At 35.6% G+C, this 57,671-nt stretch carries 40 protein-coding genes and 1 tRNA gene (2 of these 41 only partly in view); 19 read left to right on the top strand and 22 right to left on the bottom strand.

Going from position 1 to position 57,671, the window contains the following annotated elements; genetic code table 11:
- Both mrdA and rodA read left to right on the top strand, forming a co-directional pair.
- On the top strand, nt 1–932 hold the 3' portion of the coding sequence (gene mrdA, locus ACFPVY_RS10445; protein ID WP_379791940.1) for a penicillin-binding protein 2. The gene continues 931 nt to the left of window position 1, outside the view; the window shows 932 of its 1,863 coding nt (coding positions 932–1,863); the start codon falls outside the window, past its left edge; its stop codon occupies nt 930–932.
- A 1-nt stretch (nt 933) separates the two neighbouring features.
- Nucleotides 934–2,187, top strand: a complete 1,254-nt coding sequence (rodA, locus tag ACFPVY_RS10450) for a rod shape-determining protein RodA (protein ID WP_379791941.1) — start codon at nt 934–936, stop codon at nt 2,185–2,187.
- A 144-nt stretch (nt 2,188–2,331) separates the two neighbouring features.
- Here rodA and ACFPVY_RS10455 read toward each other — a convergent pair whose 3' ends face one another.
- A complete protein-coding gene (locus tag ACFPVY_RS10455; RefSeq protein WP_379791942.1) occupies nt 2,332–3,168 on the bottom strand; it encodes a DNA/RNA non-specific endonuclease in 837 nt (278 codons plus the stop codon).
- 119 nt (nt 3,169–3,287) lie between these two features.
- Between ACFPVY_RS10455 and ACFPVY_RS10460 the strand changes: the two genes are divergently transcribed.
- Nucleotides 3,288–3,806: a hypothetical protein gene (locus ACFPVY_RS10460; RefSeq protein WP_379791943.1), complete on the top strand. Its 519-nt coding sequence runs from the start codon at nt 3,288–3,290 to the stop codon at nt 3,804–3,806.
- Between the two features lie 36 nt (nt 3,807–3,842).
- Here ACFPVY_RS10460 and ACFPVY_RS10465 read toward each other — a convergent pair whose 3' ends face one another.
- The 5 genes from ACFPVY_RS10465 to ACFPVY_RS10485 all read right to left on the bottom strand — a co-directional run bounded on the left by ACFPVY_RS10465 (nt 3,843) and on the right by ACFPVY_RS10485 (nt 13,041).
- Complete coding sequence (locus ACFPVY_RS10465) at nt 3,843–5,957, bottom strand: OmpA family protein (protein WP_379791944.1); 2,115 nt, start codon at nt 5,955–5,957, stop codon at nt 3,843–3,845.
- A 10-nt stretch (nt 5,958–5,967) separates the two neighbouring features.
- Nucleotides 5,968–6,903 (bottom strand): PorP/SprF family type IX secretion system membrane protein, encoded by a 936-nt coding sequence (locus ACFPVY_RS10470; protein WP_379791945.1) that lies wholly within the window; start codon nt 6,901–6,903, stop codon nt 5,968–5,970.
- A gap of 31 nt (nt 6,904–6,934) precedes the next feature.
- On the bottom strand, nt 6,935–9,490 hold the full coding sequence (locus ACFPVY_RS10475) for a T9SS type B sorting domain-containing protein (protein ID WP_379791946.1): 2,556 nt from the start codon (nt 9,488–9,490) through the stop codon (nt 6,935–6,937).
- A 177-nt stretch (nt 9,491–9,667) separates the two neighbouring features.
- Complete coding sequence (locus tag ACFPVY_RS10480) at nt 9,668–10,774, bottom strand: ABC transporter permease (protein WP_379791947.1); 1,107 nt, start codon at nt 10,772–10,774, stop codon at nt 9,668–9,670.
- Nucleotides 10,775–10,794: 20 nt separating this feature from the next.
- Entirely contained in the window at nt 10,795–13,041 is a 2,247-nt protein-coding gene (locus ACFPVY_RS10485; RefSeq protein WP_379791948.1) for a carboxy terminal-processing peptidase, read from the bottom strand.
- A 372-nt stretch (nt 13,042–13,413) separates the two neighbouring features.
- On the opposite strand from ACFPVY_RS10485, the gene surE reads away from it, so the two are divergent.
- From surE to ACFPVY_RS10505, 4 genes are all read left to right on the top strand, one after another.
- Nucleotides 13,414–14,196 (top strand): 5'/3'-nucleotidase SurE, encoded by a 783-nt coding sequence (gene surE, locus ACFPVY_RS10490; protein ID WP_379791949.1) that lies wholly within the window; start codon nt 13,414–13,416, stop codon nt 14,194–14,196.
- Between the two features lie 9 nt (nt 14,197–14,205).
- Nucleotides 14,206–15,321: a lipid-A-disaccharide synthase gene (gene lpxB / locus ACFPVY_RS10495; RefSeq protein WP_379791950.1), complete on the top strand. Its 1,116-nt coding sequence runs from the start codon at nt 14,206–14,208 to the stop codon at nt 15,319–15,321.
- 296 nt (nt 15,322–15,617) lie between these two features.
- Complete coding sequence (locus ACFPVY_RS10500; protein ID WP_379791951.1) at nt 15,618–16,298, top strand: C40 family peptidase; 681 nt, start codon at nt 15,618–15,620, stop codon at nt 16,296–16,298.
- A gap of 37 nt (nt 16,299–16,335) precedes the next feature.
- Nucleotides 16,336–18,375: a ComEC/Rec2 family competence protein gene (locus ACFPVY_RS10505; protein WP_379791952.1), complete on the top strand. Its 2,040-nt coding sequence runs from the start codon at nt 16,336–16,338 to the stop codon at nt 18,373–18,375.
- Here the strand turns inward: ACFPVY_RS10505 and ACFPVY_RS10510 are convergent.
- From ACFPVY_RS10510 to ACFPVY_RS10530, 5 genes are all read right to left on the bottom strand, one after another.
- On the bottom strand, nt 18,372–18,833 hold the full coding sequence (locus ACFPVY_RS10510) for a thioredoxin family protein (protein ID WP_379791953.1): 462 nt from the start codon (nt 18,831–18,833) through the stop codon (nt 18,372–18,374). The two genes, ACFPVY_RS10505 and ACFPVY_RS10510, sit on opposite strands and share 4 nt — an antisense overlap.
- Before the next feature lie 44 nt (nt 18,834–18,877).
- Nucleotides 18,878–20,623, bottom strand: a complete 1,746-nt coding sequence (locus ACFPVY_RS10515; RefSeq protein ID WP_379791954.1) for a peptide MFS transporter — start codon at nt 20,621–20,623, stop codon at nt 18,878–18,880.
- 57 nt (nt 20,624–20,680) lie between these two features.
- Nucleotides 20,681–22,324 (bottom strand): MFS transporter, encoded by a 1,644-nt coding sequence (locus ACFPVY_RS10520; RefSeq protein ID WP_379791955.1) that lies wholly within the window; start codon nt 22,322–22,324, stop codon nt 20,681–20,683.
- An 84-nt stretch (nt 22,325–22,408) separates the two neighbouring features.
- Nucleotides 22,409–23,926, bottom strand: a complete 1,518-nt coding sequence (locus tag ACFPVY_RS10525) for a peptide MFS transporter (RefSeq protein WP_379791956.1) — start codon at nt 23,924–23,926, stop codon at nt 22,409–22,411.
- A gap of 1 nt (nt 23,927) precedes the next feature.
- Nucleotides 23,928–26,096 carry a S9 family peptidase gene (locus tag ACFPVY_RS10530; protein WP_379792009.1) on the bottom strand — a complete coding sequence of 723 codons (2,169 nt, stop codon included), beginning with the start codon at nt 26,094–26,096 and terminating at the stop codon, nt 23,928–23,930.
- Between the two features lie 229 nt (nt 26,097–26,325).
- Here ACFPVY_RS10530 and ACFPVY_RS10535 point away from each other — a divergent pair, with 229 nt between their 5' ends.
- The 4 genes from ACFPVY_RS10535 (at nt 26,326) to ACFPVY_RS10550 (ending at nt 29,150) form a co-directional block, all read left to right on the top strand.
- Nucleotides 26,326–26,559: a hypothetical protein gene (locus tag ACFPVY_RS10535; protein WP_379791957.1), complete on the top strand. Its 234-nt coding sequence runs from the start codon at nt 26,326–26,328 to the stop codon at nt 26,557–26,559.
- Complete coding sequence (locus tag ACFPVY_RS10540) at nt 26,549–26,830, top strand: type II toxin-antitoxin system RelE/ParE family toxin (protein WP_379791958.1); 282 nt, start codon at nt 26,549–26,551, stop codon at nt 26,828–26,830. Before ACFPVY_RS10535 ends, ACFPVY_RS10540 begins: the two co-directional genes overlap by 11 nt.
- A 79-nt stretch (nt 26,831–26,909) precedes the next feature.
- Nucleotides 26,910–28,235, top strand: coding sequence for a hydroxymethylglutaryl-CoA reductase, degradative (locus ACFPVY_RS10545; RefSeq protein ID WP_379791959.1), 1,326 nt, complete (start codon nt 26,910–26,912; stop codon nt 28,233–28,235).
- Between the two features lie 6 nt (nt 28,236–28,241).
- Entirely contained in the window at nt 28,242–29,150 is a 909-nt protein-coding gene (locus tag ACFPVY_RS10550; RefSeq protein WP_379791960.1) for a GYDIA family GHMP kinase, read from the top strand.
- 65 nt (nt 29,151–29,215) lie between these two features.
- Here the strand turns inward: ACFPVY_RS10550 and ACFPVY_RS10555 are convergent, their stop codons facing one another.
- From ACFPVY_RS10555 to ACFPVY_RS10580, 6 genes are all read right to left on the bottom strand, one after another.
- The gene (locus ACFPVY_RS10555; protein WP_379791961.1) at nt 29,216–31,264 is read right to left on the bottom strand and encodes a peptidylprolyl isomerase; all 2,049 of its coding nucleotides are present in this window, start codon (nt 31,262–31,264) and stop codon (nt 29,216–29,218) included.
- A gap of 152 nt (nt 31,265–31,416) precedes the next feature.
- Nucleotides 31,417–31,611, bottom strand: a complete 195-nt coding sequence (locus ACFPVY_RS10560) for a hypothetical protein (protein ID WP_379791962.1) — start codon at nt 31,609–31,611, stop codon at nt 31,417–31,419.
- Nucleotides 31,612–31,623: 12 nt separating this feature from the next.
- Entirely contained in the window at nt 31,624–32,181 is a 558-nt protein-coding gene (lptC, locus tag ACFPVY_RS10565) for an LPS export ABC transporter periplasmic protein LptC (protein WP_379791964.1), read from the bottom strand.
- Between the two features lies 1 nt (nt 32,182).
- Nucleotides 32,183–33,568, bottom strand: a complete 1,386-nt coding sequence (locus ACFPVY_RS10570) for a tetratricopeptide repeat protein (protein ID WP_379791965.1) — start codon at nt 33,566–33,568, stop codon at nt 32,183–32,185.
- Nucleotides 33,561–34,811, bottom strand: coding sequence for a hypothetical protein (locus ACFPVY_RS10575; protein ID WP_379791966.1), 1,251 nt, complete (start codon nt 34,809–34,811; stop codon nt 33,561–33,563). Before ACFPVY_RS10575 ends, ACFPVY_RS10570 begins: the two co-directional genes overlap by 8 nt.
- Nucleotides 34,804–35,538, bottom strand: a complete 735-nt coding sequence (locus ACFPVY_RS10580; RefSeq protein WP_379791967.1) for a type III pantothenate kinase — start codon at nt 35,536–35,538, stop codon at nt 34,804–34,806. The genes ACFPVY_RS10575 and ACFPVY_RS10580 overlap by 8 nt, the downstream gene beginning before the upstream one ends.
- 122 nt (nt 35,539–35,660) lie before the next feature.
- On the opposite strand from ACFPVY_RS10580, the gene ACFPVY_RS10585 reads away from it, so the two are divergent.
- Both ACFPVY_RS10585 and ACFPVY_RS10590 read left to right on the top strand, forming a co-directional pair.
- Nucleotides 35,661–35,733, top strand: a tRNA-Phe gene (locus ACFPVY_RS10585).
- A gap of 145 nt (nt 35,734–35,878) precedes the next feature.
- A complete protein-coding gene (locus ACFPVY_RS10590) occupies nt 35,879–37,447 on the top strand; it encodes a hypothetical protein (RefSeq protein ID WP_379791968.1) in 1,569 nt (522 codons plus the stop codon).
- Here ACFPVY_RS10590 and ACFPVY_RS10595 read toward each other — a convergent pair.
- The 5 genes from ACFPVY_RS10595 to ACFPVY_RS10615 form a co-directional block, all read right to left on the bottom strand.
- On the bottom strand, nt 37,444–40,188 hold the full coding sequence (locus ACFPVY_RS10595) for an AsmA-like C-terminal region-containing protein (RefSeq protein ID WP_379791969.1): 2,745 nt from the start codon (nt 40,186–40,188) through the stop codon (nt 37,444–37,446). The genes ACFPVY_RS10590 and ACFPVY_RS10595 overlap by 4 nt on opposite strands.
- 124 nt (nt 40,189–40,312) lie before the next feature.
- Nucleotides 40,313–43,198, bottom strand: coding sequence for an alpha-amylase family glycosyl hydrolase (locus ACFPVY_RS10600; protein ID WP_379791970.1), 2,886 nt, complete (start codon nt 43,196–43,198; stop codon nt 40,313–40,315).
- 50 nt (nt 43,199–43,248) lie between these two features.
- Nucleotides 43,249–44,349, bottom strand: coding sequence for a SusE domain-containing protein (locus ACFPVY_RS10605; protein WP_379791971.1), 1,101 nt, complete (start codon nt 44,347–44,349; stop codon nt 43,249–43,251).
- 21 nt (nt 44,350–44,370) lie between these two features.
- On the bottom strand, nt 44,371–45,969 hold the full coding sequence (locus tag ACFPVY_RS10610) for a RagB/SusD family nutrient uptake outer membrane protein (RefSeq protein WP_379791972.1): 1,599 nt from the start codon (nt 45,967–45,969) through the stop codon (nt 44,371–44,373).
- Between the two features lie 16 nt (nt 45,970–45,985).
- Entirely contained in the window at nt 45,986–48,934 is a 2,949-nt protein-coding gene (locus ACFPVY_RS10615) for a SusC/RagA family TonB-linked outer membrane protein (protein WP_379791973.1), read from the bottom strand.
- Nucleotides 48,935–49,160: 226 nt separating this feature from the next.
- Here ACFPVY_RS10615 and ACFPVY_RS10620 point away from each other — a divergent pair, with 226 nt between their 5' ends.
- The 6 genes from ACFPVY_RS10620 to ACFPVY_RS10645 form a co-directional block, all read left to right on the top strand.
- On the top strand, nt 49,161–50,186 hold the full coding sequence (locus tag ACFPVY_RS10620; RefSeq protein ID WP_379791974.1) for a LacI family DNA-binding transcriptional regulator: 1,026 nt from the start codon (nt 49,161–49,163) through the stop codon (nt 50,184–50,186).
- 204 nt (nt 50,187–50,390) lie between these two features.
- Nucleotides 50,391–51,734 (top strand): MFS transporter, encoded by a 1,344-nt coding sequence (locus tag ACFPVY_RS10625; RefSeq protein WP_379791975.1) that lies wholly within the window; start codon nt 50,391–50,393, stop codon nt 51,732–51,734.
- Between the two features lie 4 nt (nt 51,735–51,738).
- On the top strand, nt 51,739–52,392 hold the full coding sequence (gene pgmB, locus ACFPVY_RS10630; protein ID WP_379792010.1) for a beta-phosphoglucomutase: 654 nt from the start codon (nt 51,739–51,741) through the stop codon (nt 52,390–52,392).
- Nucleotides 52,393–52,474: 82 nt separating this feature from the next.
- A complete protein-coding gene (locus ACFPVY_RS10635) occupies nt 52,475–54,778 on the top strand; it encodes a glycoside hydrolase family 65 protein (RefSeq protein ID WP_379791976.1) in 2,304 nt (767 codons plus the stop codon).
- 61 nt (nt 54,779–54,839) lie between these two features.
- Nucleotides 54,840–56,672: a glycoside hydrolase family 13 protein gene (locus ACFPVY_RS10640; RefSeq protein ID WP_379791977.1), complete on the top strand. Its 1,833-nt coding sequence runs from the start codon at nt 54,840–54,842 to the stop codon at nt 56,670–56,672.
- A gap of 182 nt (nt 56,673–56,854) precedes the next feature.
- Nucleotides 56,855–57,671: the 5' portion of an alpha-amylase family glycosyl hydrolase gene (locus tag ACFPVY_RS10645; RefSeq protein ID WP_379791978.1), read on the top strand. 620 nt of this gene lie beyond the right edge of the window; the window shows 817 of its 1,437 coding nt (coding positions 1–817); the start codon lies at nt 56,855–56,857; the stop codon falls past the right edge of the window.

Consider the following 57,671-nt stretch of genomic DNA (forward strand, 5'->3'; position numbering starts at 1 on the left):
TTATGACAGGTTTGATTGGCTTGCAAGAAGAAGTCATTGACGTGAACACCAGCTTTGTTTGCCATCACGGATTTTCTTACGGTCGCGGCGCGTTTATGAAATGCCACGACAGCGGAACGAACAATTTGCATACTGGTTTTGCACATTCTTGCAACACTTATTTTGCAAGTGTTTTTAAATTAACGATCGACAAATATCCAAAACCAACTTATGGCGTTGACGCTTGGAGCAACCACCTGAAAAGTTTTGGCTTGGGAAGTTTTATGGGATATGATATGCCTGCCGGAAGAAAAGGCCACATTCCTGACTCAAGATATTACAAAAGATGGTACCCAAATGGAGGCTGGAGAAGTTCTACTATTATCTCCAATTCAATTGGTCAAGGCGAGGTTTCTACAACACCAATTCAGTTGGCAAATATGATGGCAACAGTTGCAAACGAAGGTTATTATTACACGCCTCACATCATCAAAAAAATTGAAGGACACACCATTGACAAAAAATATACGACAAAACACGTAACGACTGTTGAAAAGCAACATTTTAAGCCGGTAATTGAAGGTTTATTTGGAGTTTATAACGAAGGAACCGCTCGATCTTTGCGCGTTGAAGGAATCGATATCTGCGGAAAAACAGGAACTGCCGAAAACTTCACAAAAATAAATGGCGTAAGAACACAACTTACTGACCATTCTATTTTCGTGGCTTTTGCGCCAAAAGATGATCCAAAAATTGCAATTGCAGTCTTCGTAGAAAACGGATATTGGGGAGCTCGTTGGGCCGGGCCAATGGCAAGTTTGATGATTGAAAAATATTTAAGAGGAAAAATTACAAGAACAGACTTAGAAAAAAGAATGCTTGAAGGAAGCCTTGAATCTGAATATGCAAAAGTAACCAGCGGTCAGCCGTTCACCATCAATAACGGAAGATAAGATGAAGAATCAAAGCATCAAAAATAACATCGACTGGATCACAATCGTGCTTTTTATTTCCTTGGTGATAATGGGCTGGCTGAATATTTATTCGGCTTCATTGCCAACCGAGGAAACTTCAATTTTTGATATTTCACAAATTTACGGCAAGCAAATTCTTTTCATAATACTTACAATTCCGTTAATATTCGTAGTATTGACGCTCGACGCAAAGACTTATGAAAAATATGCATTCGTCTTTTATGTCATCGGATTAGTCTCTTTACTCGGGCTTTTTGTCTTCGGAAAAACCATCAAAGGTCAAACAAACTGGTACAGTATCGGAGGCTTTACCTTGCAACCATCAGAATTTGTAAAAACATCCACCGCATTACTTCTGGCAAAATATTTAAGCGACGTTCAAGTCAATTTAAAAAACTTCAACGATCAAGTAAAAGCATTTGTGGTAATGGGCGTTCCGCTGATTTTAATTCTCCTTCACGATACGGGAACCGCAATGATTTTCGTCGCGTTAATCTTCGTTTTATACAGAGAAGGCCTTCCATCATGGTATCTTTGGACAGGATTTTCAGCGATTGCTTTGTTTTTTATGGCACTTTTATTAGAGCCACAATACGTCGTCATCATTGCGATAATCATCATTTTAGCACAGTTTTTCTTGTCTAAAAGAATCAATAGAAATCCAATCGCTTCGGGCGTGATTTTCGTACTGATCGCCGGTTTTACTTACTCAGTAGATTTCGTGTACGACAATGTTTTAGAGTCGCATCAAAAAGACAGAATCAACGTTTTATTTGGCAAAGACGTGAATATGAAAGCCGAAGGATACAACTTAAACCAGTCGATGATTGCCATCGGTTCTGGCGGTTGGTTCGGAAAAGGTTTTTTAGAAGGAACCCAGACAAAAGGTGGTTTCGTGCCAGAACAGCACACCGATTATATCTTCACAACAGTTGGTGAAGAGTGGGGATTTGTTGGCGCCATCACGGTAATCACGCTTTTCGCATTTCTTTTCTTGCGAATAATTTATCTCGCCGAAAACCAAAAAACCAAGTTCTCCCGAGTCTATGGATATTGCGTCGCCACGTTTCTATTTGCGCATTTTGCCGTAAATATTTCGATGCTAATCCGCCTGTTTCCAACTATTGGCGTACCGCTTCCGTTTTTTTCATACGGAGGTTCCAGCCTTTTTGCGTTCAGCATTTTGCTCTTTATTTTCATCAAGATGGATGCGAATAAAGTCAATGAGTGGTAGTTTTTGAAGCGGAAAATTTAGGCATTTTTACAATCCATTTTCCCGCTGGTCGTCAGTATCTTTCTTTTTTTAAAGAAAAAAAAGAAAGGATACAGCCACCATCGGGGCTAGCGGGAAACCATTTTCGTTTCAGTAAGCTTTTCCTTAGAAACTCCAAGATTTATAGTCACTTCTCTGCTCCAATTCATTTTCAATAGTATCCGGAAGTCCCGGAAAAAAGTCAATCCCTGTTAATTTCTCAATTTCATCAACCGAAACTACAAATTCATAAAGTGGTTTTTTAGAACTTTCGTGCGGCACTAAAAATGCAATCATCTTAAATTCACCATCGGTTTCATCCATCAAGATTTTATAAAAATACTTTGGAACAGCAACTTTCTCCCTCCCAATTGTTTCTAATCCTTCGGTTAAAATTCCGCCAGTAACCACATAAATGTCGTTATATTTCTGACTCCAATAACGTGTTTTTTGTTCTAAACGATTCCAAACACCACCATTAAAATCATTCTTTTGTGGCGAAATATTTGAAGTATAAAAAGTTTCGTCAAAAGCTTCCTTCGAAAATTTCATATCTCCAGCCGGACAAAGATGACCTCTGTCATAACCAGAGTTTTTATAATTTCTGTAATCAGCCGACTGCGTTTTTACTTTTGGATCAAAAATAAAATAAGGTCGTTGAAAATTATTATTTGAAACATTTCTATTTTTCAATTCATAGAAAACCCATTCCGCTTGTTCATATTTTTCATTGTATGACAAACTATAATTATCGTGAAAAACCACCGCTCCAGTAGTTGAGGTTGGAAGCATTTCTTCGCCAGAAATAGCAGAATTACCAGATTTATTTTCTGATTTCTTTGTCTCAACTAAAATTTTGTTATCATTATTTTCAGCCTTAAAAACATTTGGATTCTTGTTTAAAAAATATGCAATTGCCAGAATCACAGCTATTAAGATATATATTATACTTTTTTTATTCATTTTAAATTACGAAAAAATTACTTTTATTGTTACAAATTTTATTTTTTGGTTTAATTATTGTTATATATTAGCCGAACAATAATTAATTAACAATAATAGAAATTAAAAATACAGTATTTATGAAAGCCAAAATTATTTTTTCAGCACTTTTTTTAACCGCGATGCAATTTGTATCGGCTCAAGAACAGACAAAACCACAAGAAATTACAAGTGTAAACATCAGTGGCGTTAAAACCACGCCAGCAGAAGACCAGAAACTCTTAGAACAACAATTAAAAGACCAAGAACGCGCGCTAAAAAATGCCGAGAAAGAAGCTAAAAAACTAGAAAAGGAAAGAAAAGCTTTAGAAAAATCTCAAAAAAACGCTGAGAAAGAACAAAAGGCTTTTGCAAAAAAACAAAGCCAAATTAATTCAGCAGAAAATAACTTTGAAAAAGCCAAAAAACGCTTAGCCGATGAGCAAAAATCACTAGACAAAAACAAAGCGAAATTTGATAAAAATTCTTCGAAAGGCGATATGACAGTTATCGAAATTGAGAAGCAAAATATTAAACTAAGCAAACAGCAAATTAAGATTCAGGAGCTTGAGGCTAAAGTTCAAAAAGAACAACAAAATTTGATCAAAGCGAGAGGCTAAAAATAAAAAAACCACCGATTGGTGGTTTTTTATTGCCTAAATATTTTTAATTACAAATTCACTTCGTCGGTTCAATTCATGTTGCTCTTCATTACAAGATTCCTCGGGAACACACTTCACAATTTGCACCGTTTCGCCATAACCTCTTGAAGAAATTCGATCTTTTGGAATTCCATTTTCAATAAAATATTCTCTTGTTGATTTTGCCCTTTTATCTGACAAGTTGAGATTGTATTTGTCGTTTCCTCTTACATCAGTGTGTGAACCTATTTCGACAACCATTTCAGGATATTTTTTCATCAATTCGATTACTTTATTCAAAATTGGCTTCGACTCTTTTCTAATGTACCACAAATCGTAATCAAAATAGATGGGTTCGGTCTTAATTAACAAACGACCCTTATCTTTTACTACATCTTTTTCTTTCGATAAAAGGTTATCAATACGTTCCTTCTTTTTAATTTCAGCAATCTTCGCATCCTCTTTTTTCCTTAATTCTGTATTTTTCGCTTCTTCCTTTTTCTTGATTTCAGCCAATTCTTTTGCTTTTATTTTTGCTCTTTCCTCTTCTCTTTTCGTTTCCTGCAACGCAATTGCTTCTTCTTTTTTAATTTCTTCCAAAGATTTTAAGGTCATTGACGCATCATTCACTTTGTCTCTTTCTTTATTTAATTTCAAAGACTTAAAGTTTTCAGTATATTTTTCTTTAGACGCTAAAACTTTAAATGAATTCTCACAATTCACATTAAAATTAAATTTTCCGTCTGCCAGAGTTGTGATCCTTATCAATTCGTTTTTTGATTCGTCTTGCAAAATAACAATTGCGCTTTCTAACGGCAATTTCGTGGTTTCATCTGTAATAATTCCTGAGATAAATTGCTGACAATCTTGCACTATCAATGGCTTTTTCTCTATGATTTGATAAATATCATCACCCCCTTTTCCGCCCGGTCGATTTGACGAAAAGTAGCCTTCATTTGTGGCTGGACTTATCGTATATGCGAAATCATCATAACTAGAATTCACCGGAAAACCTACATTTACCGCTTCAGAAAACTTTCCATCTTTAAGTTCAGAAACAAAAACGTCAAGCGACCCAAAGCCCAATTTTCCGTTTGAAGAATAATAAAGTTTTCCATCTTCTGAAATGAAAGGAAACTGTTCTTTATGTTTTGTATTAATTGTTGGGCCTAAGTTTATCGGTTTTCCGAAACTTTCTGCATTAATTTCAATCGAATAAATATCAAAAGAACCAAGACTTCCCGGCATATCAGAAGCAAAATATAGCGTTTTTTCATCGCGACTTAAAGCTGGATGTTCGGTAGAAAATTCATCACTATTAAACGGAAGTGATTTTACATTTGTCCACTTTCCATTTTCAAAATCTGCAGAAAAAATTTGCAAATGAGACACCTTGTTCTTGTCTTTCCCTTTTTTTCCGTTGTTATAATTATTTCGGGTAAAATACATTTTTCTGCCATCTTTTGTAAAAACAGCATTCGATTCGTGCATTTTTGTATTGATTACGTTCGAAAAAGCTTGGGCGATAGCTTCCGATTTAGAAAAATCTAAAACTGATACTGCTTGTAAATCCAAGTAACTTTCGTCGTTCCATTTATATTTTTTGTTAGTTTGAGTTGGTGAAGCATAAATCAATTTATTGCCAAATTGTGCTGCGCCAAAATCAGAGTTTTCCGTATTTATGGGAAGATTCTTTATTTCAAATCGATTTCCTAGCGAAGCAATATTTTCTAAAATAACAATTTGTCTGTTGAAATTTGTAATTTCATTCTCTGACAAAGACATTTGAGATTTCAAAATTTCATTTGCTTCTTCCTGATTTCCGATGGCTTTTAAAGCATGTGAAAACCGAAAATAATATTCTTCATCAATTTTATTCGTGAAGTTTTTGATCAAAAAACGATACCATTTTTCAGCATTTTTTAAATCATTTGTATAATAATAAGCATCAGCAAGATTCCTGATTATTTCAAAAGTGCGTTCGTTTTTGATTGCATTTTCATACAACGGAATGGCTTCGCTATAAAAAGTTCGTTCAAAATAAGCATTTGCTCTTGACAAATCTTGTGATTGCGCTACACAAAATTGTGTTGTAAAAATTACAGCTATTAAAAGTAAAACTCTTTTCATACTTTTCATTTTAGAAGAATCTTGGTGATTTGTCGTATCCTTTTTTCAATAAATTCAAATCAAAAAGCATAAAAACTTCATGCGTTCCTGAATTAAATTCGCCCAAATTTGTGACTGTGTAATCATAAGCATAACCAATTCTGAGATTTGGCAAAACTTTAAAATTCACCAAACCGCTTACTGCATCATTTAAACGATAAGAAGCTCCGAATTCAAGGCGGTCATAAAGTAAAACATTTCCAGAAAAATCAGCAACCACAGGTGCTCCGGCGACAGCTTTTGCCATAAACGAAGGTTTCAATTTTAGATTTTCACTTAATTGAAAAACATAACCACCTGTCAAGAATATATGTGTATTTTCTGAACCAAAACGACTCAAACCGTCTCGTTCTTCAAGATGTTTTGTGGAAAGTAAATTTGGTGCAGAAAGTCCGAGGTAATATTTATCAGTAAAATAAAATGCGCCAGCGCCAATATTTGGGTATGTATTATTGATGTTTTGCGCAAATGCAGGATCTGAATTGGTCGCACCACTTTCAAATTGAAATCCGTTGAAATTTGTTTCGAAAATGGTTACGCCAGCTTTTATTCCCAACGATAATTTGTGGTCCTTATTTAATTGCAAAACATAAGCAAAGTCAGCAAAAATATTATTCTCTTTTTTCGCGCCGTCGCCAATATCATCTGAAATTAACGATAGCCCGAGTTCTATTTTTTCGCTAACCGGCGTGTGGGCAAAAAATGTAAATGTTTTTGGCGCTCCAACTGCCCCAACCCATTGCGTTCTGTACAATCCACCAAGATTTAAAATTGACGGTGTTGCCGTTGCATACGCGGGATTTATCACATTCATGTTATACATGTAATGCGTGTATTGAGGATCTTGCTGTGCTTCAACTTTATGTAAAAAGCATAAACAAATTATCAAAAGTAGTATGTTTTTCATCTAAATTCTGTTTAATAAGTAATGATGAATATTATCGATTTAAATAAAGTCTGCCTTGTTTTGGAGCTTTATTGTCTTTGTTGAAATTGACAATAAAAAAGTAAACTCCGTTTGGAGCAACGCCGTCAGAAACTGCTGATTTGTTGTTTCTTCCGTCCCAATCTGGCGTGTTTTTATTTCCTTTGTACATCAAATTTCCATAACGGTTATAAATCTCGAGCGTGAAATTTGGAAACAAAAATTCAATATCAGGAATATTAAACGTATCATTAATTCCGTCGCCATTTGGAGAAAACCCATCCGGAATCATCAGTGAATATTCATCTTCATCACAATTTAAAAGTGAAACCGTAACTGCCAAAGCATTTTGAGAAACACATCCTGACGTTGACGATGAATCAAATCCATAATAAGTTATTCCGTCTTGAAGAATTTCAGAATTTAATAATGGAATTCCTCCGGAAGGCGAATTGTACCAAGCTAAAATTCCCGTGTAATTAACATTTTCGGATAAATTGAAAAGCGTTGGCACCGGCGAATTTAATCCGCAGAAATTTTGTCCGTCAACTGCCAATGTTGGAGCCGGAATTTCATTTACAGTTACAAAAATCATTGTTTTTTCAGAAAGACAGCCAAGAAGCGACATTTCTGAAACATAATAATTTCCTGTTATCAAAGGACTTGCGTTACTCAATGGCGTCGTGCTCGTTGGACTGTCAAACCATTGAAATTCAGAACCATTCGGAACTAAATCTTGAACCACAGCATTTTCATTTACACAAAAATCTAAATCTGCTGCAAACGGCGCATCCGGATTTTCATTTATTGCAAAAGTATCTGACATTCCATAATTTAATAAACCGCAAGTTGTCGTGACGTTGATTATATCTTGCAAAATAAACGTGGTATTTCCCACATTTGGAAATGAATTTGGCGGAATTGTAAGTGTTGCATTTCCGCCAGAAACAGGTAAAGTCGCAGTGCCAGAACTTGTATTTGCACCAGTCAAATCATAATTTATTTGAACATTTGTCAATGATCCTAAACCTCCGATATTTACAATCACGGGCTGATTTTCGCAGACATCACCAATTGTAATAAAAATTGAAGAACCATTCGGGGTTGGATTTAACGTAAAATTCTGTGCTAAAGATGCTGTGTTTTCGCAACCCGTTTGAAGATTTATAATATGAGTAATTGCGATCGTCGTCAATCCCGCGTTTGGAAGCAAATTAAAAGGAATAATAAAATTTGCCACACCGCCGATGACAGTAAACTGAACAACTTGATTTGTCGCCGAATTGCTTCCTGATAAATTATATGTGATTTCATAATTTCCGTCGGTCAAATTTGTGTTTCCAGAAAGGGTAACTTGAACATCAGAATCCTCGCAGGCGTCGTCGATGGTCAATGTTCCTGTATTTATTTTTGGTAAGGGAAAAACATTTAAAATGTCTGAAATATTTCCAATAATATGATCGCAAGCAAAATAACCATCTGTTTCGTGAATGTTTAAAATGCTAATTGTGTAAACTCCAACCAAAGGAAAAGAAATACTTGGAATTGGAAATGTGACCACGCCATTTACAAAATTTGCCACAATTATATTTCCCGAAGGAATTGGCCCTGTAATTTGGTATTGGATAGTATATTCGCCGTTTGGCACCGTTTCTACACCTTGAGTTAACGTCGCCACGAAAGACGCCAATCCCACTTCATCCTCGCAAATATCAGAATCCACAATTAAAGTAGAACCTGTAAAATCAATTTGTTTCTCGATAACGATTAAAACTGTCGATGTCATTTCTTCACAAATTGGATGTGAAGGTTTTACCGTGTACATGAATGAATATTCTCCGGGACCAAACGTGTCATAAATATTTTGAACATTTATAAAAGTATCTTGCGGACTTGATAATTCAGAAGTTCCTGATTCAGACCAAGTTCCACCTGCATCTTGACCAGACAAATAATCCAATAGATTTAAATTTGAATATTGAGACAAATCCTCAGAATCGCATAAAATTAAATTTTGAGGAGTTCCTGAATCTGGCGCGGGATGAACCGTCACATTAATTACCGTACTGTGCGCAGGACAAGTTCCAATCGCTGGCATGGTGTAGGTAAATTGGAAAGTTCCTAAACCAGAAGTCGTTGCATTTAATAAATTGCCCGTTAAAGAGCCGGTGTTGCTATCGTCAGACCATGTTCCGTTAAGTTGTGGATTCGGAAAATTACCTACAAATTGAAAAAGATTAACCGACGCATTATCATCACAAGCAGAAGCATTTGGATTATTAATTCCTGAATAACCACCGACAGTTACAGTAACTGTGGAAACATTATCAGAGCACGAAGAATTATTTATGGTGTAAACAAAAACATAAGTATCGCTTTCGTTGACATTTTGAACATTTAATATTCCGGTATTTACGTTCAGTCCGCCAGATTGTTGCAGGTCTGTCCAAGTTCCTCCCGGAGTTGGATTTCCTCCTAAAAGCGCAAAAAGATTAACACTTTGATTTGCTGGATTTGGAATATCACAAATAGTTATCTGGCCATCCTCACCCGCGCACTGAGCGTTCACACTATTTGGAACAACGAAAAATAAGAGTAAAAAAATTGTATGCAAAAAATTGACCTTGAACAGGAAGCGAATTTTTGGGGACATAAAATTGCGTTTAAGTTATAGTAAAAATAAATTATTTTTTTACATAATCACTTAAACTTTAAAAAAAAAGCAGAAAATAATTGTTAATTTTTATTAATTTTTCACATCTAATGCATCGCGAAGCGCATTTCCCATCATCATAAAAGCAAGCGTTAGAAACATAATGGCAAGACCCGGAACCATTGCCAGATAAGGTTTGTCAAGAATAATGTCTCCGTAATAATCTTTAATCATTCCGCCCCAACTTGGTACCGGAGGTTGTGCGCCAAGTCCCAAGAAACTCAAGCCACTTTCAACCAAAATCGCCGAGGCAAAATTGGCCGCAGAAATTACGATTACCGGTGCCATAATATTTGGTAAAATGTGATGCACAATTATTCTTAGATTTTTATATCCTAAAGCTTTTGCCGCTGTTACATACTGCATTTCCTTGACCGAAATAATTTGTCCACGCACAACTCTTGCGACTTCCACCCACATTGTTAAACCAACGGCCACGAAAACTTGCCAGAAACCTTTTCCAAGACTTAAGGTGATCGCGATTACCAATAATAACGTGGGGATTGACCAGATAATATTAACCAGCCACATTACAAAAGCATCAATTTTTCCGCCGTAATAACCGCCGATTGCTCCAAAAAAGATTCCGACGATCAATGAGATAATTACCGCCACAAAGCCAATTGAGATGGAAACTCTTGAACCAACTAACATTCGGCTTAAATAATCTCTTCCGGCTTTATCGGTTCCTAAATAAAATTTTTGGTTGGAGATAAATTCCTTCGAAACTTCCTCCAAATTTGAATAGCCTGGAAAATCTTTTAACGTAGTTTCTTTTTGAATTTGAACCTTTGGATCGTCATTATACAGAGTATAAACTAACTTGTCTCCTGCAATTTTATAGCTTGAAATGGGCTCTTTTGAAAATTCTTGCTGGCTTCCGAAAAAATAATCCCAAAAACTTTTTTGAGGTTTGTCTTTCAACGGAATTGACAACATTTTAACTTCAAAACCTGGCTTTTGTGATCGAATTGTCAAGTCGCCCCAATTGGCATTTTCTGTTCCGTCTGGTGCCAAAACATACGCAAAAATGGAAAGCAACATCAAAAGAACGATGAAGCCAAAACTGAAAACGCCCCAGAAATTTCTTTTAAATTTCTGGAGCGCAATTCCTGTTAATGATTGTGTCGATTTATCCATTAAAAAATGTCAAAACCCATTTATGATCTGACTAACTTTTCTTTTTTATTTTTCAAATTTACGGTTCCTTTTTGAGAATTTGGTTGCAAATCATCTAAAACATTTAAAGCTTCTTCCACATAAACATCTTTTGAAAGCGTTTCGTGCCAACGATCTCTTTTCTCTTTCAAGACATTATCGTTTTTAACCATTTCATCTTCGTATGGCAAAGATGTGAATTTTAAATTGTTTTTGTATTTTGAAATCGCTTTGTATTTTTTAGCTTTTTCCTCAAGCGCCGTTTGCTCTTCCTTAAATTTGTCAATATTTAACTGAAAGTCATTTTCGTCTTGTCTTTCTTTAATCCATTTTGCATTTTCTTCGATCAATTGAAACTGCGGATTTTGCTCCATTCTTCGCTTGCTTTTTTCAATGGCAAGATCAAAATTTCCTTGTTTCCAAACTTTATAATCTGCTGGATCAATTTTATCCCATTTCATTGCGTTGTCAATGTCGCGCTCGCCCATTTTCAAGTAAGAATATCTGTCTGGCAAGGCAACGTCGCTACTCACACCATTTAATTGTGTGGAACCACCATTAATTCTGTAGAATTTTTGCGTAGTCGTTTTCAAAGCACCCAAATCTCCCATTGAATTTCCTCTCACAAACTGGTTCAAGTCGATCACATTTTGCACCGTTCCTTTACCATAACTCTGTGTACTTCCAATGATTACACCTCTTTTATAATCTTGGATCGCCGCCGCTAAAATCTCTGAAGCCGAAGCCGAAAATCCGTTGATCATTACAACTAAAGGTCCGTCCCATTGAATTTTTGGATCAGAATCAGAAAGTACTTCTTTTTGTTTTCCGGTAGATTTAATTTGAACGATTGGTCCTTTGTCAATAAACAATCCGGCAATATCAACAACTGTTTTCAACGAACCGCCACCATTATCACGAACATCCATCACAATTCCTTGAACGCCTGCCGCTTTTAAACGTTCCACTTCTTTTGCAACGTCTTTTGCCGCATCACGACTGTTTTTATCTTCAAAATCAATGTAGAATTTAGGAAGGTAAATAATTCCGTATTTCTGACCGTTTTTTTCTACAACGCTTGATTTTGCATATGTTTCTTCAATTTCAACTTCGTCTCTAATGATTGAAATGATTTTGATTGTTCCGTCAGTTTTCTTAACCGTAAGACGAACTTCAGTTCCTTTTGGACCTTTTATTTTTTTAACCACATCGTCCAAACGCATCCCGACAACATCAACTGGCTCTTTGTCACCTTGAGCTACTTTTAAAACCACATCGCCTGGTTCCAAATCTTTTCCTCTCCAAGCTGGTCCTCCCGAAATCAATTCTGTAATTTCAGTAAAATCATTTTTCTTTTGAAGACGCGCTCCAATTCCTTCTAATTTTCCGCTGATACTCACGTCAAAACGCTCTTTATCATCTGGCGCGAAATAAGAAGTGTGCGGATCAAAACGCATTGCAATTGAATTTACAAACACAGAAAACCAATCGTCTCTGTCTAAATCTTTGATAAAACCGAAATATTCATCTAACGATTTTAACTGACTTTCTCTAGTTTCTTTTTCAAGGACATCAAAGGGTTTCTTTTCAATTTCAGCTTTTTCTTTCTTTTTTTCCTCCGCTTTTTTCAAAGCTTGTTCGCTTAATAATTCAGAAGTTCCGTTGAAATCATCGTTATCTGTAACATCTTTTCCTTCTTGAATTTCCAATTTATTGGTAAGCGAAGCCAAAGTTGAAAGCTTAATTTGCTTGTACCATCGGTCTCTTAATTCGCTATCGTTTTTAGCGAAAGGCAGTTTTTCGTAATCGGTATTTGTCGATTCATCTTTCTTATAGTCAAACGGTTTTGAAAGAATATCTTTGTAATATTTTTTACTTTCGTCGATTCTTTTTTCCAATCGGCTGTAAGTCAAATCAAAGAACGTTAAATCTCTGTTCAAGATTTGGTCATCGATCAGCGTTTCATATTTCTTGAATTCGTCAATATCTGACTGCAAGAAAAATCTTTTCGAAGGATCTAATGCTTCAACATAACTTTTATAAACTCCTTTTGAGAAAGTGTCGTCGATTTTTGCCGGATCATAATGTCCTTTTTCAATCACAAACGTCAATAATTCTAAAAGCAACCTGTCTTTTTCGGGATCGTTTTTTACCTCACGCGGCACAAAACTCCATAGCGCTGCTGAAAGTGCAACAACTAATATCAATATTTTATAGTTTCGTTTCATAAATTTCATAATAGCATTCATCAAATTTTGACTAAATTACTGAAAAAATTATGCCACGATTCTTAAATGCGTATAATTTTTTGTTAAAGATGATTTTCTGAGTTCCTTAATTATCGTGGGATAAGCCAGAAGAATTTGTCAAGTTTCAAAGTTATATTATTTTGGAACATTCAAAAACTTTAAAAAGGTTATTTTTGTGATTGAAATTACACCTATATATAATGTAAATAACGAATGGTGTGATAGCCCCGATTGAAGCGAAAATCCCGGAGACCGAAAAAGTTAATTTTTCTTGATGCAAAAGAGCGACCAGCGGAAGCTCCTTTTGCGCCATAGAAAAATAGCTTTTTGGCCGCCGGATTGTAGCAAAAAGCGGGATTAGCTTCAAAAAATATGACAAAAAAACCTTTGATTCTTGTAACTAACGACGACGGAATTTCGGCTCCTGGAATTCGTGCTTTGATTTCTGTAATGAAGGAAATTGGCGAAGTTGTGGTGGTTGCGCCAGACAGTCCGCAATCTGCAACGGGCCACGCGATCACGATTAACAGTACTTTGTACCTGAACAAAATTAATATTGACAACGATGTTGATGTGGAATATTCTTGCTCTGGAACGCCTGTGGATTGCGTGAAATTTGCTGTGAATGAAGTCTTGAAAAGAAAGCCGGATTTATGCGTTTCAGGTGTGAACCACGGTTCAAATTCTTCGATAAACGTGATTTATTCTGGAACAATGAGCGCGGCGGTGGAAGCTGGAATTGAGGGAATTCCTGCGATTGGATTTTCACTTTTGGATTATGACTGGAATGCAGATTTTGAGCCTACGAAGAAATTTATCAAGAAAATTGCTTTGGAAGTTTTGGAAAATGGTTTGCCCGAAGGCGTAATTTTGAACGTAAATTTCCCGAAATTATCCGAGAAAGAAATCAAGGGAATCAAGGTCTGCCGACAAGCAAAAGCGATGTGGCAGGAGAAATTTGACAAAAGAACTTCGCCAATGGGACGCGATTATTACTGGCTTACCGGAAAATTTGTGAACCAAGATAATGGCGAAGATACTGATGAATGGGCTTTGGCCCACGGTTATATTTCGCTGGTTCCGGTGCAATTTGACTTGACGGCGCATCATGCGATTCAGAATTTAAATACTTGGAAATTAAACGAAAAAAATTAATTTCAACCTATGAAATACTACATTATTGCTGGAGAAGCTTCGGGCGATTTGCACGGCGCAAATTTGATGAAGTCAATATATAAGGAAGATCCGAATGCGGAAATTCGGTTTTGGGGAGGCGATCTGATGCAGAAAGCGGGCGGAACTTTGGTAAAACATTACCGAGAATTGGCCTTTATGGGTTTTGCTGAAGTGGTGATGAATCTGAAAACAATTTTGAATAATATCAAAATTTGCAAAGCTGATATTTTAGAATTCAAACCCGACGCGATTATTTTTATCGATTATCCGGGTTTCAATATGCGAATTGCGGAATGGGCTAAGAAATTGAAAATCCCTACTCATTATTATATATCGCCACAGATTTGGGCTTGGAAAGAAAATCGAATCAAGGCAATTAAACGCGACGTTGATTTTATGTATGTGATTCTTCCGTTTGAGAAGGATTTTTATGAAAAGAAGCATCATTTTCCGGTGGAATTTGTCGGACATCCTTTGATTGACGCGATTCACGATCGAGAACATATTGACGAAGCCACTTTTAGAAAAGAATTTAATCTTGACGAAAAGCCAATTATTGCGCTTTTGCCAGGAAGCCGAAAACAAGAAATTTCAAAAATGCTGACAGAAATGCTTTCTGTGGTAAAAGATTTTCCGAAGTATCAGTTTGTGATCGCCGGCGCGCCGAGCCAAGATTATGAGTTTTATGCGCAGTTTTTAAACAATGAAAATGTGCATTTTATTTCGAATCGAACGTATGATTTGTTGAGTGTTTCGACTGCGGCGTTGGTAACTTCAGGAACTGCGACCTTGGAAACGGCTTTATTTAAGGTTCCAGAAGTTGTTTGTTATAAAGGAAGCTGGGTTTCTTATCAAATTGCAAAACGAATTATTACTTTAAAATATATTTCGCTTGTAAATTTAATTATGGATCAAGAAGTGGTGACAGAATTGATTCAGGGCGATTGTAATTCGAAAAAAATTAAGGCAGAATTACACAAAATTTTGGAAACCGACCATCGAAAAAAGGTTTTAGAATCTTATGAAATATTAGAGCAGAAGCTAGGCGGCATTGGCGCGAGTCATAAAACAGCGAGCTTGATTGTTGATAAACTCAATTCATAACAATAGTTTAACATGAGAAATTAATTTGCTAGTTTTCAGTTTATTAGTTTGTGTTTTTCAAGAATTTATGCTTATCAAAAAATAGTTATTAACAAACTTTTAATAAGTTATTTTTCGACTTAATGGAAATTATGCTATATTTGAGAAAAATTATATAATAATCTTTTTCTATTGTCGTTTATAAAATAAACTATCGTTATTGAAAAACTAAACTAATTCTCCGGAATTTTATTAATAAATCTAAAGCAAAATCGCCCCTTGAGTTTTTGTTTTTGCTGAAAAATAAAAAATAAAATATGTCTGCAAAAAAAATCTTATTTCTGTTCTTGCCAATTGCATTATTGGTTACAACTTTAGGAAACGCACAAATTATTACATCGAAAAAAGAAGCTGTTAAAAAAGGTGTTTACCAAAAGCCTGAAGAAAAGAAAAGTGTTGCTACAATTGTAGATAAACCGATTCCTGCTACAAAACAAGTTGCTTCTGTTGAAAGACCAAAAGTGACAAAAACTACAAAACCAGTTAAAAAGAAGCCTGTTATTGTTGAAGAAGAACAATCTGATTTGGTGGTTTCTTCGCCAACAGACAGTTACCTTTCTTTGCAATTAATCAATAACGCTATGGAATTTCTTGGCGTTCGTTACAGAGGTGGCGGTACAACAACTGCCGGAATGGACTGCTCTGGAATGGTAACTGCGGTTTTTAATCTTTTTGACATCAAATTACCAAGAAGCTCTAATCAAATGGCGCAAGTTGGCGAAAAAGTTGAAGGCGATGATATCCAAAAAGGTGATTTGATTTTCTTTAGAACTAACGGAAGAAAAGTGATTAACCACGTGGGTGTGGTTGTCGAAAAAATTGGCGATGAAATTAAATTTATTCACGCTTCTTCTAGCAAAGGCGTCATGGTTTCTTCAACAGAAGAACCTTACTACAAAAGAGCTTTTGCTCAAGTAAATAGAATTATACAACAATAAATAAGAATTTGTTATAAAATTTCAGTATTTTCGATTCATGAAAGTACTGAAATTTCCTTTAGCCAGAATTTGCATTTGGTTCATTCTGGGATTATTAGCCTCCTATTATTTATCTCCAAGTCCGTTTTTTGTCCTAATTCTTTTAGGCGGTTTACTTATTTTCTTCGGAATTTCTTACTACTTCTCTAAAAAGAATTTAGAGCAAAAAAGATATTTTGGAATTCTGACGTATTCAATTTTCTTTTTGATCGGAGTTTCCACGCAATCGCTACATAACAAACGTTTTTCCGAAAATCATTACGTAAATAAATTCAAAACTGAAAAGAATTATTTTGTTGGCGCCACTTTGATTGAAAAACTGAAGAGTAGCGATTTCAACGAACGTTATGTTGCCGAAATTACTTCGTTAGATTCGCTTAAAACCAAAGGCAAAATTCTTTTTAATATCAAAAAAGATAGCTTGAACCAAAAACTTGAAATTGGTTCAAAAATGCTTTATTATGGCGAAATCTATTCCCATCGAAAACCGCATAATCCCAATCAGTTTGATTATGGAAAATATTTGGAAAACAAATCGATTTATGGGCAAATTTACGCCGATGCAAGCGACCTAAAGGTAAATTCCCATCTAGATAAAAATGTCTGGTATTACGCTTCAGCTTTTAGAAACAGAATTATTTCAAATTTAGAAAAATCTGGTTTTGCAAAAGACGAGTTGAATGTTGTCATTGCATTGATTCTTGGGCAACAACAGGATGTTTCTCCTGAGATTTTAAAAGATTATCAATTGGCCGGAGCCGTTCATATTCTTTCGGTTTCTGGATTGCACGTGGGTTGCATTATGATTGCGATTGGTTTTCTTCTGAAGCCTTTGCCAAAAACGAAATTTGGTGAGCTCTTAAAGCTTTTTATCATCATTGCCTTTCTTTGGCTATTTGCTCTCGTCGCAGGATTTTCGCCAGCGGTGACGCGTTCTGTTGTGATGTTTACATTTATAGCGATTGGGGAATATTCAAATAGAAAGACCAATATTTTCCACACTTTGATTGCTTCGATGTTTTTTATTTTACTGTTTGAACCGTCTTTTATTTTTGACGTAGGATTTCAATTGAGTTATTGCGCATTGTTTTTTATCGTTTGGTTGAAACCAATTTTTGATAAAATCTGGATGCCGGAAAACAAAATATTAAAATACATTTGGGGAATTTTATCTGTTTCATTCGCTGCACAAATTGGAGCATTTCCGTTAAGTGTTTATTATTTCCATCAATTTCCCGGATTATTTTTTGTGACTAATTTGATGGTTTTGCCATTGCTTGGCGTAATTTTAGCGTTGGGCGTTTTTGTAATGATTTGGGCTTTTTTCACGACTGTTCCCGTGTTTTTAGCAAAGATCTTGGAATACAGCATTTGGTTTTTGAATAAAATTATCAATTGGGTTGCTTCGTTTGAATCCTTTATTTTTCAAGATATTTCTTTTAATTGGCAAATGTTGGTGACTTGCTATTTGGTGATTTTTGCTTTTGCCATTTGGATTTTGAAACCTGATTTCAAAAAATTGGCTTTGGCTTTGGTCACTTTAATAATTTTTCAAATCACGTATTTTGGAACTGAATATTTGAATCAAAAACAAGAAGAATTTATCGTTTTCAACGCTAAAAGAAGTACGCTAATTTCTGAAAGAAAAGGAGAAAACATTGTGTTATACACGAGGGATTCCTTGACAGAAGCGACGATGAATTTTGCTGTAAAACCTTATTTAGTTGGAAATTTTGCTTCAATTTCAAAGATTAAAAAAGTATCGAATTTGAATTATTTTGATAAAAATAAAATCTTGATTGTGGATAGCTTGAGTGTTTTTCCGAAAAATGTAAATCCAGACATTTTGGTTTTGACACAATCCCCGAAGTTAAATTTGGAAAGAATTCTGCAATTTTCTAAACCAAAGATGATCGTTGCAGATGCTTCCAATTATAAAACATACGCAATTCGCTGGAAAGAAACTTGTGAAAAAGAAAAAATCCCTTTTCACTCAACTGTTGAAAAGGGATTCTATAAATTATCTAAAGAAAATTAAGCCTTGATAAGTGGCAATAATTGTTCTGGAGTGTGGTAACCAACGATTGGGCTTTTCACTTCGCCCTTAGAGTCTAAAATGTACATTGAAGGATATCCTTGAACTTTTAAAAACATCGTGAAATCGTGAACGCCGTTTTTTCCTTTTCTATTAGGATCAAACTTTGGATTTGTGTATTTTTTTCCTTTGTAAGTTACTTCAGAATTTCCTTCAGCGTTGAATTTTACTGCGTAATAATTTTTAGAAATGTATTCTGAAACTTCTTTAGTTTGGAATGTATTTTTGTCCAACATCTTACACGGTCCACACCAGTCTGTGTAAACGTCCATAAAAATTGGTTTTGGTTTCTTTTTTTGCGCAGCTAAAGCCTCGTCTAATGACATCCATTTTATTTCTTGCGCTTGCACTGTCGCGAAAGACCCAACAGCCAAAAGTAATACTAATAGTAGTTTTTTCATTGTGTTATAAATTTTATAGATTGGTTTTCAAAAATGATGCCGAATTATCGAACGCCGTGCATTAATTTTTTAATTACCGGCGACATTATGAAAGAAAGCACCGCTACAACAAGCGAGACGATCGCCAACATCCAGAAGAAGTAGCTCAAGCCATTTTCGTCTGCAATTTTATCGATGTTTTCACCAAATTTCGCTGCACCTTTCATTCCGATTGCAACTGCAAGATACCAAATTCCGAACATCATTGCAATCATTCTTGCCGGAACCAATTTACTTACATAAGAAAGACCGACTGGCGAGATACAAAGTTCTGCCATTGTAACGAAAAGATATACTAAAATAAGGTATATCATACTTACTGACGCTGTTTTTGCTCCAGGTAAAATTCCGTTTGCACCGATGGCAACCGTTATCATCCCAACCGCTAAAAACACCATTCCAAGTGCATATTTCATATTCGCAGAAGGATTGTATTTACTCTCCCACCATTTTGAAAACAACGGAGCTAAAGCAATAATATACAAAGAGTTAAGAGAAGAAAACCAAGAAGCTGGAACTTCTAATGAATCTTGAGAAAATTGATTTTTTAACATCCAGATCGCAATTCCCCAGATGATTACAAAGCTTGTTCCAAGCACCAAGTTTGCCACAGAATATTTTGCAAAGGTTTGCTTGAAAAGAAGTAATAATACCCAAGTAATAATTCCTAATGGAACCACAACGATTGCTGCATTTACCACTTTAAATATCGTTCCTGCGCTTCCCACCAAAACTCTGTTCGTGTAATCATTCGCAAAAATTGTCAATGTTCCCGGAGATTGTTCAAAAATAGCCCAGAAAAAAATTGTCAAGAAAGCGAAAAATGAAACTGCGATCATTTTTTCTTTTGTGATTTGAGAATAGCTATTAATTCTGTAAACCAATAAGAAAAGGAAAAGCAGAATTGCAACCAAAATAGTAAAGTTGTTACCCGAAAGTCCAGCTACTTCAAAGTTGAAGATATCCAAAGAACCGTTTGTAATAATTTTTGCTGGTTCGAAAATAATCCAAAGAAGCCCTAAAACTGTCATTAAACCAATTAAAGCCAATTGCCAAGCTGGGAACGGATTTAATTTATCGTTGTTTTCATCTGTCAACGCTACTTCCTTTTTAACTGGTTTTAAACCAATGTCTCCGAAAATATTTTGTGACAGCCAGAATTGGATTAACCCAAAAAGCATGAAGATTCCGGCAAGACCGAATCCCCAACTCCAACCTACTTGTTCTCCTAAATAACCACAAAGAACGATTCCGAAAAATGCGCCAGAGTTAACTCCCATGTAGAAAATAGTGTATGCACCGTCTTTCTTTTCTGGCCTGTCTTTGTACATTTCAGAAACAATTGATGTCATATTTGGTTTAAAGAAACCGTTTCCGAAAACTAATAAAATTAATCCCGAATAGATGAAAAATGGCGTTTCCAAGGCCATTGCGCCGTGACCCATTGTCATCAATAAAGCTCCAACTAAAACGGCATATCGGTACCCGATCACCTTATCGGCAAAATAACCGCCCAACATTGTTGACAGATAAACCAAGCCAACATAAGATCCAAATAAAGCCATTGCTTGCTCACGAGTCCAATCCCAGCCGCCGTTTAAAGCTGTTGACGTGAAAAACATTACTAATAATGCTCTCATTCCATAAAACGAAAAACGCTCCCACATTTCTGTGAAAAACAGCACAAAAAGCCCTGAGGGATGTCCTAAAACTGTGCTTTTGAAAAATTGGTCTGTCGAATTTTGACTCATAATATTATTTTTTGGTTGCGAAAGATAGTTAAAAAATTTTATTTCGATAGCGTTTTTTTACTTCAAAGCCTTTTTCTCTAAAGGCCTAACGACAAAGCGATCGTATATTATTAAGGAAACGATTGAAACGAGTCCAACCGCGCAAACCACATACCAAATTTTATTTGGGCTATAGTTTTGCCAAAGCATGTCTGTCATTTGCCAGTGGCTCATATTTAATTTTTGTTCTGCTAAGGCAAAATATTCGCTTTTTGAAAACGGCGTTTGGATTTTTGAAACGTCAATTCCTTTGCTAGTGGCCATTTCGGTAAATTGTTTGCTGATTGTAGCATAATCCAAATTGGCATCTTTCATATGAAATTGCTTTTCAAAATCTGAGATTGATAAATTAAGCGCTTTTGAACCTTGCTCGATAAATTGCTCTTTGCTTACCACTTCTGGCATTACGATTTTTCTTTTTCCTAATTCAGTTTGGAGAAGCGATAATTTATCAGACCATTTTTGATATAAATCTCCAGCAATAAAACCTGTGAAAAAATTTCCGGCAGCGACCGGCAAAAAATAAGTTCCTTGGTACAAACCTTCTTTTCCTTTTGGTGTAATTAACGCGATAAAGCTTGATAACGTTGGGCTTGACATCATTTCTCCGATTGCAAAAATCATTGTCCCCAAAATCGTGAACCAAACATTATGCGTGTAAAAAGTCAAGCTTACACCGATAGTTGCAATAATTGCTCCTCGGATGATTGCGTTAATGTGGCGCATTTTTATTACGAAGTAAGATACTGTAACTTGCAAAAAGATGATCATAAAAGCATCCAAGTTAGAAAACCATTCTGCCTTTACTTGTCCGTCTTGAGTTAAAGTTTTGCTTAAAAACGGAATATGTTCGTTAATCCAAACACTCAATGCGCTTGAATCAACCCAATCTTCGATGAAATTTGGCAACGTGTAAAAAAGCTGGTTGTACATCGTCCAAAATCCAATCATCAATATCAATAAAACCAGCAAACGCTTGTCTTTTAAGGCTTCAACGATGTTTAAAAGTGAATTTTTAATCTCGGTAAGAATTGGTTCTTTTTGTTGTTTTTCGACTTTTGGCTCTTTGTAAAAAATTAAAAGAAACACTAAGTTAATTCCGATTACGATTGCTGCTTGCAAGAAAATTACTTTCCAACCAAATTCTGTTCTCAAATAAGATGACATTGCAGGACCAACAAATCCGCCAATGTTTACCATCATATAAAAAATTCCGAATCCCATCGTTCCCGTGGTATCGTCTGTATTTCTGGCTACAAGTGCTGAAGCTACTGGTTTAAAGAATGCTGCGCCAATTGCCACAAGCATAAAAACCATATACATACTCCAATATGTATTTACTTCGCCCATGAAATAATAGCCAATAATCATGATAATATAGGCGATTGTAAGCGAAAGTTTGTACCCGATTCTATCTGCGATTACTCCAAAAAACAACGGCAAAAGATATAAAACAGCCGTAACATTGGCCATAATACTTCCTTTTTGGATGTGGTTAAAACCTAAACCGCCTTCGTCTGTAGAACCAACAAGGTATAAACCAAAAAGCGTAAAAATTCCGTACCAAGCCCATCGTTCCATAAGTTCCATGAAGCTGGCAAGCCAAAAGTTTTTGTTGAAAGATTTTATAGTTGAAAAAAGCGATGTTTTGTTTTCAGACATTTTTTGAAGACATTTTTAATTTAGACAATACTATAAAAAGCGACCGTTAAAGTCGCTTTCTTCTTTTATAAATTTTGTAGTTTATTATTTAACTTCCTGCATTAATCTTTTAATAAGTGGCGAAACCACAATTAAAAGAACTCCAGCGATTAAAGCATAAATCGCCAATTGGTAATATCCTTCTGTGTAACCCTGAAGTTTTGTCAATAACGAAGCATTTTCGTCTGGCGACGACATTCCCGCACCAAGTAAACCTGCAGCATATTGTCCGTACGCACTTGCCAAAAACCACATTCCCATCATCATTCCAGATAATCTTTTTGGAGATAATTTGGTCATAATTGAAAGCCCAATTGGAGACAAACAAAGCTCTCCAAAAGTGATGACTAAATAAGCTAACGTAAATACATTTAACGAAGTTACACCTTGAACGTCTGCAAAAAATCTTGTATAATAGAATACATAAAAGGCTCCCGCAAGGAATAAAAATCCAATACCAAATTTCATTACCGTGTTTGGCTCAATCTTTTTCTTTGCCATTGCAAGCCAAATTAAACCCACAATTGGACTAAAAACAATTACAAATAATGAATTAGAAGTATTGTTTACAATATTCGGATTGATTTCGAAGAATAATAAATTATGGTGTAAATTATCTTTAGCAAATAAGGCTAAAGAACCTCCACTTTGTTCAAAAAATGCCCAAAATACGATAGAAAAAAGGATGAAGATAAAAGCCGCAATTAATTTCTTTTGTGCTCGTAAATCTTTCTCTTTAAATGTTTCAAATAAGAAGTACAAAACCGCCAATGGCCCAATTGTGTACATAAAATAATCTGTATAATCGGTATTTTTGATCATGATAAAAATCAACGGAATACTGATCAAAGAACCAACGTAAACAGCAATTTCTTGAACTGTTCTCTTTTTTGGCTCGATGTGTAAAAGCGGCGAATCACCAATTGGGCCTAAAGATTTCTTTGTAAAAATAAATGTCACCAATCCAATAACCATTACAACTGCCGCAGATAAGAATGCATAACTCCAACCATAATCTGGGCTTGTTCCTAAGTAAACGCAAACCGCACCACCTAATAATGCTCCAATATTAATCCCTGAGTAAAACAATCCGAAACCGGCATCTCTTCTGCTGTCGCCTTCGCGGTACAATTCTCCAACCATCGAAGAAATATTCGGTTTAAAAAATCCGGTTCCAATGATGGAAAGTGTAATTCCTAAATAGAAAAAATCTTGAGGAGAAAAAGCAATAATTAAGTTTCCTAAAATCATTACGGTTGCTCCAAAAAGTAGTGATTTCTTAAAACCTAAAATTTTATCCGCAAAAATTCCTCCGATAAAAGTAAAAGCATAAACAAAGGCTTGGATTGCTCCATATTTTAAATTGGCATCTTTATCAGACAATGCCAAACCTAAAAGTTTATCGGCCATAAAAATCGTAAGAACACCGCGCATTCCATAAAAACAGAAACGCTCCCACATTTCCACCAAAAACAAATACCATAATTGTTTTGGGTATTTGCCTTTAAAATTTTGAATTTCCTCTAATGTTGGGACTTGGCTAGGGGTTGTTGGGTCAATCATTTTATAAATTATCTTTAATAAAGTTTGTCATTTTTGTATAAAGTTGCAATCTAGTCTTTCCTCCGAAAATTCCGTGGTTTTTATCCGGATAAATGGCCCAGTCGAACTGTTTGTTGGCTTGAACCAAAGCTTCCACCATCAACATCGTGTTTTGAACGTGAACGTTATCATCGGCAGTTCCATGAATTAAAAGATATTTCCCTTTCAATTTACTCACGTGATTTATTGGAGAATTTTCGTCATAACCCGAAGCATTTTCTGCCGGAGTTTGCAAAAATCTTTCGGTATAAACAGAATCGTAGAATCTCCAATTCGTTACCGGAGCCACTGCAATCGCCATTTTAAAAACGTCGTTTCCTTTTAAGATACAGTTTGACGACATAAATCCGCCATAACTCCAACCCCAGATTCCGATTCTCGAACTGTCCACATATTTGTACTTTCCGATCACTTTTGCAGCATCAATTTGATCCACAACTTCCAAGTTTCCTAAATCTTTGTAAGTCACTTTTTTGAAATCAGCACCTTTAAAACCAGTTCCTCTTCCGTCCACGCAGGCCACGATGTAACCTTGTTGCGAAAGCATCATGTACCACAAATCATTCGTGTCAATCCAATTATTAGCTACTTCCTGAGAGCCTGGCCCAGAATATTGGAACATCAAAACCGGATATTTTTTATTTGGATCAAAATCTTTCGGCTTAATCATCCAAGCGTTTAATTTGTTTCCTTTTTCAGTAGTCAATTCAAAAAATTCTTTTGAAGGCAAATCATACTTCGCCAATTTTGAAAGCAAAGCCTCGTTCTTTTTGATCGACTGAACTTCTTTCCCTGTCTTTGCATTGTTCAAAGAATATTCAGCAGGCGATTTTGCGCTTGAAAATGTATTGATGTAATATTCAAAATTAGGACTAAAAGTCGCCGAATTTGTTCCGTTTTGTGTTGAAAGTCGCTTCTTCCCCCTTCCGTTCAATTTTACAGAATAAATATCTCTATTGATGGAACCGTTTTCCACTGATTGATAAAAAATAGTTCCTGATTTTTCGTCTAAACCATAATAACTTGTTACCTCCCAGTTTCCTTTTGTGATTTGATTTTTTAATTTACCCGATTTATCATAGTGGTAAATATGGTTGAAACCATCTTTTTCGCTGGTCCAAATAAAACTATTGTCTTTTAAAAAAGTAAGATTGTCAGTGATATCAACATACGCTTTGTCCTTTTCGTTTAAAACCACTTTTGCAGTTCCAGAAGTTCCGTCCACGAAAAGCAGGTCTAAATTATTTTGATGTCTATTGATAACTTGAGCGCTTAAAACATTCGCTTCGTTGGTCCATTTTAATCTCGGAATATAGAAATCATCGTAGTTTCCAAGATTGATTTGTTTTGAATTATTTCCTTTCAAATCATAAATATGTAAAGAAACCACCGCATTTTTTTCGCCCGCTTTTGGATATTTAAAAACCTGTTGCGTTGGATACAAACCTTGATTGTACAAATCCATCGAAAATTCTGGAACTTCTGATTCATCAAAACGGATGAACGCAATTTTATCGCTCGAAGCATTCCAGTCAAAAGCCTTTACGAACGCAAATTCTTCTTCATAAACCCAGTCGGTAATTCCGTTGATGATGCCATTTTTCTTTCCGTCACTGGTAATTTGTTTCGAAGATTTGGTTTGAAGATTATAGACAAATAAGTTGTTGTCTTTTGCGTAAGCAATTTGAGTTCCATCAGGCGAAAATGTAGGTTCCTGAACTTTGAAATCAAATAATTTGGTCAATTGCTTTGAAGAAATGTCATATAAATAATAATCGGCCACAAAAGAATGGCGAAAAATATGCTCAGAAGCACACGCCAGCAAAATCATATTCTCCTTCGAATTAAAAGTATAACTTTCAATCATCGGAAGCTCTTTATGGTTTTTTGTATCAATCAATGTCGATACTTTTTTTAAAGTCGCATAATCATATAAATCGATTTGCATACTTCGCGAAGCCCTGTCAAAATTGAGAACTGTGTATTGATTTGTGTTTTTAAGGGACTGTAATTCGTCCATTCCTTCTGCTCTAAAAGCGCCACCCCAAATTTCTTCCAGAGTCAATTTTTGCTGTCCAAAAACCGAAATGCAAAAGAATAAAAGCAATGCGGTAATCTTGCGTGAATTCATCATATTTTGTTAAGGTAAAAAAACTGTCAATTTTAGTGAATATTTCGCAATAAACCGCCATTTATTGTGTTAAATGCAATTTTCAGAAAAAGTTATTAAATTCTAATTAGAATAATCTAAAATTAAGATTTAGATTCTAATAGAATTTTAACAAAATCAAACTTATTGACACTTCCATTTTTAAAATTCTTTAAATCATTTCGCTAAATTTGTACAAAACTAAAATGTTATGGAAACGATTAGAATTCAATTCAACAGCGAATTAAAAGGAAAGTTGCTTGATTTTTTAAAATCTTTTAGCGAAAATGAACTAAAAATTATTCAAGAAGATCCTTTTTTTGAGCAAAACAAGGAAATGTTAGAGACTGAATTAGATAAAATCGAGAACGGAAACGTGGAATACAAATCGATCGAAGAACTAAATTTAGTATTAGAAAAAACGATTTCCAAATATGAAGATTAAGTTTTCTGACGGATTTGTTCAAAAACTAACCGCCCAAGTTGGGTTTATCGCAATTGACAAACCAATGGCCTCACGGAAATTCAAAAATGATTTGCTAAAGAATTTGGCTAAAGATTTAAAAAATCCGTTTCATTTTCGAAAATCTATTTATTTTGAAAACGAATTTGTTCGTGATTACATTTTTAAAGGTTATACAATTGTTTATAAAATTGACCTCGCTGAAAAAGAAATTATAGTTTTTGGATTTATAAAGTACAAAGCTTCACTATAAAAACGCATCAGGTTTTTAAAAATCCAACCGCACGAAACCGTATCTTTGCATCACTATTTTAAGATTTAATCGATAAATAATGAACAACGCTATTGCTGGATTTTCAAAATTATCCAAAGAAGAAAAAATTAGCTGGATTGCAAAGGAATATTTTTCAAATCCGGAAGAAGCTGTTTCCATAATCACCAATTACTGGAATTCTGACGTAAAGCTTCAAAAATTACACGACGATTTCATCGAAAATACGATTACCAATTTCTATTTACCTTTAGGAATTGCTCCAAATTTCTTAATTAACGGAAGATTCAAAACCATTCCGATGGCCATTGAAGAAAGTTCTGTTGTTGCTGCAGCTGCAAATGCTGCTAAATTTTGGTCAGAAAGAGGTGGTTTCAAAGCAACAGTTTTAAATACAGAAAAGATTGGGCAGGTTCATTTTATTTATAAAGGAGATGCTTTAAAATTGCAACAATTTTTTACAGAAAAGAAATTTAGATTTTTCGTGGAAACCGAAAATATCACCAAAAATATGCAGAGACGCGGTGGCGGGATTTTAGACATTGTGCTAAATGACAAAACCGATTTGCTTCCAAATTACTTTCAGCTTCATGCGACTTTTGAAACCAAAGATTCGATGGGAGCCAATTTTATCAATTCTTGCTTGGAACAATTTGCCAAAACTTTAAAATCAGAAATTGCCCATTTTGAAGCTTTTTCGGAAAAAGAAAAAAACATTCAAGTGGTGATGAGCATTTTGTCGAATTATGTTCCGAATTGTATTGTGAGAGCGGAAGTTTCATGCAAACTAGAAGATTTGGCCGACAAAAATATCCCGAATCCGCAGGATTTTGCAGAAAAGTTCGTGAGAGCGGTTCAGATTGCCGAAGTCGAACCTTATCGTGCCGTAACGCACAACAAAGGTATTATGAACGGAATCGACGCCGTGGTGCTTGCCACAGGAAATGATTTTCGTGCCGTGGAAGCAGGAATTCATGCTTATGCCTCAAAAGACGGGAAATATTCAAGTCTTTCTCACGCAAAAATTGAAAACGGAATCTTTTCTTTTTGGCTAGAAATTCCGTTGGCGCTGGGAACAGTTGGCGGTTTGACGAGCTTGCATCCTTTGGTTAAATTGGCTTTAGAAATGTTAGAAAATCCTTCCGCAAAAGAATTAATGCAAATTGTTGCCGTTGCTGGATTAGCCCAAAATTTTGCTGCGTTACGTTCGCTAACAACAAACGGAATTCAAGAAGGCCACATGAAAATGCATCTCGGAAACATCATCAATCAACTGGAAGCTTCGGATGCAGAACGAATTATGATTTTAAATCATTTTCAAAATAATGCCGTTTCGCACGCTGCAGTTGTGGAATATGTTCACGATTTACGAAAAATAAAACTTTAATTTCTTTTGAAAAAGACATTTTATAGCAACGGGAAATTGTTCATTACGGGAGAATATGTAGTTCTTGACGGAGGAATTGCTTTTTCGCTTCCCACGAAATTTGGACAAAATCTAATTATCGAAGAAAACAACGGAGATTTTCTACATTGGAAAAGCTTTGACTGCAATGATAAAATTTGGCTAGAGGAAAAAATCTTGATTTCAGAAATTAAAAATAATTCTAAAAACGGAAATCCTGCCAAAGATACTTTGGTAGAAATTTTGCATTTTGCTTCTGAAATGAATGGGGAAATTTTGGAAAAAAATTCGGGTTTTGATGTAAGCACTAAACTTACTTTTCCAAGAAATTGGGGACTTGGTTCTTCTTCAACTTTGATTAATAATATTGCACAATGGTTTGAAATCAATGCTTTTGAACTTTTAAACAAAAGCTTTGGCGGAAGCGGTTATGACATCGCAAATGCCCAAAATGATACAGCAATTCTGTACCAAATCTCAGGTATAAATCCGATTGTGAAACCAATTGATTTCAGTCCTGAATTTGCTAAAAACATCTTTTTTGTTTATTTGAATCAAAAACAAAGTAGCAAGGAAGCTATCAAATCATATCGAGAAAAGAAAAGTGAAATTGGTCCTATTGTTGAGAAAATTGATTCAATTACAAAAAAAGCTTTGCAAGCAAACAATTTTGAGGAATTTGGAAACTTGATGAAACAGCACGAAGCTACATTGAGCCCTGTTTTAGAAATAAAAACTGTTCAAGAGCGCTTGTTTTTAGATTTTGATGGCGTTATTAAAAGTCTTGGCGCTTGGGGCGGTGATTTTGTAATGGTAATTTCTGAAGAAAATCCGAAAGATTATTTTAAGCAAAAAGGTTTTGACACAATTCTGACTTACGAAGAAATGATTCTTTAAAAATTAATAAAACAAAAAAAATCCCGATTTCACAATCGGGATTTTTTTTTGGAGTCATTCGAATATTAGTATCCGAAATCTAATCTGTTATCTTCAATGTCTGCTTTTTCTTTCAAAGCAGGAATGATTTGTCCTGAAGCTGCTGCGCTCTGTGCTTTTAATCTTGCAATATAAGAAGCATGATTTGGCAAAGCTGGAGCTTGAACAACTGCCTTCGTTTTTACTCTGTAAACTGCAGATTTTCCTTCAATTACACCAGAAACTTTATTTGCAGCTGTTGCAAATGCAGTTCCAACAACTTGTGGTTCTGAACCAAAACCAACCAAATTTGGAGATTGAAGTGTAATGTCTGTTGCAGTTGCAACAGCTACTTTTCCTGCTTTTGCAGCTTCTTCTAACGTAGCACCTTTAAGCATTTCCTTAATTTTAGCTGCTTTTTTCTCGTTTTTCAAGATTGGTTCAATCATTGGTCTAGCTTCCGAAATTGGTGTCAAACCTTCTTCATTTACTTTCTTAAGTTTAACGATCAAGTTACCATTTGGAACATTGAATCTTTTCACGTCGCCTTCGTCAGTTTTTTTATCGAAAGCCCATCTAACAATTTGTCTTTGATTAGCATATTGACCAATATTTTCATCCAACGCTTTTACATTTGCAGATGGTTGAAGAGTCAATCCCATTGTTTTTGCAACGGTTGTTAAATCTTTATTAGCAGCTTCAGCTTCAAATTTATTTGCTTTTGCAAAAATTTCATCGCTTGTTTGCTCAGATGGCTCGATTGTTTGTGCGATTGTTGCCAAACGAACTGCATCTTGCTTGTCAGTTACTTTAATGATGTGGAAACCAAATTCTGTTTCAACAACTCCCAATGAACCAATTGGCTTATTAAATACGAAGTCATCAAACGGCTTAACCATCTGTCCTGGCATGATATTGTCATATTCTCCTCTGTTTTGAGCAGATCCAGAATCATCAGAATTTGTAGCTACTAAAGATTCAAAAATCGCTGGATTAGCTTGAATTTGAGCTAACAAATCGTTTGCTTTTGCTTGTGCTTCTTCTTTAGTTCTTGTAATTGCTGGATTTGGGATTTTTCCACCTTTGTATCCAATTAAAATATGGCTTGCTTTTGCACTTGCTCCAGCTCTTTTACCTAAGGATTTGCTGATTGCATAATATCCGTTTAAAATATATGGTCCAAAAACTTCACCTGCTGGCAAGTTGTATAATTGATCAGCATATTTTGCAGGAAGATCTTTTTTCGTGATGTAAGTTGAATCATATTTGATATCAGATCTTGCGTCAACAAACTCTTGGTTTTTTGTAGTCAATCTTAAAGAATCAACTAAAACCGCAACATTTTTTTGAACTTCAGCCTCATCTTGAGCAGAAGGTTTATCCTCAATTACAACATACTGTAATTCACGAGTTTCTGCAGCTTTGTATTTTTTCTCGTCTTTTCTCATGTAAGCAACAATTTCATCATCTGAAACCGGAACTTCGCTATCTTTAATTGACGTATAAGGAACAGCTACATAATCAAAAGTAACTTTATCTGCTTCTAATTTATATTGAAATTTTCCATCGGCTTCAGTCGCATTGAATCCAGCCTTGATCATTGTGCTATAAATCATATATTTTGCAGAAAGAGCTGCTTGATTTTCTCTTTCTGTCAAAGAGTTCGCCAAATCAGGATTTGATTGGAAGAAATCTTTAAATTTTTGTACGTCAAATTGACCTGCAGCATTTTGAAATTGAGGATTTTGACCAATATCTTGTGATTGCTTTAAAGCATCCATGATTTGATTTTCACCAACTCTAACTCCAAGTTTTTCAAATTGTTCTTGTAACAATGCAAGCGAAACTTCTTGATCCCAAACTCTGTTAACAGCTTGAATTGAAGTAATTCCTTGTCCGCCTTTCTCTGCCGCATCTACTTTAGCTCGAAAGTCTTCATAAGAAATATCTTCTCCATTAATGCTTCCAACATACTTTGAAGTTTGTTTAAAACCACCGCTGTTGATAAGGTCACCCACAACAAATGCTAATAAGCAAAACCCTATAACAACTATAAGAAGTAATGATCGTTGTCTAATTTTTGATAAAACTGCCATTTTTTTATTGTTAATTTTTAAATTCAGTGGGCGAAAATACGATTATCTATTTAATAATAAAAGCAGTAAACTTATATTTTCGAATAAAGATGTAGTTTTTTTTGAATATCCTGTAGAAGTTTAGGAAAACCGCTCTTAAATATTATTTTTGGTTATCTCTTTTTATTTTGGTCACTCATCTTTTTTGCGAAATTTCTACGAAAAAAAAACATAAAAAGCGCAATTGCTCCAAAGAAGAAGCTAATCCATGGACTTCTTTCGGCTGAGTTTAAGTTCATAAAACCGTCAACTACAAAAAGCACTGCAGCAATCAGATAGAAATACTGAATATATTTTAAATATGTCATTTTGATTAAATTTTAAAATTCGTCGGCTTGCCCTTCTCCAAAGAAAGCCTGCCCGTTTATGTCCTTAAAATCTCGACTAGCGTCGAAACCTGTTGTGTAAAAAATATTTCCTGGACCAAGTGTGAGTTTGCATTTTTTCTCTGTAAAAAACCATTCTCTTTTTTGATCATAGTACAATTGGGTAGTTTCAAGAATTTTTCCGTCGTCAGAAGTAATTTTTACATTTCCCTGTAAATCGATAACGTCAGTTTCTTTATATCGTATGGCGTAATCTGACCTTATGAAGCTTTTTTTGTTGTTTGGGTCAAAAAGGGTAACATCAATTCCTTTTGGAAATTCAATATATGGAAACGATACATTTCCGAAGTCTAACATTTTTGGAGACACCATAATGGCTTTAATTTTGCCAGAATCTGTGTATTTTAAATTGACAGTATCTGCTTCGCCAACAGGCGCAAAATTTGCGACATTGATTTTTTGAACGTCTTTAAAATTACTCTCGCAAGATGTCAAAAACGCAACAGCTACAATAAATAAGGAAGAAAAAAATATCTTAATTTTTGAAATCATGTTACATTTTTGGGATAACTACACACTCATTAATCCAGCATTTTATTGAAATTTGCTGTCCCGATTTTCTTTTTGCATCTGAAACATCTTTTTTCGACGGTGCCTTTTTCATAAAACTTTCTGCCAAATCATCTGCTGATTTTTTAAATTTCGGCTCTACAACACCTGCTTTTTTAGCACTTTCTGCCGCCAACCAATAAACAGCTTTGCTGTCAAAATTATTTTCGCCACAATCATTAATACTGTTAGCATAAAGTTGCGCGATATAAGTGTGCGCTTTTCCCATTGACGGCTTCAATTCTATTGCTTTTAGCGCAGCTTCCCTTGCTTTTGCTTTATTTGAATAACCATAAGTTGTTGCAAGTGTGTAATAATATTCTGCTTTTTTATTTGCATCAGTTTGCAAATCGGCAGCTTGAGCAAAATATTCTGTTGCCTGTTTATTATTTTTTGCAGATCTTGAAATGACCGCCATGTTATAGGCTGACTTTGAAGACGGATTTACTTTATGAAATTGCTCTGAAATCTTTGTATACAACTCTGATTTACACTTTTTTGAATTCAGTCTATCAGCAGCTCTTTCAAGCCAAAAAGCATTGTCTTTATTTTTTTCGAAATTTTTGTCATAAAAAGAAGTCAGCGATTCGCAGTTGGCAATTTCATTAATTCTTCCGTCAAGATTACTCGAAACAATATTTAATTGGTCCAAACTTACTTTTGAATTATCCAGCGTTCTTTTTTCTTCGGATGTCAGAACTTCTGTCTTTTGCTTTAGCGTTAGCGCATCAACTACCTTTGAAATCGAAGCAACTTCAATTTGAACTTTCTCTGCGATTAAATCTAATTTTTCGAAAACTTGATCTGCCGTAATTCCTTTATCGCCAGATTTAAATTGTTTTGAAAGTAATTCTGAATACAAATCTAACGCCGTTGGACTTGTAAATTGAGCATATTCTGTTTTAAAAGATTTATCTAAAAAAGCATAAATTTCATCATCTGTCCCCACTTTATTTTCATAAAATAAAAGCGCTTTATTTAATTTATTTCCTTTATTGTTGTTCGGAAAATTTTTGTCATGCTCATCATAAAGACTTGCAAGCTCATTGACAATGATGTTTTTCGCTTCAGAAGCATTTGCTTTGTAAATTTTTTGCTTTAAGATTGTTTCTCCAATTAAATAAATGGATTCATCAAATTTTGCGCATTTCTTTTTCAAATCAAGCCAAGGCTGATAAGTCGATTCGTCGAAGTTATTTGTTTTCGCAAATTCTTGAAAAGCCACAACTTTGTCTTTGCATTCTGAATCTTGGGCAAATAAGATGCTATTAAAATTCAAAAATGCGATTACAAACAAGGCAATCTTAAAACACTTTTTTTTACTATTCATATTTTCTTTTTACAAACCATCTATCACTTAATGAAAGACTTAAGAAGACATTTCCGTAAATTTCTTTTACAAGATTTGCACCAGTTGTTCCTCGTCTTCCATATTCAAAACCAAGATTTAAACTTGAGAACGGACCGCCAACTGGCAATCCAAGACCCATTGTCACACCATAATCTTTGATTGCTGTATTCGCAACAATCAGACCCGTATTTTCATATTTTAAACCTGCACGATATGTTATTTTTTTAAAATAACTTGAGTATGATTTATAGTCAGGAGTAAAATATCCGCCTAGTGAAAATCGCTTTGCATCTTCATAACTTACATTTGTGATATCATCGAAACGGTTTCCAAAATCACTCGATTTTTGCATAGTGACCTCTCCTCCAACAAACCATTTTGATTTTTGTCCAAATCCTGCACCAAACGAAAGTTTACTCGGCAATTTTAATTCAGTATTTGCAACGTCAATTGTTTTCTCAACATCCACGATTTCGTCTTGATCTGCAAGAATTAAAACCGTAGCAATTTTTCTTTCATTTACAGATTTTATTTTTCCTTCGGGACTATAAGTCATACTTGCCACAAAATCATATTTTTTGTTGATTTTTGCGCTATATATCAATCCAAGATTTACATTAAAACCACTTAAATCAGAAGTATTTAACTCTCTTGTTCCTAAAACAACATCTTGAACAGAATACAGGTTTTTAGTTTCAACGTTTCCAAAATTGTAATTTGCATCAGCACCCAAACTAAAATTCTTAGTTATTTTATAACCTGCGCCAAAATAAACTTTATTCAATCCACCTTCGCCAGTATATTGCCTACTCGGAACGTTTTGATCAGCAGAAATACTTCTAATTTTATACCCAACAGATGAATATGGAATCAATCCTGCTCCAAAACCCAATTTCCCAGCAGGAAATGCAAACGCCAAATAATCAACCGTCGTTCTAGTCGCGTCAGCTGCGGATGTACTTGTTCTAAAATTTGTCGTACTGTGACTTCCTCCAACAGAAAAAGTCGTTAATTTTAAATCTGAATAAGCCGCTGGATTTTGAAGATTGATGTGAATACTGTCATTCAATATTCCCAAACCTCCCATTGCTCTGTTTTCTGCAGTTCCTTTAAATCTCACATCTCCAATTCCATAATATGAATATGGCGAAGCCGTTCCTTCTTGTGCTACAGATGCTACTGAAAAAAGCAAACCAAAGCTTACTATAATTTTTTTAATCATTTTTGATTTTGTATTGAAATAAATGGTTCAAACTTTCTAGAAGAAAATTTGAATTGGCAAATATGGTATTTTTTAATCGTTTAGCCAAAAAATCGGAGTCTCCACCAGTTAAAATTATCGTAAATTTTGGATAAATCTGTTTGTATTCATTTATAAAGCCGTCAATTTCATTAATTAAGCCATTAACCACGCCAGAATGAATGGATTCGGACGTAGAATTTCCAATAAAATTTTCAGGATTTTCTACTTTCAATAACGGAAGTTTTGCCGTAAAATTATGCAACGATTCATATCGCAAACGCAATCCGGGAGAAATCGCCCCGCCGAGATATTGATTTTTGTCGTTTATAAAATCATAAGTGATGCAAGTTCCCGCGTCAATCACCAATCTATTTTCATTTTTAAACTGCAAAGTTGCGCCACTTGCCAAAACCATTCTGTCAATTCCAAGGGTTTTTGGCGTTGCATATAAATTTTCAAACGGAAATTGATCTTCATGCGATATAAAATCAATTTTTAATCTTTTATCGATCTTTAAAAAATCCTCTTTTTCAAGATTTCCGACCGAAGCAACAACCAAATGTGTCACTTCTGGAAAATTTTTTAAAATATTTTCAATTTTTTTTTCAAGTTCATTTTTAGAAAAAACAAAACTTTCAATCACGGTATCGTTCTCAAAAACAGCACCTTTAATTCTGGTATTCCCAATATCAATCGCTAAAAGCATATTCGTTTATTTGATTTTGCGAAGGTACGAATTGATTTTTTTAAAAAAATGTTTTGGATAACTCAAAAAACGTTCTATATTTGCACCCGCAATCAGCAAGTAGTAATACTCAAAATTGTAACGGTACCTTAGCTCAGATGGTAGAGCAATGGACTGAAAATCCATGTGTCCCTGGTTCGATCCCTGGAGGTACCACTTAAAGCCTAAACATTTATTTGTTTAGGCTTTTTTGTTTTTAGTTACTTCCCAAAATCACAATTTTCTTATAATAAACCATACCTCCCAGAAAAGTCAGCTATTTTATATTTATATTTAATATGAAATCTTAAAAACAGAATCGATGGTTTGGTGGAAAAAAGTTTTAATTGGAATTGTCAGCCTTATCGGTTTGGTGTTTATCGCAAACATTGGGCTGAATTTTTGGATCAAAAAAAGATTGCCAATTGTAATTAACGAAAATAACAATTCGCCATACCAAATCACTTATAAATCTTTAGATGTGACGCTTCTCGACGGAAGCGCGACCATCAAAGGAATTACGCTTGTCCCAAAGTCTTCCTTAGAAAAAAAAGACGTTAAATCTGGAATTTATGCCACCATCGTCAGCATCAATGTTGAAAACATCAGCGCGTGGTCGATTCTTTTTAGTGATAAAATCAAGGCTTCAAAAATCAAGATCAACAAACCCGAAATCATTTTGTTCAAAGCCGATGAAAAAGCCTTGAATAACCCAAAAAGCATTCGGGATAAAGTTGTGGCACCGTTTAAAAACACGATTTCGGTTTCTGATATTTATTTGTTCAACGCGAGTTTGAAAATTATTTCTACCAAGACAGACAAAGCCTCACTTTTGGTCCACAATCTTTCAATGCAATTGGAGGGTTTAGTTTTGGACGATGCTACTTTGGAAGAAAAAATTCCTTTCACGTATCGCGATTTTAAGCTAGATTGTGACAGTATTTATTATCGAGCCAACGAATTTTACCACATCACGGCAAACCAGATTAAGACTAACAAAACCGATTTAAAAATTGCCGATTTCAACCTGATTCCAGAATATAATCGACCAGAATTTGTGCGAAGAATTCCGAAGGAAAAAGATATTTTCACGATAAATGCGGAAGAAGTTAGCATAAATAATATGGATTGGGGTTTTAAAAACGACAAGTTTTATTTTAATTCTACGAATATTTTTTTAGATAAAGTTTTTGCAAACATTTACCGTCCAAAAATGCCTGCAGATGATTTATCCAAGAAACCGCTTTACAACAAATTATTGCGTGAAATGAAGTTTCCGATGCACGTTGATACGCTTGCCATTCGCGAATCTACGTTGGAATATGAAGAAGAAAAAACGTTTGAAAAAGGTGCTGGATTGTTGTCTTTCAACAAGTTTAATATGTTTGTAACCGACGTAAATTCTGGCTATGGACAGAAAAAACTTCCGGAAATGAAGATAAATGTCAATTGCAAGTTTATGAATGTTTCTCCAATGAAAGTCACTTGGAAAATCAATATTTTAGACAAAAACGACGGTTTTAATATCAAAGGAAGCATTTTAAATTTTCCGGCAAAGCAGTTGAAACCGTTTACAAAACCTTATATGAACGTGGCCGTGGACGGAATGTTAAACGAAGTCTATTTTAATTTTACCGGAAACGACAAGACTTCAAAAGGCGATTTCGCGATAAAATATGACGATATAAAAGTCACGATTTTTAGAAAAAACAAACCGCAGAAAAAGAATAAACTTTTGTCTGCTGTTGGTAATTTATTGGTAAAAAATGATTCTGACGAAAAATTAGCCGAAGCTAAAGTGGAACTGGAACGAATTCCGGAGAAATCGTTTTATAACTTTCTTTGGAGAAACATCGGCGAAGGTTTGAAAGAAACGCTTTTGAAAATTTAGTTTGCTTTCTTCTCTGGAATTTCCTCCCCGGTTTTACTGAAAATCTTAATCTTTGGATCATCAGAAGTTCCTGTCACAACCACCGGAATTCCAATCAAACCAACTGGTGGCAAACCAACTCTGATTCGCAAGTCCAGCTGCCCGTCGAAGCTGGTTTCTCCTTTTAAACGAAGTCTGAAAAGCGCGATTTTCATCTTAGTTTCTTCGATGCTGATGATATTATTTTTGATAGAAGATTTAATATTTACTTCGCTCAAATCTGGATTATCGATTGTTTCAAAGTCAGTTTTTTTGCTCAATTGTCCAAAAAGTTTTAATCCGTTGACTTTAATTTTGCTTAAAGTTACCACGCCATTTCCTTCTAAAGTTGGATAAACGGGTTGCATTTCTTGGTTTAATTTCCCTTTTACGGTATAATCTAAAGAAATAATTCCTTCCGCTTTTTCGGCAGCAGATGCTAATTCTCTAAACATTTTTATTTCGTTGTACGCTTTTTTCACGTTGAAATTTTTGGCTACAAAATGAACGTCGAACGCCGCTTCCTTTGGACTCAAATCATCATAAAATCCGTTGATTCCAACATTGCAATCGATGATGTCAAAACCAATTTTTTCGAACAAAAGCTTTCCGTTTCTGACCGCAACATTTCCTAAAACATTTTTCAATTTCAAGCCGTCATATTCCACATTTTTTGCGTTTGCCAGAAGCGAAACATTTAAGTTTGTGGGAAGCAAAATTACGCCAGAAGATTTAGGATTTTCTTTCGCAACTTCTGATTTGTCGTTTGGTTTTCCTGTCGCTTCAGACGTTTGCGCCATAAATTCATCGGCCAGAATGTTATTGGAATCAATATTGAAATTTCCTTTTAAAGTTGCATTTTTCTCTAAAAAGAAATTAATTACGTTTTGCAAATGACCTTTCAGCGCGAAATCAGATTTTCCATAATTGGCAGAAAATCGGTCGAAATTCATTTTGTCTTGGTTGAAAGAAAAAAGTCCTTCCTTGATAAAAAACGGTTTTGGGAACAATTCAGAAGTCGTTTTTATCTCGCGTAAAGCCAAACTTCCCTTGTTTTGCAACTTGCTGTATTGCCCAGTTGTTGCATAACTTTGCTTTCCTTTCAATGATAAATCGGCTTTTGCATAACCCGTAACGTCCAATCCGTCTTGCTTGAAAACCTTGTAAATTCGGGAAATATCAAGTTCACCTTTTGCTACAATGTCATAATTTACATCTTCAAAATTGGACAAAATAGCTTTCAAATAAACTGGTTTTCCTTCAAAAACAAATGAAGCCGGCGTAATTTGAATGTCTAAATCTTTGAAATTCCCAGATTGATTTTGTACCGAAGCGAGAAATTGAATATCAGTAATCGGGTTTGGATAATACTCGGTTTTAACTTCGCCATTTTTCAAATTTATGACGCCCGCGGTAACCGGAAACAGTTTCTTTTCAGCATTGTAATCTCCTTTTGATTTGACGGAAGCTGTCAAATTTCCTTTAAAATCCAGTCCGTCAAAACCTATGGATCTTGATAATTTTGCCAAATCCAATTTTGATTTCAAATCCGCTGAAAGCGAAATATTGCTCATTCCTTTTGAATTTATCTTGGCGCTTAAATAATCTTCACCGATATTAAAATGCAGCGTATCTAAATCCACAATCAATTTTTCGGTGTCTAAAGACGGTAATTGCGTTTTGAATTTTAGCGAAATATTGGACGTTTCAAACGGCGAATCGCTGTAAGCAATTGAGCCTTCGCGGATGTTCATTGCAAAAGACAAATCTGGTTTTCTGTTCAACGAAGCATTGTAATTTCCTTTAAAAGTCAAAAGCAAATCAGTTCTTCCTTTGACTTTTGTCTTTTCTAACCACGTCACATATTTTGGTGGCATCGCCGTGAAAACATCGTTTAATCGACTGTCGTTTGATTCAATTTTCAAATTAATGTCATATCCGTCTTTTAAGAAATTCATCTTTCCGATGAAGCTGATGGGTAGTTTATTTATTTTCAAATCGTTTTGCTGGAAGACGAACGCCAGCGAATTGGTATTGATTCTGGTAATCAAATCAGCGCCAACTTCCTTGTTTTTAAGATATGTTTCTCCGTCGAATGTAAAATCTAAGGAATCAATTTTGGCCTCGGTATATAAATCAAAAATCGACTGGTCTAAATTTCCTTTTCCGACGTAATTAAAACCTTTTGCATCGATATTTATTTTGGCTGAAATATCATTGTATTTCAACCTAACATTTTGAATATCAATTCGCTCTAAACGAATGGCGGTGGAAGTTGTATCAGTGGAAACTTCTTTTTCATCAGAAATATAAACGTTGTAATTGGCTTGCCCTTTTTCATTGACTTTGACATTTACAATTCCCTCGGAAAGAAAAATTTCGTCGATATTTACAACTCCGTCAAAGATCAGGCTCTTTAAATTGATTCCAAAACCAATTTCTTCGGCCGCAACTAAAGTGTCGTTTTTATAAGGCGCCGAACCTTTTAGCGAAAATTCGTCTAAAGAAACGGTCAGCGAAGGAAAATGCCTGAAGAAAGAAAGTTTTGATTCTTTAAAATTCAGCTCTCCATCTAACTTTTTGTTTGCCAACAATTTAACTTGTTCCGCAATGGTTCCTGGGAAAAGCAATGGGAGAAGAAACATCAGCAGAAGAATGCTTCCGATGGTGATTCCGGTGATTTTTAAAATCTTGATTCCTAATTTTTTATAGTCGAATTTCATACTGCAAATGTAATGTGGGAAAGGATTATTTCCTAACACGATTTTTCTGAATTTTATGCAACAAAAATGCCTTCCTAAATTAATAGAAAGGCATCTTAAAAAAATACTAACTAACTCAAATTTATTATTGTTTCATCAATTTTAAGGTTGATTCGCGGTCTTGATCGTCAATAACTTTCACGATGTACATTCCTTGATTCAAATTATCGATTGAATATTGATAATTATTGTCAAAACTTCCTTTAAATTCTTTCACCAATTGTCCGGCAATTGAATAAATTGAAACTTGTTTTGTGTTCGTGCTGATATTGAAGTTTCCTTTTGAAGGATTTGGATACAATGCGATTGATTTAAAGTCAAAATCTGGATTGCTTAAAACCGCTTGTTTGTTTCCATACACTCTGAAACCGTCGATTTCAATGCTCACCGTTTGACTTGTACTTGTTACTTCGATTGGAGTTCCGGTCATCAAGTCATACCAAGTTCCTGTGTATGGAAAACCTGCAACACCGGTAAATACGGCATTTGTAGCATTTGTCAATACAAAAACATAACTCAAGTTTGGCGTTTGTGCTGTGCTTGTCCAAATGTCTAATCTTGGTCTTCCTGTTGTGGCTTGATTCCAAGAATATTGGCCATTTTCAAAAACATTTTCAGTTTTCTTCAAGTCGATCATTTTTGACCAATCGTCATAAACTTTCCTTCTGTTTGTATTTGCAAGCCAGTTTCCTGTCCATTGATTTTGTGGTTTTGTATCTAATTTACAATCTCCGGTAATTGCATCATTTTGGTTATTCACCGTTCCGTTATTACATGTAAAAATAGAATCTTCATAACCAAGGTCTCCAAAATGGTAAATCATTTTTGGCCCAGGAACTAACAAATGTACTGCCCCCATTGCTGACATTCTTTTTAAAGCTCTGGTTAGATTTCCGTTCGTTTGTCCGGTTTCGTTCATTGCTTTATACATTACCCTTTCCTCGTCGTGGCTTTCTGCATAACCGATAAACATATTGGTGGCATCAGCAACTCCAGATAGATTTGTGCTTACTCCTTTCAAGAAATTAGCATAAGGATCAGTCATTTTTCTCCAAAGCATAATTCCTTTTGAGATTCCGTCAGCATCGCCTGTTTTTCTGTAATTTGCCCATTCTACTTCTTCAGTATAAGAACCTCCGTTGCCTAAATGTTCAAAGATTACATAGAAATTTGGGTTAATAGCCCATTGCATATCGGCATATTGTTTCAATTTTGCAACGCGGTCTGCTTGGTACGAATTTGTACACGTTTCTTGATTGGAACCGCTTGGACAATTTTGTGTAAAACCTTTTGTCAAATCCCAACGGAAACCGTCAATTTTAAATTCGTTCATCCAGTGTTCGATTGTTCTTTGCGAATAATATTGCGTCATATTATTAGCATTGAAATGATTCAAATCAGTTCCAACGCTGTACGAATGTGTCGCCGATTGATTTGCATACGGATTTTCTGCTGTAACTCCATCTCCCCAACCGTCATTGTTTGTGTCAACCATCCACATTCTTTCTAACGGCGAACGACTGAAAACGTGGTTTAACGCTACGTCTAAAATAACCGCAATACCGTTTTGGTGACATAAATCGATGAATTCTTTCAGCTTTGCTTCCGTGCCATATCTTTTGTCTAAGGCCATGTGGTAAGCGGTGTTGTAACCCCAGCTTTCATTTCCTTCAAATTCCATTACAGGCATTAATTGGATGGCATTTATTTTTAGATTTTTGAAATAATCAATTTTGTCAATCAAGTTTTGATAGGTTCTGTTGGCATCAAAATCACGAACCAAAACTTCATAAATCACTAAATCTTTTTTAGCCGGTTTTACGAAATTTGTTGTTGCGTCACTCCAAGTATAATTGTAATGCGCGTTTGGACCTGTTTGCAAAACCGTAACTTCTCTTTCTTGACCAGCAGGAAAAGGAGGTAAATTTTGGTAAACACCCAAAGTTTGAATTTCAGGATCATCAAATTGGCTCAAAACCAATGTTGAAAATGGATCAGCAGTTTTCACCAAAGCTGGTGAATTTGCAGGAAGATTTGTTTGATCTCCAACCCAATACTGGTAAGAATATGAAGTTCCTGAAGTTAATCCAGTCAATTCTAACCAAAATTTCCCTGAAGCAGGATCTTTTTTCATTGCATAAGCTCCTGACGGCTGGTAATTATTAAAGCTTCCGGCAACATAAACGAAATCTTTATTTGGCGCATTTAAAACCAAAGTTGCTTTTGTTGGATCAGCTTGATTGTAATTGATTCCGTCTTTCATTCCTGTTGGTAACGCCTGCGCAATTGCTCCAGGATTTACAATTACAGAAAAATTCTTAACTTTTATCACTCCGTTTTGGGTTACTTCTAAATCATAATTTTGGTTAGATGTAATGTTAGTGTGATTAAAAGAATAAGTGGCGATATTTGACTGCGAGTTAATGCTAACGCCGTTTGCTTTTAAATTATAATTAGCGTTACCACCAGTATTGTTTGCAGTGATACTTAAATTTCCTCCAGAAGCAATGATGGTCTGTGTTGCTGCTGGAGCGGTTAAATTCAGCTGAAACGCACCTACATTTGAAAACATATCTTGTGATTTTTTATCTCCTGTAGCATTTTTAGCTTTGATCAAAAAACCAATTCTGGTAATTCCGGTTCTATTGTAAAAAGTCGTTGGAACAAAAGTTATCGAATAAGTATCTGTTCCTGCGTTATAGGTCAATTTGTTAGCTTCATTTGAATTTGTCCAAGTTCCATTGGTTGGACAATCGACAGAAACATTATTAGCGTCTAACGACCATGACCACAAATAAAGTGCATTTCCTGTAACGCTCCAAGTGGCTTCGTTAATACTGGCGCCACTGAAAGAAAGTGTAACCGACTGCGTTTCTTCGAATGTTACCGGCGAGACGGTGTTGGTCACGGTCTGTTGCTGACTCCAAGCGAAAGAAGCGATCAATAAAAATAAAAATGTAATTTTTTTCATATTAATTAATTTAAAAAAGGGCTGATTTTCATCAGCCCTTTTTATTTAAATTATTGTGCAGTAAGCGTATAAGTATAGTTTCTTGGGTTACTGAAGTCCAACTTGATTACATATGTTCCAGGAGTTGTAACTTGAATGTTTGTACCGTCGTTAAAATCAAGTACCCCATTTCCACCAGCGTCGCCATAGTTGATTGCCCATGCATCGTTTGCTCTGAATTTTAATTCTCCAGCAGATAAGGTCAATGTAACTTTCCAAACTTTTTCAGTTGCGTCATAAGTCATATCGTGATCCATAATTCCGTTGTCTGGCCATCCGTTTGGAGTAGCAGAACCTGTTACACCCCAGTTTGTAAGTGTAGCTGTGTAAGTCATAATTTCTGGATCTGTATTTGCTTTTACCCAATAGTAACCAGCACCAGTTGTCAATTTGATGTTTGATTGCTCGCTTTGAGATAAAACTCCTGAAGAACCGCTTGCATCTGCGTCACCATAATCTCCGTCAAAACCAGTTACGTTTGGAATCATTTTAAATTCTGGAGCTGCAACGTTCATGTAAATATAACCTTCAAAAGAAGTTGAACCAAAAGCTTCTCCTGCTATGAAAGGAGGATTTGTGTTATCACCCCAATCTGCTCCATAACCACTTGCATTTAAAAAGTTTCCTCTTAAATATAATTTTGGGCTTTCAGTTGAATAAGGAGTAATGATCATTTCTACAGAATTACTTACTAATTCTTGAGAACCAACATGTGCTCTAACTCTTACTTCAAAGTTTGCGATTTCAAAAGGCGTTGCTCCTAAAGCAAGTAACGCATTGTTCATTACATTATGAGAAGCTGCCAATTGAAGTGCTCCTGCTGTTGTTCCGATTGCTACTGGCGTATCAAAATTATCACCAGCGAAGTCAATTTCCAAGTCATATTGAGGAATGATGCCTTCGCCAAAGTTTGCAGCGCTCCAAACAAATCTTTCTGCAAGAAGATCCATTGTTTCTGGATTCAATACATAAGCATTTCCTTCTTCAGGAGCTTCTAAAACTGGAGCGTCGATTCCTGTTACAACTGGTCTGTCTTCAACATCGTCAACATTACATGATACTGCAAAAACTGCAAGCATCGCTATCATAGAGTTTTTTAATATTTTTTTCATTTCTTTTAAAATTTAAAGTTTTTAGTATCCTGGATTTTGGATTAATTTAGAGTTAGCTGCTAAAGCATTTGAAGGTATTGGATAAATATTTCTGAAACTTGGAGTTGGACTACCATTTTGAGTATTTCCTTTCCAAGACCATAAATAAGAACCTCCTGTAAATTTCCCGAAACGGATCAAGTCAGTTCTTCTGTGACCTTCCCAATGTAATTCTCTTGCTCTTTCATCTAAGATAAAATTAAGGTCAATTGAACTCACATTTCCTGTAGCGTTTCCAAAAGCTCTTTGTCTCAATAAATTTACATAAGACAAGCCTGTTCCTGTATTACCAGCACCTCTTAATGCGCATTCTGCATACATTAAGTAAGCGTCTGCTAATCTAAACATTGGGAAATCTGTATCAACAAAATCTCCAGATGAATCAGAACCTTGATTTCCGTTTATGTCAACATTTTTAAATTTTTCAACAGCATAACCTTCTGCAAAGTTACCCACGTCGCTGATTGCCAATGATTGACCTTCTGTGTGAAAATTTGATCTTTGGTCAGATGTTCCTGCTTGAAATTTATTTACAAAAGCAGAAGTTGTTCTGATACCGCCCCAACCTCCATTGATTCCAAATTCAGCTGGAGACATTGAACCACCAACCGGAGCATGAACTAAGAAAGTTGTTCCTCCATAAGTTTTTGTGTTCAATCCGTCGAAAGCAACTGCAAAGATTACTTCGTTTTGAGAACCATTTGTATCGTTATCAGCGATAAACAATTGTCTGTAATTGTTATGCAGGCTATAACCAGATCCAATAACATTATCCAGGAATGGAACTGCGTCAGCATATCTTTCTGTACCGATATAAGCTTTTGCATTCATCATTAATTTTGCGTGAAGCATCCAAGCAGCCGCTTTATCAGCACGCGGATATTCATTTGTTTTTGGCGCTTTTAACAGTGGATCGATTTCAGTAAGTTCTGTATCAATGAATTCAAACATTTCTGCCGAAGTAACCTGTTCTGGCAAGAAAAATCCCGTTTGATCATTTTCAGTTACCAAACCTACTCTACCTCCAAATAAATCTAAGAAATGCCAGTAACTTAGAGCTCTCAAGAATCGAGCTTCTGCTCTGTAAGTTGCAATTTCTGTTCTCAATTCTCCAGAAACACCTCTTGAATCAAGTTTTTCATCGGTTGTCTGTCTTAAGAATTCATTGCAATTTTTAACTTGAAAGTCAAGCCTGCTGAAAGTTGCGTTGATAAACAAATCTGTTGCAGACCATGTTTGATAGTGGAAATCTTTGATCGTATTATCGTTCCAACCAATGATTGCTTCGTCAGTTGAAAGCTCGTTCATGAGCCATAAACCACGAATGTACTGGCTTGCTCCTTCGTCAATTCCAGAAATATCTGGAGAACCGGCTGGTCCATTCTGACCTGTCGTTGCAAGACCTGCGTACAACTTTGCAAGCGTTTGCTTATATGCCGCTGGATTGCTGTACAACTCATCAACCGAAGGATTGCCGATACTTTGCGGATTTGATTGGTCAAGATCATCTGTACACGATCCAAAAGAAAGTGCCAGAACCAAGATTCCAATCTTTGTTAGAGTTAAACTAATTTTTTTCATATTCAATTTTTTATTTTTAGAAATTAACATTCAAACCTAAAGTATAGGTTCTTGGTCTTGGATATAAATTGTTATCAATTCCTGATGTATTTTCAGGATCAATTCCTTTATAGCCGGTGATTAAAAATACATTTTGAACTGCTCCGGTCAATCTCATGTTTGAACCTTCTGAAAATACATTTTTAAATGTATAACCAACCGTTACGTTATCCATTCTTAAGAATGAAGCGTCTTGGATATAATAATCTGATTCAAATCTTGGAGCTGCAAAATTGGCATCTAATATACTTACGTGAGCATTGTTAAGATAGTTTCCATTTGATGGAAGAGAATTTTGCTGACTTCCGTTGTTTGAAGACACGTTATTGTAATTGTAATTTCCAACGCTTCCTCTCCAGCTCATTGAGAACCACCAGTTTTTATAGCTAAAATCTGTATTAAAGCCATAGAACATATCTGCAGCTGGTTTTCTGAATCTGTATTTATCATCAGCATTTACGATCCCGTCAGCGTTTCTATCTACATAAATTCCGTCAAGTGGCGCTCCTGCCGCGTCATACGCTTGTTCGTAAACAAAGAATGAAGATGGCGCAAATCCAACTTGGTGGTTTTGAACTGTTGTTCCTGTACCTCCAGAGATTCCTCCAACATTAAATCCTGCTTTTGATCCGGTTAATTCTGTAATTTCAGAGTTTTGGAACGTTACATTTCCTCCAATTCTCCAAGTCATATTATCATTTTTAATTGGGTAAACATCAAAACTTACCTCAACACCTTTATTTTCTAAACTACCAATATTGTAGTTAGCTCCGTTTGAAAAGTTAACACCTTGTGGATTTGGTGCAAAAACAATCAAATCATTTGTCTCGCGCTTGTAAACCTCAACTGCACCTTGAACTCTATTATTAAAGAAGCCAAAGTCAACACCTAAGTTGATTGTAGTTGTTTCTTCCCATTTTAAGTCTTGGTTGTATCCAAGTGGAGAAGCAGTTTGTACATAAATTGGACTTCCGTCAGGATTGTACCCAATTTGATAAGCTGCAGTATTTGTAGAATTAGAATACAATGGGTAAGAAGGATATCTTGCACCAGTATCTTGTTGCCCAGTAATACCCCAGCTAGCTCTCAATTTAAGGTCACTAACGATTGTACTTTCTTTCAAAAAGCTTTCTTCTTTAATCTTCCAGGCAACTGCTGCTGCAGGAAAATACCCCCATCTGTTATCTTTTTGAAACCTTGAAGATCCATCAGCTCTAAAAGATCCGTTTAAGATATATTTATCAGCAATAGTAACTGTTGCACGACCAAAAAATGATTGAATATTCAAACGTTCTTTAGTTGGATTCGATGGATTTAGCACATCATTTGCAGCATCGTAATTAAACCCTTGGTTACTGTACCTAAAATCTTGATAGTTGTAACCTCCAGTAACATCAACATTAGTATTTAAACCGTCAATAGTTTTGTTATAATTAAAATACAAATCCATTACTTTATTTTGATTGTCTTGCGTTCTTCTATATTCAGAACCTGCTTCTGCCGGAACAACATAATCATCATCTGTGTAACCAAAAGATCTTCCCGAAGCATAATCATAACCAAAGTTTGCTACCAATTTTAAGTCTTCAAAAGAATGAATTTTATATTCTGTTTGAATGTTTCCGATACTTCTGTAAGTATTACCAAAATTGTGTTTTTGTTCTAAGAATGCAACAGGATTTCTTGAAGCATTCACTTCATAAGCACCGCTTGTTGGGTTTGCCCATTGATAAAAACCTCCAAAAGCATTTTCTTGGTAAACCGGCTGTGTTGGATCAAAAGCAACAGCTGCTCCAATCGCACTTTTCTCACTAAAGTTATTTTGAATAATTGAGGTCTTATTATTTACTTCAATTTTTAAATGTTTGTCTAAAAAGTTTCCAGTAACATTTGCTCCAATAGTAGTTCTCTCAAAATTATCGTGTTTTAAAAGTCCGTTTAAGTTAGAATACCCTAAAGAAGCTCTGTAAACGATATTGTCAGTTCCTCCAGAAACAGCCACGTTATGATCTGTACTTAACGCTGTTCTATAAATCTCTTTTTGCCAATCTGTGTTAGCTGTCCCTAATAATGGAACTTGAGTTTCCGGATTACCAAATTCGTTAATGTAAGCTCTGTATTGGTCTGCGCTTAAAACATCAACAGTTTTTACAACTTCACTAACTTGAAAGTTTCCATTGTAAGAAATTTGCATCTCACCAGATTTTCCTTTTTTAGTTGTAATAATTACAACTCCGTTAGAAGCTCTTGAACCATAGATTGCAGTCGCGGCAGCATCTTTTAAGATCGTCATGCTCGCAATGTCATTTTGGTTGATATTTGCCAAAGGATTTCTTCCTCCTTCAACTCCACCACCACCAGCATCAACTGGAACTCCGTCGATAACATACAAAGGATCATTGTTTGCATTTAATGAAGAACCGCTTCTGATTCTAATTAAAGAACCTCCACCTGGCTCACCTCCGCCATTTGTGATTTGCAAACCGGCAACACGACCTTGCAATAATTGATCTGCAGACACTAATGGTCCTTTGTTAAATTGTTCTGAAGTAATATTTGTCAATGCTCCAGTTGCATCTTTTTTAGTTGTAGTACCATATCCGATAACCACAACTTCTTCTAACTGAGAAGCATCTTCTTCCATTGTAACGCTAACATTTTTTTGTCCAGCATACGTTACGGTAGTCATTTTATATCCAAGATAATTAAAGGAAATAACATCTCCAGATTTTACTCCAGAAAGAAGGAAATTTCCATCAATATCTGTCGTGGATCCACCAGAACCACCTTGAATAGTTACATTTACTCCAGGTAATCCCAATCCAGACGCTTGGTCTTTGACATTACCGCTTAATGTGTTCTGTGCCAGCACACTAAACGGGAGCAGTAGTAATAAAAGCAACAACTTTTTATAAATTGTTTTCATACATTTTGTTTAGGTTAAAATTGAGTTTGAATACCTTATATTTTCACTTCGAATGTTAAACTTATGTAAATTTTCTACACTACAAAAACGTTTTCGTAAAACAGAGTACCGAAAACGTTTGCGTGTTGAAAACTTTACTGAAATGAGAGATTTTTGACCTAAAAATATCGATTAATAAAATTTAAAATTATCTTTATTGACGAATTAATATTTGAAGAATTTTATCATGAGAAGAAAAGTAACTTTAAAGCAAATCGCGAAGGAATTAGACGTCTCAATTTCAACTGTCTCAAAATCACTTCGAGATAGCCCAGAAATCAGCGAAGATACACGCCAAAAAGTACAAGCATTTGCTAAATTATACAACTATAAACCAAACTTAATTGCGCTTAGTTTAAAGAATAAAAAGACAAAAACCATCGGAATTATTATTCCTGAAATCGTTCACCATTTTTTCGCAACCGTAATTAGCGGCATCGAACATGTGGCAAACGAACATGGTTACAATGTTATCGTAACCTTATCTGACGAATCTTTTGACAAAGAAGTAATTAATATGGAAATGCTGGCAAACGGAACCATCGACGGTTTCATCATGTCGCTTTCAAAAGAAACACAGCACAAAAAAGATTTCCACCACATCACTGAGGTTATCAATCAAGGAATGCCGGTCGTGATGTTTGATCGCGTGACCAATGATGTTTTATGTGACAAGGTAATTATCGACGACAATTTGGCAGCTTATGAAGCGGTTCAGTCTTTAATAGATAAAGGTTTCAAGAAAATCGCTTTGATTACAACTGTTGATTATGTGAGTGTTGGAAAACTAAGAACCGACGGCTACATTAAAGCATTGAAAACTAATGATATTGTGGTTGATCCAAAATTGATCCTTAAAATAGAAGACATCGACATTTGTGATCATCAAATTGAAGAACTAATTAAAAACAACGAAATTGATGCTGTCTTTGCCGTAAACGAATTGTTTGCTGTCACCGCGATTAAAGCTGCGAAAATGGTCAATAAAAATGTTCCAGAAGATATTTCTGTAATTGGTTTTACTGACGGAATCATCTCAAAATATTCGTCACCAAGCATCACCACCGTTTCTCAAAACGGAATCAAAATGGGCGGAAAAGCAGCAAAAATGCTTATCGAAAGGTTAGAATCTGAAGAGGAAGAAGAAGAACATTTTAAAACGGAAGTTATCGAAACGCATTTGGTTTTAAGAGAATCTACGCCAACGTTGTAGTTCGAAACAATATCCTGTAAATCAAATATTTGAATCCTACATTTAAGCTATTCTCATTATGTTAAATTCTTAAATCTAAAACCTAAAATCCAAAATCTGTATATATTTGCAATAATTATCAATACTTATATTTTTACTTCGAACCAAAGATTAAGTTTTGATAAGCAATAACGCTTATCGTATATAAATCAACAAATTACGATAATGAAAAAGCGTAAATTAAGTTTCTTCGATATCTGGAACATGAGTTTTGGATATCTTGGAATACAAATGGGATTTGCCTTGCAAAATGCAAATGCCAGTAGAATTCTGCAAATTTTCGGCGCTGACGTACACAGTTTGTCTTGGTTTTGGATAGTTGCTCCTTTAATGGGATTAATTGTTCAACCAATAATCGGACATTATAGTGACAGAACTTGGACGCGTTTCGGCAGAAGAAAACCATACTTTTTAATCGGATCAATTTTAGCGGCTTTCGGATTAATTTTCATGCCACAATCTGCTGCATTAACAGCTTTTATGCCCGCACTTTGGGTTGGAGCGGGAATGCTAATGATTATGGACGCTTCGTTCAACATTGCCATGGAACCTTTCCGTGCTTTGGTGGCTGACTTGCTCCCGTCTGACCAGCGAACATTGGGCTTCAGCGTTCAAACTGCGTTGATTGGTTTTGGTGCTGTCATCGGTTCTTGGCTTCCGTATGCGTTGAGCAATTGGTTTGGAGTTTCTAGCGAAGCTTTGCCCGGAGAAGTTCCTTACCATTTAATTCTTTCCTTTATTATTGGTGCAATTGCTTTGATTGTGGCCGTTTTAATTACAATTTCCACAACCAAAGAATACTCTCCTGCAGAATTGGAAGCATTCGATAAAGCCGAAGGAATTGTTCACGAAGAAGAAAGTTCAAGCCTGATGAATATTTTTGAAGATTTCAAGAATATGCCACAAACAATGAAACAATTGGGCTGGGTACAATTCTTTTCGTGGTTTGCCTTGTTCGGAATGTGGGTTTTCGCAACTCCAGCAATCGCCCATCACGTTTACAACCTTCCTTTAGACGACACAAGCAGTAAAACCTATCAAGAAGCTGGTGACTGGGTTGGAATTATTTTCGGAGTTTACAACGGAATTTCTGCAATTTTCGCCTTCTTTTTGCCCTACATCGCTAAGAAAATTGGAAGAAAATCTACACACACTTTTTCATTAATCGCCGGAGGAATCGGATTGATTTCGGTCTATTTCGCTCCATCTCCAAATTGGTTGATCTTATCAATGGTCGGTGTGGGAATCGCTTGGGCAAGTATTTTGGCGATGCCTTATGCTATACTTTCGGGATCCATTCCTGCGAAAAAAATGGGCGTTTACATGGGAATCTTTAATTTCTTCATTGTAATCCCACAAATCATCAACGCTATCATTGGCGGTCCAATCGTTAAATATGTTTATGGTGGAAATCCAATCTATGCAATTGTAGCCAGCGGTGTTGCCTTTTTAATTGCAGCTACGTTTGTTTCGAGAGTAAAAGATGAAGACGACACAATTAAAGTATAAAATATTGAAAACAAAAGCATTCATATTCGACCTTGACGGAGTTATCGTTGACACGGCAAAATACCACTACTTAGCTTGGCAAAAAATTGCTAATCAGCTAGGAATCGAATTTACCCCAGAACACAACGAAGAATTAAAAGGTGTCAGCCGAGTTCGCTCGCTAGATCTTATCCTTGAATTAGGGAAAATTGAAGCAAGTCAGGAAAATAAAGACAAATGGCTAGTCCAAAAAAATGAAGATTATCTATCCTATTTGGTAGATATGGACGAAAGTGAAATTTTAAGCGGCGTTGTTCCGGTTTTAAAATTTTTGAAAGAACAAAACCAATTGATTGCGTTAGGTTCCGCAAGTAAAAATGCACGACCAATCTTAGAAAAAACAGGAATCATCGGTTATTTTGATGCGATCGTTGACGGAAACGATGTCACCAATGCAAAACCAGATCCAGAAGTTTTTTTAAGAGCCGCTCAACTTTTGAATGTTGCTCCAGAAAATGCAATTGTTTTTGAAGATTCTGTTGCCGGAGTTCAAGCGGCAAACATCGCCAATATGACAAGCGTTGGAATCGGCGAAGCAAAAATCTTGCACGAAGCAAAATTTATTTTCCCAGATTTCACACACATAGATGAGCAATTCATCGAATCATTAATCAAATAAATCACTGTTGAAGGTTTAGAGTTTAAGGTTTCAAGTTACGCAACCTTCCACTTTAAACAGTAAACTTTAAACAAAAAACACAATGAATCAAGACTATATAAAACCAGACAATTGGTCCATCATAGAAGAAGGATTTGATGCTGAAAGAGTCAAATCCTCCGAAAGTTTGTTCAGCATCGGTAATGGTGCAATGGGACAGCGTGCCAATTTTGAAGAAAATTATTCAGGCGAAACGTTCCAAGGAAGTTACATCGCCGGAATCTATTATCCAGACAAGACAAAAGTGGGCTGGTGGAAAAACGGCTATCCGGAATATTTCGCAAAAGTATTGAACGCTCCAAATTGGATCGGAATTGAAATTGAAATCAACGGCGAAAATTTTGACTTGGCTAAATGTAAATCGGTTTCCAATTTCAAGCGTGAATTGAATATGAAAGAAGGTATTTACTATCGTTCTTTCGAAGCTGTTTTACAAAATGGTGTGGAAATTTCAGCTAAAATCACACGTTTTCTTTCATTGGATATTGACGAATTAGGCGTTATCAATTATGAAATTACGCCTTTAAACGGAGAAGCAAACATCATTTTCAAGCCTTATGTGGATGCCGGAGTACACAATGAAGATGCGAACTGGGAGGAAAAATTCTGGGAACCGCTTGAGGTAAAACATTCAGAAAATGAAGCTTTTGTAACGGCAAGAACGTTCAAGACCCATTTTACAGCAACTACTTTTATGCAGAATTCGATTTTGTTGAATGGAAATTCAGTAAAACAAAATCCGTTTTATGTTCAAGTAAATGCAGATAAAATTCAGTTTTCTTACGAAGTAAAAATTGGAAATAAAGAAACAGTTTCTTTTCAAAAATTAGGAGGTTACACCGTTTCTTTAAACCACGAAAATACGCAAAGCGCGGCTCAAAACATAATTGCTGAAGGTTTGAAAATAGGCTACGAAAATCTATTGGAAAACCAAAAACAAGCTTGGTCAAAAATCTGGGAAATGTCAGACATTACCATCGATGGCGACGTAAAAGCACAGCAAGGAATCCGTTTTAATATTTTTCAATTGAACCAAACTTATTTGGGTAAGGATTCTCGTTTGAATATTGGCCCAAAAGGATTCACAGGAGAAAAATACGGCGGTTCGACTTATTGGGATACCGAGGCATATTGCATTCCGTTTTATATGGCGACAAAAGACCAGCAAGTTGCGAGAAATTTGTTGACGTATCGTTACAATCAATTGGATAAAGCCATTGAAAATGCTGGCAAATTAGGTTTTACAAATGGCGCAGCTTTGTACCCGATGGTTACGATGAACGGAGAAGAATGCCACAATGAATGGGAAATTACTTTTGAGGAAATCCATAGAAATGGTGCTATTGCTTTTGCAATTTTCAACTATTTCAGATTTACTGGTGATTACAGCTACATTCCAGAAAAAGGATTGGAAGTCTTAATCGGAATTGCTCGTTTTTGGCACCAAAGAGCGACATTTTCTACAAATAAAGATCAATTCGTAATTCTTGGCGTTACCGGTCCGAACGAATATGAGAATAATGTAAATAACAATTTCTACACAAATTATTTGGCGAAATGGTGTATCGATTACACTTTGGAACAAATCGAAAAAGTAGAAAAAGAATATGCTTCTGACCATTCAAGAATCATGTCTAAAGTAAATTTGGACAAAGGCGAAATGGCACAGTGGAAGAAAGTGGCCGATAAAATGTACCTTCCTTTTTCGGAAGAGCACGATGTTTATTTGCAACAAGACGGTTTCTTAGATAAAGAATTGGTGAAGGTAAATGACTTGGATAAAAGCCAAAGACCAATCAATCAAAAATGGTCTTGGGACAGAATTCTTCGTTCGCCTTACATCAAGCAAGCCGACGTTTTGCAAGGATTTTATTTCTTTGAAGATCATTTCTCGAAAGAACAATTGGAGAAACATTTTGATTTCTACGAGCCATTTACGGTTCACGAATCATCACTTTCGCCTTGTGTTCATTCGATTCAAGCGGCAGGCTTGGGCAGAATGGAACAAGCTTATACTTTCTACCTGAGAACTTCTCGATTGGATTTAGATGATTATAATAAGGAAGTGGAAGAAGGTTGTCATATTACAAGTATGGCCGGAACTTGGATGAGTATCGTCGAAGGTTTTGGAGGAATGCGGGTAAAAGACGACGCGTTGCATTTTGAACCAAGAATTCCAGAACAATGGAAAGGATATTCGTTTAAAATCAATTTCAGGAATCAGATTTTGCAAGTTTCTGTAGAAGCTAACGAAACCAAATTCAACTTGGAAGGCACAAAAGAGCTGACTGTTTTTGTGAATGGAAAAGCAGTTTTGGTGGAGCCGAATACTTTGGTTACAGTATAATATTCTTCAAATCACCCTGTCAGAGTTTCAAACTCTGACAGGGTTTTTAAAATATAAATAAATGAAAAAAACAATCCTACTTTTACTTTTGTCCATTTCCGCTTTCGCCCAAATTGATAAAATGGAACCACCTTTTTGGTATGCCGGAATGCACAATCCAGAACTTCAAATTATGTTCTACGGAAAAAATATCGCACAATATGAAGCTTCGGTTTCAAACAATGTCGTGATAAAAAACGTAGTCAAAACCGAAAATCCTAACTACATTTTCATCACGATCGACACTAAAAATCTTCCTGCTTCTGATTTTGTTTTCTCATTTAAGAACAAAAACAAGGTAGCTTTTACTAAAAATTATTCCTTAAAACAAAGACGTGCGAATTCTGCAGAACGTAAAAGTTTTGATTCGTCGGATATGATGTATCTGATCATGCCCGACCGCTTTGCAAATGGAAATCCGAATAACGACAGCAATTCAGCTACTACCGAAAAAGCCAATAGAAATTCGCCTGGCGGACGTCACGGTGGTGATATTGAGGGAATTATCAAAAACCTAGATTATCTTTCAGAATTGGGAGTTACGGCACTTTGGAGCACGCCACTTTGCGAAGACAACGATAAAGGTTACTCTTATCACGGTTATGGCCAATCAGACGTTTACAAAATCGACCCGCGTTATGGAACCAACGAAGAATATTTGAAGCTTTCATCTGAATTGAAAAAAAGAGGAATGAAACTTATAAAAGATTATGTGACGAATCATTGGGGTGCCCAACATTGGATGTACAAAGATTTGCCAACGTATGATTGGGTACATCAATTTCCAGGTTTTTCACAATCGAATTACAGAATGGCGACGCAATTTGACCCAAATGCTTCCGCAATCGATACAAAAAATTGTGTGGACGGTTGGTTTGTTCCGTCAATGCCCGATTTGAATCAATCGAATCCGTTGGTGTTGAATTACCTGACTCAAAACGCAATTTGGTGGATTGAATATGCCGATTTGGATGGTTACAGAGTCGATACGTATTCATACAATGACAAAGTTGGAATTGCAAAATGGACCAAAGCGATTACTGACGAATATCCTTATTTCAACATTGTTGGCGAGGTTTGGATGAACGACCAAGCCCAAATGGCATATTGGCAAAAAGACAGCAAAATTGCTGCAATCCAAAGCTATAATTCACATTTGCCAAGTGTAATGGACTTTACACTGCACAGTGCTTTTGGTAATGCTTTTAACGAAGACAAAGACAGCTGGAACGACGGAATGATCAAATTCTACGATAATTTTACGAATGATTTTCTGTATCCAAATATCAACAATATTTTGACTTTCGTAGAAAATCACGATACCGGAAGATTCAACCAAAATCATAAAAACGACATCAAAAAATACACGATGGCAATGGCTATGCTGGCGACAGTTCGTGGAATTCCGCAGTTGTATTATGGTTCAGAAATCGGAATGGCAGGCGACAAAGGAAAAGGTGATGCCGATATTCGTCAAGATTTTCCAGGAGGCTGGACTGGCGATAAAAATAACGCTTTCACAAAATCAGGAAGAACCGAAGAGCAAAATAAATTCTTCGATGTGACTTCAAAATTATTCCAATGGAGAAAAAATAAAAATGTTGTTCACTTCGGAAAAACTACGCATTACATTCCACAGGAAAACGTATATGTTTATTTCAGATATGATGACAAAGAAACGGTTATGGTAGTAATTAACAATTCCGCGGAAGCGAAAACCATCAAAACAAATCGCTTCCAAGAAAATATTAAAGCTTTCAAATCAGGGAAAGATGTGCTTTCTGGAAAATCAGTTGATGTTTCAAACGAAATTTCTTTGGAAGGAAAATCGGTTTTGGTTTTAGAATTGAAATAATAGCTCGCAAAGTATTTTAAATGAATCTCGCAAAGGCGCTAAGACGCAAAGTTTTACATTTTAATTAAAGACGGAATTAGAAGAATAGTAAATAATCTATAAAAACATCTCACAAACATCCAAAACTGCAAAGCTAAAATCAACAGAAACCTTTGCGCCTTTGCGAGACAAAACAATAATTTATGAAAAAAACAATCTTATTAGCAATTGCAATAACAGCTTTAATCTCCTGCAAAGACGATAAAAAAGCCGAAGAGAAAACGGTAGCAACAACACAAACAATCGCTCCAGTTTCAGATGCAACCGCTGAAAACGCAGTAATTTACGAAGCAAACATCCGTCAATATTCTCCAGAGGGAACGTTCAACGCGTTCACGAAAGACATTCCCGAATTGAAAAAATTAGGCGTAAAAGTAATCTGGCTGATGCCGATTTACCCAATTTCTATGAAAAATAGAAAAACTACTGACGGACGTTTAGTTTCTGACATCAAAGACCCAAAAGAAAAAGCAAAATATCTGGGAAGCTATTACGCTATCTCGGATTACACGGCAATCAATCCAGATTTGGGAACTAAGGAAGATTTCAGGAATTTGGTAAAAACGGCTCACGAAAACGGAATGTACGTGATTTTGGATTGGGTTGCAAACCACACGGGTTGGGACCACAAATGGATTACCGAACATCCCGAATATTACCATAAAAATGCAAAAGGTGAAGTAACCGACCCGCTGAATCCAGAAACAGGAAAATCTTGGGGATGGACAGATGTGGCGCATTTAGATTATGCTAACAAAGAGCTAAACGAAGCCATGAAAAATGAAATGTTGTATTGGGTAAAAGAAGAAAACATCGACGGTTTCCGTTGTGATGTGGCCGACAATGTTCCGACCGAGTTTTGGCAAAATGCCATTCCAGCGTTGAAAAAAGTGAAGCCTGTTTTTATGCTGATGGAATCCAACAAAAACTATCTTTTGAAAGACGGACTTTTTGATATGG

The organism is Flavobacterium qiangtangense, assembly GCF_042658345.1.
Taxonomy (GTDB): Bacteria; Bacteroidota; Bacteroidia; order Flavobacteriales; family Flavobacteriaceae; genus Flavobacterium; species Flavobacterium qiangtangense.

What these genes read in the sequence shown, in the direction of transcription:
- ACFPVY_RS10520 (WP_379791955.1), bottom strand. Translation starts at nt 22,324, where the DNA reads ATGTCTGAAAACAAAACATCGCTTTTTTCAACTATAAAATCTTTCAAC.
- ACFPVY_RS10605 (WP_379791971.1), bottom strand. Translation starts at nt 44,349, where the DNA reads ATGAAAAAAATATTAAAAAACTCTATGATAGCGATGCTTGCAGTTTTT.
- ACFPVY_RS10590 (WP_379791968.1), top strand. Translation starts at nt 35,879, where the DNA reads ATGGTTTGGTGGAAAAAAGTTTTAATTGGAATTGTCAGCCTTATCGGT.
- lptC (WP_379791964.1), bottom strand. Translation starts at nt 32,181, where the DNA reads ATGATTTCAAAAATTAAGATATTTTTTTCTTCCTTATTTATTGTAGCT.
- ACFPVY_RS10625 (WP_379791975.1), top strand. Translation starts at nt 50,391, where the DNA reads ATGAAAAAGCGTAAATTAAGTTTCTTCGATATCTGGAACATGAGTTTT.
- ACFPVY_RS10555 (WP_379791961.1), bottom strand. Translation starts at nt 31,264, where the DNA reads ATGGCAGTTTTATCAAAAATTAGACAACGATCATTACTTCTTATAGTT.
- ACFPVY_RS10535 (WP_379791957.1), top strand. Translation starts at nt 26,326, where the DNA reads ATGGAAACGATTAGAATTCAATTCAACAGCGAATTAAAAGGAAAGTTG.
- lpxB (WP_379791950.1), top strand. Translation starts at nt 14,206, where the DNA reads ATGAAATACTACATTATTGCTGGAGAAGCTTCGGGCGATTTGCACGGC.
- ACFPVY_RS10610 (WP_379791972.1), bottom strand. Translation starts at nt 45,969, where the DNA reads ATGAAAAAAATTAGTTTAACTCTAACAAAGATTGGAATCTTGGTTCTG.
- ACFPVY_RS10465 (WP_379791944.1), bottom strand. Translation starts at nt 5,957, where the DNA reads ATGAAAAGAGTTTTACTTTTAATAGCTGTAATTTTTACAACACAATTT.
- ACFPVY_RS10595 (WP_379791969.1), bottom strand. Translation starts at nt 40,188, where the DNA reads ATGAAATTCGACTATAAAAAATTAGGAATCAAGATTTTAAAAATCACC.
- ACFPVY_RS10515 (WP_379791954.1), bottom strand. Translation starts at nt 20,623, where the DNA reads ATGAGTCAAAATTCGACAGACCAATTTTTCAAAAGCACAGTTTTAGGA.
- ACFPVY_RS10640 (WP_379791977.1), top strand. Translation starts at nt 54,840, where the DNA reads ATGAAAAAAACAATCCTACTTTTACTTTTGTCCATTTCCGCTTTCGCC.
- ACFPVY_RS10600 (WP_379791970.1), bottom strand. Translation starts at nt 43,198, where the DNA reads ATGAAAAAAATTACATTTTTATTTTTATTGATCGCTTCTTTCGCTTGG.
- ACFPVY_RS10470 (WP_379791945.1), bottom strand. Translation starts at nt 6,903, where the DNA reads ATGAAAAACATACTACTTTTGATAATTTGTTTATGCTTTTTACATAAA.
- ACFPVY_RS10510 (WP_379791953.1), bottom strand. Translation starts at nt 18,833, where the DNA reads ATGAAAAAACTACTATTAGTATTACTTTTGGCTGTTGGGTCTTTCGCG.
- ACFPVY_RS10570 (WP_379791965.1), bottom strand. Translation starts at nt 33,568, where the DNA reads ATGAATAGTAAAAAAAAGTGTTTTAAGATTGCCTTGTTTGTAATCGCA.
- ACFPVY_RS10480 (WP_379791947.1), bottom strand. Translation starts at nt 10,774, where the DNA reads ATGGATAAATCGACACAATCATTAACAGGAATTGCGCTCCAGAAATTT.
- surE (WP_379791949.1), top strand. Translation starts at nt 13,414, where the DNA reads ATGACAAAAAAACCTTTGATTCTTGTAACTAACGACGACGGAATTTCG.
- ACFPVY_RS10525 (WP_379791956.1), bottom strand. Translation starts at nt 23,926, where the DNA reads ATGATTGACCCAACAACCCCTAGCCAAGTCCCAACATTAGAGGAAATT.
- rodA (WP_379791941.1), top strand. Translation starts at nt 934, where the DNA reads ATGAAGAATCAAAGCATCAAAAATAACATCGACTGGATCACAATCGTG.
- ACFPVY_RS10560 (WP_379791962.1), bottom strand. Translation starts at nt 31,611, where the DNA reads ATGACATATTTAAAATATATTCAGTATTTCTATCTGATTGCTGCAGTG.
- ACFPVY_RS10485 (WP_379791948.1), bottom strand. Translation starts at nt 13,041, where the DNA reads ATGAATGCTATTATGAAATTTATGAAACGAAACTATAAAATATTGATA.
- ACFPVY_RS10455 (WP_379791942.1), bottom strand. Translation starts at nt 3,168, where the DNA reads ATGAATAAAAAAAGTATAATATATATCTTAATAGCTGTGATTCTGGCA.
- ACFPVY_RS10575 (WP_379791966.1), bottom strand. Translation starts at nt 34,811, where the DNA reads ATGATTAAAAAAATTATAGTAAGCTTTGGTTTGCTTTTTTCAGTAGCA.
- ACFPVY_RS10540 (WP_379791958.1), top strand. Translation starts at nt 26,549, where the DNA reads ATGAAGATTAAGTTTTCTGACGGATTTGTTCAAAAACTAACCGCCCAA.
- ACFPVY_RS10500 (WP_379791951.1), top strand. Translation starts at nt 15,618, where the DNA reads ATGTCTGCAAAAAAAATCTTATTTCTGTTCTTGCCAATTGCATTATTG.
- ACFPVY_RS10530 (WP_379792009.1), bottom strand. Translation starts at nt 26,096, where the DNA reads ATGAATTCACGCAAGATTACCGCATTGCTTTTATTCTTTTGCATTTCG.
- ACFPVY_RS10545 (WP_379791959.1), top strand. Translation starts at nt 26,910, where the DNA reads ATGAACAACGCTATTGCTGGATTTTCAAAATTATCCAAAGAAGAAAAA.
- ACFPVY_RS10460 (WP_379791943.1), top strand. Translation starts at nt 3,288, where the DNA reads ATGAAAGCCAAAATTATTTTTTCAGCACTTTTTTTAACCGCGATGCAA.
- ACFPVY_RS10615 (WP_379791973.1), bottom strand. Translation starts at nt 48,934, where the DNA reads ATGAAAACAATTTATAAAAAGTTGTTGCTTTTATTACTACTGCTCCCG.
- ACFPVY_RS10580 (WP_379791967.1), bottom strand. Translation starts at nt 35,538, where the DNA reads ATGCTTTTAGCGATTGATATTGGGAATACCAGAATTAAAGGTGCTGTT.
- ACFPVY_RS10505 (WP_379791952.1), top strand. Translation starts at nt 16,336, where the DNA reads ATGAAAGTACTGAAATTTCCTTTAGCCAGAATTTGCATTTGGTTCATT.
- ACFPVY_RS10620 (WP_379791974.1), top strand. Translation starts at nt 49,161, where the DNA reads ATGAGAAGAAAAGTAACTTTAAAGCAAATCGCGAAGGAATTAGACGTC.
- ACFPVY_RS10635 (WP_379791976.1), top strand. Translation starts at nt 52,475, where the DNA reads ATGAATCAAGACTATATAAAACCAGACAATTGGTCCATCATAGAAGAA.